A 57,302-nucleotide genomic window follows, 5' to 3' on the forward strand; every position below is an offset into this window, starting at 1 on the left:
GATGTGTATAAGAGACAGGCCGGTGGCGCCGCCTCCCCCCGACGCGCCGGCGCCACCGGCTGCGCCGGCACCGCCGCCACCGGCTGCGCCGGCACCGCCGTGGATGCCCCCGGCGGCGCAACCGGCCGCGGCCTCGGCCGACGGGCAGAATCCCACCCCATTCACCGGCACGCCGCCGTTCGGGCCGCCCTCGTTCGTCCCGAAAACCGGCTCGACGGTAGGTGTGGCCCAGCCGATCATCATCAACTTCCCCGGACCGGTTGAGGACGCCGGCGCGGCCATCAACGCCGTACACGTCTCGTCCGTGCCGCCGGTGTCGGGCAAGTTCTACTGGATGACCCCGACCCAGCTGCGCTGGCGCCCGCTGAGCTTCTGGCCCGCGCACACCGCGGTGACCGTCGACGCCGGCGGCACCGTGACCAACTTCCAGACCGGCGACACGCTGATCGCCACGGCCGACGACGCCACCCACCAGCTGACCGTCACGCGCAATGGCACCGTGGAGAAGACTTTCCCGATGTCGATGGGCATGACGTCCGGTAATCACCAGACCCCCAATGGCACCTACTACGTGCAGGACAAGAAGGCGTCGGTGGTGATGGACTCCTCGACCTACGGGGTTCCGGTCAACTCGACCTACGGCTACAAGGTGACGGTGGAGGACGCGGTCCGCTTCGACAACGTCGGCGACTACGTGCACAGCGCGCCATGGTCGGTGGACGATCAGGGCAAGCGCGACGTCAGCCACGGCTGCATCAACATCAGCCCCACCAACGCCAAGTGGTTCTTCGACAACTTCGGCCCGGGTGATCCCGTCATCGTGAAGAACTCCAGCGGCGGAAACTACAAGAAGAACGACGGCTCGGCCGACTGGATCAATTAGCCTTCAGCCCAGCAGACGCAAAATCGCCCATTCCGACGCGGAATTGGGCGATTTTGCGTCTGTCGGCGGGTGCATGCTTCTGGGGCTTTCGCCGGCCCGCCGATTATGTATAGCATCATACATAAGCTAGGCCCGAAGGAGCGGCGATGCGCAGTCCACGCGAGCGGATGGTGATCTCCGCCGCGCTGTTGATCAGGGAGCGGGGGGCGCACGCCACCGCGATCTCGGACGTCCTCGAGCACAGCGGCGCGCCGCGCGGATCGGCCTATCACTACTTTCCGGGTGGGCGGACCCAACTGCTTTGCGAGGCGGTGGATTACGCCGGTGAGCACGTCGCCGCGATCATCGCCGACGCCGAGAACGGCCCCCAGTTGATGGACACCCTGATCGAGAAGTATCGCCACCAACTGCTCGACAGCGACTTCCGCGCGGGCTGCCCCGTGGTCGCGGTTTCCGTGGAGGCCGGTGAGGAAGAGCGCATGGCGCCCGTCGTCGATCGGGCGGCATCGGTGTTCGACCGCTGGAACGACCTGATCGCGCAGCGCTTCATCGCCGACGGGATACCGCGCGCGCGGGCCGGCGACCTGGCGATGCTGGCCACCACCGCGCTGGAGGGCGCGATCGTGCTGGCCCGGGTGCGCCGCGACCTCACCCCCCTCGACGTCGTGCACCGCCAGCTACGTGACCTGCTGTCGGCCGAGGCGAACAGAAAGGACGTCCCGCGATGACCGGTGAATGGAAGTCCACGGCGTGCATCCTGTGCGAGTGCAACTGCGGCATCGTCGTCCAAGTCGAAGATCGGCGGCTGGCCCGCATCAGGGGCGACAAGGCTCACCCGGCGTCGCAGGGATACACCTGCAACAAAGCCTTGCGGCTGGACCACTATCAGAACAGCGGCGCCCGATTGACCTCTCCGCTGCGGCGGCGCGCCGACGGCAGCTTCGAGGAGATCGACTGGGACACCGCAATTGTCGAGATCGCCGAGGGTTTCAAGCACATCCGCGACGCCTACGGCGGGGACAAGATCTTCTACTACGGTGGCGGCGGGCAGGGCAACCACCTGGGCGGGGCCTACAGCGGCGCGTTCCTCAAAGCCCTCGGTTCGCGCTACCGGTCAAATGCCTTGGCCCAGGAGAAGACCGGTGAAGCCTGGATCGACGGTCAGCTGTACGGCGGTCACACGCGAGGCGAATTCGAGCACGCCGAAGTGTCGGTGTTCATCGGGAAGAACCCGTGGATGTCGCAGAGCTTTCCCCGCGCCCGGGTGGTGCTCAACGAGATCGCCAAGGACCCGAAGCGGTCGATGATCGTCATCGATCCGGTCGTCACCGACACCGCCAAGATGTCCGACTTCCATCTACGGGTGCAACCCGGCACCGATGCGTGGTGCCTGGCCGCGCTGGCGGCCGTCCTCGTCCAGGAAAACCTTTGTGACGAAACGTTTCTGGCCGAACACGTGCGCGGCGCCGACGCCGTCCGCGCCGAGCTGCGCTCGGTGCCGGTGGCCGAGTACGCGCAACGGTGCGGGGTGGACGAGGAGTTGCTGCGCGCGGCGGCGCGGCGCATCGGCGCGGCGGCCAGCGTCTCGGTGTTCGAGGATCTCGGTGTGCAGCAGGCGCCCAACAGCACGCTCTGCTCGTACCTGAACAAGCTGCTGTGGACATTCACCGGTAACTTCGCGAAAAAGGGTGGCCAGCATCTACATTCGGCGTTCGGGCCACTGTTCGGCCAGTTCTCCGGGCGCACGCCGGTGACCGGTGCCCCCATCATCTCCGGATTGGTGCCCAGCAACGTCGTTCCCGAAGAGATCCTGACCGATCACCCGGATCGGTTCCGGGCCATGATCGTGGAGAGCAGCAATCCGGCGCATTCGCTGGCCAACTCGGCCGCGTGCCGGGAGGCCTTTCAGGCGCTGGAACTGATGGTCGTCATCGACGTCGCGATGACCGAGACCGCCCGGCTCGCGCACTACGTGCTGCCCGCGGCGTCCCAGTTCGAGAAGCCGGAAGCCACGTTCTTCAATCTGGAGTTCCCGCACAACGCTTTTCAGCTGCGCCGTCCGTTGCTCGAACCGTTGCCGGGGACGCTGCCCGAGCCGGAGATCTGGGCGCGGCTGGTGCGCGCCCTGGGCGTGGTCGACGATGCGGATCTGCGGCCACTGTCCGAAGCCGCCCGGCGCGGGCGACAGGCCTACACCGAAGCCTTCCTCACCGCCACCGCAACCAACCCGACCGTCGCCAAGCTGCTTCCCTATGTCCTCTACGAGACGCTCGGGCCCACGCTGCCGGACGGTCTGCAGGGCGCGGCCGCGCTGTGGGGGCTCGCCCAGAAGGCCGCCCTGACCTATCCCGAGGCGGTGCGCCGCGCCGGTCACGCCGACGGCAACGCGCTGTTCGACGCGATCCTCGACACCCCGTCCGGGGTGACGTTCACCGTCCACAACTACGAGGACGACTTCGCCTTGATCAGCCACGCCGACCACAAGATCGCGCTGGAAATCCCTGCGATGCTTGACGATTTGCGGGCGCTGACCGCAGCCCCGCCGCGGCTGACCTCACCGGATTTCCCGATCGTGCTGTCGGTGGGCGAGCGCCGCGCCTACACCGCCAACGACATCTTCCGCGACCCCTCCTGGCGTAAACGCGACGCGGACGGGGCGTTGCGCGTCAGCGTCGAGGACGCCCTGGCGCTCGGGCTCGTCGACGGGTGCCGCGCCCGCATCAGCACCGCGGCCGGCAGCGCCGAGGCCACCGTCGAGATCACCGAGACCATGCTGGCCGGACATGCGGCCCTGCCCAACGGATTTGGGCTCGACTACGTCGACGGCGACGGGCATACCGTGATCCCGGGGGTCGCCCCCAACGCGCTCACCTCGACGGAATGGCGCGACCCCTACGCCGGCACTCCGTGGCACAAGCACGTGCCCGCCCGGATCGAGCCGGCGGGAGTGCCCGTCAGTTCCAGATCCTGACCCGGCGCTGCGGCTCGAGGAACAAGGCGTCGTCCTCGGACACCTCGAAGGCGTCGTAGAACGCGTCCATGTTGCGGATGACGCCGTTGCAACGGAACTCCGGCGGCGAGTGCGGATCGGTTGCCAACCGCCGGATCGCTTCCGCCTGACGGGATTTGGTGCGCCACACCTGGGCCCAGCCGTAGAACACGCGCTGCACGCCGGTGAGACCGTCGATGACGGGCGCGGGCCGGCCGTTCCGCGACAGCTGGTAGGCCAGCAGGGCGATCGACAACCCGCCCAGGTCGCCGATGTTCTCGCCGACGGTGAATGCGCCGTTCACGTGGTGGCCGGCGTCGAGCCCCCGGGGCGTGTACGCCTCGTACTGCTCGATGAGCGCCTTGGTGCGGGCGCCGAATTCGGCGCGGTCGGCGTCGGTCCACCAGTCCACCAGGTTGCCGTCGCCGTCGTACTTGGCGCCCTGGTCGTCGAAGCCGTGCCCGATCTCGTGCCCGATCACCGAGCCGATCCCGCCGTAGTTGGCGGCGTCGTCGGCCTCGGCGTCGAAGAACGGCGGCTGCAAAATGGCTGCCGGAAAAACGATTTCGTTCATCCCCGGGTTGTAGTAGGCGTTGACCGTCTGGGGCGTCATGAACCACTCGTCTTTGTCGACCGGGCCGCCCAACTTGGCCAGTTCGCGGTCGTGGTTGACCGCGTATCCGCGCTGGAAGTTGCCGTAGAGGTCGGTGCGGTCGATCACCACCTTGGAGTAGTCCCGCCACTTCGCCGGGTAGCCGACCTTGGCGACGAACTTGTCCAGCTTGGCCAGCGCACGCTCCCGGGTTTGCGGCGTCATCCAGTCCAGCTCGTTGATGGACAGCCGATAGGCCGCCTTCAAGTTCTCCACCAGCGCGTCGATGCGGGCCTTGGCGTCCGGCGGGAAATACCGCTGTACGTAGAGCTTTCCGACGGCATCGCCCATCAGGCTCTCCACCAGCGAGACCGCCCGCTTCCAGCGTTCCCGGATCTGCTCGGCCCCGGTGAGCAGGCGGCCATAGAAGTCGAAATCCGCGGCGACCAGCTCGTCGGTCAGCCAGGACGCGCGGGCGCGGATCAACCGCCAGCGGGCCCAATCCTTCCAGTCCGCCAGGTCGGCGCCGGACCACAGGTCGGCGAAGGCGGTGAGGTAATCGGGTTGCCGCACAATGGTTTCCGCGAAGTCCTGCGGTGTGGCGCCCAGCGCGTTCACCCAGCCGGCCCAGTCGAAGCCCTTCGCTTCGGTCTGCAGATCGGCGAAGGTGCGCAGGTTGTAGCTGAGCTCGGCGTCCCGCCGCTTGACCACATCCCAGTGCGCGGCGGCCAGCTTGCCCTCCAGGGCCACGATGCGGGCCGCGGTCTCGGCGTGCGCGTCCGGGGTCCCGCCGTACACCAGGCCGAACATCCGCGCGATGTGACCGGGATAGGCCGCCAGCACCTCGGCGTGCCGCTCCTCACGGAAGTAGGACTCGTCGGGCAATCCGATGCCGGACTGGGTGACGTGCACCAGGTACCGGGCCGAGTTCTTGGCGTCGGTATCGATATACAGCGCGACGCCGCCGCCCACTCCCGTGCGCTGCAACGCACCCACCGCCGCGGCCAACGCGTCCGGGTCCGCGGCGTCGTCGATGGTGGCCAGCTCGTCGAGCAGTGGTTGCAGGCCGCGGCGCTCGACGGCCTCCTCGTCGAGGAAGCTGGCGTAGAGGTCGCCGATGCGTTGCTGATCGGTGCCCGGGGGCGCGCCGGTCTCGCTGGCCTCGATGATCAGGTCGCGCACCTGTTCCTCGGCGCGGTCGTAAAGGTGTCGGAACGCGCCGTCGGTCGCCCGGTCCGCCGGGATCTCGTATTCGGCCAGCCAGCGGCCGTTGACGTGACCGAACAGGTCGTCTTGGGGGCGGGTGTTGGCGTCGACATGGCTCAGGTCGATCCCCGAGCGAATGGCCTCTACAGTCACCCCGCCATCCTTCCATCTTTGTCGGGTGCGACGATCGGGCCATGTCCGACGGCGAGCGCACCGAGCCAGAAACCCAGGAAACGGAAGAGGCAGATCTCGCCGAACCCGGCGAACCCCTTGACGACGAATTCGAGGTCGCCGACGGCCCGATGTTCTCCCCATACGGCATCGCGTCGGCCGTCCTAGGCGTGCTGTCGGTGGCCGCGATCGTGTTCGGGTTCTTCCTCTGGTCCGGGCATCGCGACGACACGGCCGAACGCCGCTACCTCACCCGCGTCATGCAAACCGCCGCCGACTGGACGGGCGTGCTGATCAACATGAACAGCGGCAACGTCGACTCCAGCCTGCAACGGCTGCACGACGGGACGGTCGGCGAACTCAACACCGACTTCGACGCCGCCATGCAGCCCTACCGGCAGGTGGTGGAGAAGCTGCAGTCCAAGAGCGCCGGGCGCATCGACGCGGTGGCGGTCGAGACCGTGCGCCACGACCTGGACACCCAGCCCGGCGTTTCCCGGCCCGTGGTCACCACCAAGTTGCCGCCCTTCGCAAGCCGTCTGGAGTCGGTCATGCTGGTCGCGACGTCGGTCAGCGAGAACGCCGGCGCCAAACCGCAGACGGTGCACTGGAACCTGCGGCTCGACGTCGTCAACGTGGACGGCAAGCTGATGATCTCGGGACTGGAATCCATCCGATGAGAAATTTGTGGCGCCTGCTCGCGTTCGACATCCTGGCCCCGGTGGCCGCGATCGCGGGGTTGCTGGCGATCGGCCTGATTCTGGGCTGGCCGCTGTGGTGGGTTTCGGCGTGCTCGGTGCTGGTGCTGTTGATCGTCGAGGGAGTCGGCGTCAATTTCTGGCTGCTGCGCCGTGATTCGGTCAGCGTCGGTACCGATGACGACGCGCCGGGCCTGCGATTGGCCGTCGTCTTGCTGTGCACGGCCGCGCTGGTGGCCGCGGTGGTCACCGGATACACGCACTGGACGCGCTCGGACCGCGAGTTCAAGGACGACTCCCGCGACGTGGTTCGGGTCGCAACGGGCATGGCGGAGGCGATGGCGTCGTTCACCCCGGGCGCCCCGGACAGCTCGATCGACCGCGCCACGGCGTTGATCGTCCCCGACCACGCCGCGGCGTTCAAAGAGCAGTACACGAAGACCAGCGCCGAGCTGGCCCAGCACAACGTCACCGCTCAGGCCGCGACGCTGGCGGCCGGGGTCGAGGCCCTCGGGCCGTCGGCGGCCAGTGTGGCGGTGATCCTGCGGGTCACCCAGAACGCGCCGGGCCAGCCCGCCAGCCGGTCGGCGCCCGCGCTGCGGGTGGCGCTGACCAAGCACGGCGATGCCTGGCTGGTGTCGGACGTGCTGCCGATCAGGTGATTCAGTTGGAGTCGGCCGAGCGCGTCGACTTCACCTTGACGAACCGATCCGACAATCGGCGCATCCGGATCATCAGCGCGGCCGACGGGCTGGTGCTGCCGTCCAGGTAGGCGATGAGCTCCTCGGCGGTCACCCCGATGCGAGAGGCGAATTCCGCTTCGGCCAGGCCCGATCGGTCGATGAGCAGCCGCACGTGGCGGGCCACCTCGGCCCGTTCGTTGGCCTCCAGGTGGGTGCGGGCGCGTTCCAGCACCTCCCACAGCGCTTTAGAGATGCCGTAGGGGCGGGTGCCTTCGAGCACCTCTTCGACCTGGCGGGCGGTCCGCCCGTACGGATCGCGCTTCAAAGCCGCGGCGATGCGCTTCCAGGTGGCGATGTCGCCGCCCTGCAGCGCGGCACGAATGGCGGACGTCGGCCAGAACTCCACCGGCTGGTCGGGGTCTTGAACAGGTCCACTGGGAGATTCGCCGCCGGGGGCGCCCTCGCGCATGTGCGGATCGGTGGCCGGCCGGTGGGACGGCAGTGTGGAGCGTCGGTCAGGTGCCAACGTCACCTCGCCTCCTCCAGCATCGCTACGGCCACCGACAGGCAGCGCTGCCTGATCTCCTCCCAGTCGGGGTGGGCGTCGGCCTCGGACGACCCCTGCTCGTCATTTAAATCACAGGGATCCGGATCAGCGAGTCGACGGACCAACTGGGTGGCGATCCATTCCCGCCTGGGCGACTGACAACAGTAGTACCTGTCCATGCCGGCCAGCACCACAGCGGCGGTCTCGGGCTCCAACGTTTCAACCATATCGGCAAAGTCGGCGTAATCGCGGCGACTGTTACGGCACATGATGAGGTAGCCCTTCAGCCGCAGCGTCTCGGCGCCGGTCGGGACCAGCAGCCGGTCGCCGGTGGGCAGCTGAACGTGGGTGGTTTCCACCGGGCTGCGGCGTTCGTACACCGACCGGTCCGCGGTGTCGGTCTCGCTCTCCAGCGCGTCGATGGCGACCGAAAGCCGCCCCCGCCACAACGTGACCGGGTGCACGGGCCGGTCGGACCCCACGATCGCCTTGGCGATGCCGTTGCGTGACGTCAGGCCACCGACCAGCTTCTTGGCCGTGCCGTTGGTGTGACCGTTGCTGCCGGTCCTGCGCTCGGGGGCGCCCACCGCGACGCCCGCCTTCTCGTCGTCGATGTTGACCTGATGGGGAATCTGACCGGGATCACGGCCGCGATCCTGGTCCGGTCCCCGCAGCTGCGCGCCCTGCCTCTCCTTGCCGCTGCGCCCGCAGCCGGTGAACGCCAGCGGATCGGTCACGCAGATGGCGTCGGGCGCCAGGTGCTTGAGCTTGGCCGCCGACTTGAGCACCATCCGCAGGTCGGCGTTGGGCGCAGTCAGCGCCGATATGTCGTCGGGAATGACCACGACGTCGCCGAGGTCGACCTCCGGCAGCGGCCGGTCGAAGTCGACCGACGGCAGCACGCGCGACAGCCACGGCGGGATCCACCAGTTCCATTGCGCGAACATCGCCATCAGCGCCGGTACCAGGACCAATCGCACCACCGTCGCGTCGACGGCGATCGCCACCGCGCACGCCACGCCGATCTCGGCCACCAGCGGCATGCCGGCGAACGCGAAGCCGATGAAGACGGCGATCATGATCAGCGCCGCGCTGGTGATGGTGCGGGCGCTGGTGCTCACGCCGTACGCGACGGCGTCGCGGGTGTTGCCGGAATGCAGGAAGCGTTCCCTGATGCGGGTCAGCAGGAAGATCTCGTAGTCCATCGACAACCCGAAGGTCATCGCGAGCACCAGCGGGGGGACGGTGCTGTCGATCGAGCTGATCTGGGCGAACCCGAGGTCCTTCAGCCAGCCCCACTGGAACACCATCACCAGGCTGCCGTAGGCGGCCGCGACCGACAGCAGGGTCATCAGCACGCCCTTGAGCGCCAGGAACACCGAGTGGACCGAGAGCAGCAGCATCACGAACGCGATCAGCGCCACGATGGCCAGCACCAGCGGCTCGGTCTTGGACACCTGGTCGTCGAAGTCCTTGATCAGCGCGGTCGGGCCGCCGACGTCCACTCGTGCGGTTCCCCTGTCGGGCACCTTGGGCAGCTGCGCGCGCATCCAGCCGACGGTCTCGCGGGCGCGCATGTCCTCGGGGTCGACCGACAACACCGCGGACAGCAGGGTGCTGCCGTTGTCCTCGGCGAATTGCGGCGGCGCCACCGTGACAATGTTCGGGGCCTGCGTCATCCGCTGCCGGATCGCGCTGATGGTCTGGCTGTGTTCGGGCGAGGCGGCGCCGCCGTCCGGGAAGGTGACCAGCACCCGAATCGGGCCGAGCGCGCCGGGGCCGAGGGCCTGGGCCGCCGCGCCCACCCCGGCGCGGATTTCGTGCGACGAGTCGAACTGGCGCAACAGGCTGTTGCCCAGCACCATCGAGGAGGCCGGCGCGGCCATGACGAGCAGGACCAGCGAGGCGGCCAGCGCCGAGATCCACGGCCGGCGCATAACCCAGCCGATCCAGCGGTTCCAGAACCGCGATTGGCCACCCTCCGGCCCGCGCGACCAATGCAGGAATGCCGATCGCTTGGCGGCCGAGCGGCCGAACGTCGCCAGCGCCGCGGGGGTCAGTGTGGTCGAGGTCAGCATCGCGACCGCGACGGCCAGGATCGCCCCGGTGGCCATCGATTTCAGCGCCGGGGTGTTGATCACGTAGATCCCGGTGAGCGAGGCGACGACGGTCATCCCGGACAGCACCACCGCCAGCCCCGAGGTGGCCATCGCGGCGTCGACGGCCTCCCGCGGCTCGCGGCCGGACCGCAGCTCCTCGCGGAAGCGCATCAAGATGAACAGCGAATAGTCGACGGCGAGGGCGATCCCGAACATGGAGACCGTCGAGGTCACGAACACCGACATGGTCGTGTAGGCCGACAGCAGGTAGACCAGGCCCATGGTGACCACGACGGTGCACACGCCGAGGGCGAGGGGGATCGCCGCGGCCGCGAGGGAGCCGAACACGGCGAGCAGGACGATCAGGATCACCGGCAGGTTCCAGCGCTCGGCGGCGGCGATGTCGTGCTTGGTGTTCTGCGCGGCGGCGGCGCTGAGCGCCCCCTGCCCGATCACATACAGCCGCACCCGGCCATCGGCGGTCTGGCCGGGCTGGTCGCCCTTGATGCCGACCTTGGTGCGCAGCTGCTTGGCGACGTCACTGGTGTTGCGGGAATCCAGGCGCAGCGACAGCACGTACGGCCGATCGGGTTGGGGCGGACGCTGGGTGGGGTTGGGCACCTCCGAGACGCCGGGGACCTCGGCGGCGGTCCGCCTCAGTTGCGCGACCGCGTCGTTGATGTCGGCGTAGCTGGCATCGGGGCGGGGCGCGGCCACCAGGGCCAGCGAAGACGACCCCTGGTCGTGGTAGAGCTCCTCGAGCTGATCGTGGACGAGCAGCGACTGCGAACCGGCCACGTCGAAACCGCCGCCGGTCAGGTTCCCCGACTGCGTCAAGGCCAGATAGATTGCCGGAACCAAAGCCAGCAACCAGCCGGTGAAGACCAACCAGCGGTACTTACGCAGGCTGCGGCTGAGGCGCATCATTAGCTGCTGGATTTCGTCACTCCCCGTGTATCGCGTAACGCGTGTTGGCGAGAATACCGCAGCGACCTGTGGATGATGTGAGCTTTCTAGTTCCTGAGCTGCAACGACGGCGTTGTTGCCAAGACGCTGCCGAGCCGTTGTGACCCGGTGACCGGCGGGATTTTCCTCACAGGGCCTCGCTCGGGCTGGCAGGGGCGCCGCCGGCGATGGCAGGATGTCGGATGGCCCGCGGAGCCCTGGGGAGCTCCGCTATCGAAGAGGCCGTCTACTGCAGCCGTTTGCGAGGCGTCGGTGCTGCGTGCGACGTCGCAAACACTAAGGAGTTTCCATGACGAGAGGCACCGCCACCGGGCGCCGCAGAATCTTCGCCGGGCTGATCGCCGGCACCCTGCCGTGCGCCGCCCTCGCCGTCCTGGCGGGGCCGCCGGCCACGGGCGCTACCGACCCGTGCTCGGCCAGCGAAGTCGCCCGGACGATCGGTTCGGTCTCCAAGTCGATGGGGGACTACCTGGACTCGCATCCCGAGACCAACCAGACGATGACCTCGATGCTGCAGCAGCAGGCGGGCCCGCAGTCGATGACCGGGCTGAAGTCCTACTTCGAGGCCAACCCCAAGGTGGCCGGCGACATGACGTCGATCGCCCAGCCCCTGACCAACCTGTCGCTGCAGTGCAAGTTGCCGATCTCGCCTACCCAGGCGATGGGCATGATGCAGCAGGCGCAGGGCGCCGCCGGTGGGCTGCCCGCCCTGCCGGGTAATGCGGCAGGGGCGTCACCGCTGGCCGGCACGCCGGCCGCCCCGCCGGCGGCCACCGGCCCCGTCGCACCGGCGCCGGCCAACCCGCTGTCGGGCCCGTCGCGCGGCAACACCGCCGGCTAGTTCTCGGTTTCCGCGCTGCGATCGGGCGGTAACGGGCCCTGTAGGGCGGTCTCGGTCGGATCGTTGGCGGGCTGGTTCTGCTGCGCGGTCGGTTCGGTGTCGGGCACCGCCTCTTCGTCGTCCGGGACGGCGACGTTCTCCGTGCGGAACACGAAGAAGAACACCACCCAGCCGATGGCGGACATCAGCAACCAGCTGATCAGCCGGTAGATCAGCATGGCCGAGATCGCGTTGGGCAGCGACATGCCGCTGGACACCAGCCCGGGCACCAGCACCGCCTCCACCACCAACAACCCGCCCGGCATCAGCGGTATGGTGCCGACGGCGCGGGCGGCCGCGTAGGCCACCGTCAGCCCGGCGACCGACGCGTGATCCCCGGCGGCGTACGCCGCAAAGCCGAGGCACGCCACGTCGGCGACCCAGTTGAACATCGACCAACCGAACGCCACCCCCATGTCGCGCCGGCCCAGGCTCACCGATTCCAGCTGCATCAGGGTCTGGCGCCATCTGTCCAGGCCGGTGTCGGCGGGCCGCCCGCGGACGGAGTTGACCCAGGACAACACCCGGCCGCCGATGCCGTCGATCAGCTCCGGCCGTGACGCGACGGCCTGGGCGAGAATCAGCAACGCGACGAAGCCGCCGAGGGTGAACAGCAACGAGAACGGGTTGTTCTTCGCGCCGAGGAAGAACGCGCCGCCCAGCCCCAACAGCGCCAGACCGACGGCCTGCAGGACGCCCCCCATCACCAGCTGCCACGACGCGACCACCGTCGAGGCGCCCCAAAGCCGTTGCTGCCGAAGCAAAAACGTGGCGGACAGCACCGGTCCTCCGGGCAGCGTGGTGCTCAGCGAGTTGGCGGCATAGATGGCGGCTTCGGATCGCAATTGTTTGACGTGTACGCCGGCCGACCGCAGCAGCGTGCGCTGGATTTGCGCGAAGCTGTGCAGCGACGCGGCCGACGCCACCACCGACGCCAGCAGCCACCACCAGTTCGCCTCGTACAGGCTCATCCAGGCCTTGGCCAGCTGATGCCAGCCCAGGGCGACCTCCACGGCAAGCACGATGGCGACGATCCCGAGGATCACCCACCGCAGCCACCAGTACTTCCCGCGCGGGGCCTCTTCGCGCGGGAAGTCGAGATTGCGGGCGGGTGCGTCGTGCGACACGTGATTTAGGGTAACGGTGCAGGTGGCGCGGGGATCGCCGCGCGTCGCCGACCGTGTCTTGGAAGTTCCGGGGTCGTAACCGGATCGTGCCGGGGTGGTCGCGGCCGGCCGGCGTGCGGACGGGTCCGCGCACGTTTGGCGGTGCCCCGCGCCGGATAGGCTCACCCAATGCCGGCAAACACCGACGACGCTTCGGTCGAACCCCTCGTCCGGAAGACCGCAGCCTGGGCCTGGCGTTTGCTGGTCATCCTCGCCGCGCTGCTCGCCCTGCTGTGGGTGGTGAAGAGGCTCGAGATCATCATCGTCCCGGTGCTGGTGGCGCTGCTGGTCAGCGCCCTGCTGCTGCCGGTGGTCGACTCGCTCGACCGGCGCGGCCTGCCCCGCGGCGGGGCGGTGGCGATGGTGCTGCTGGGTGGGTTCGCGATCCTGGGCGGCATCCTGGCGTTCGTCGTCATTCAGTTCATCGACGGTCTGCCGGGTCTGACCGAGCAGGTGACCCGCAGCATCGAGTCCACCCGGCGCTGGCTGATCCACGGGCCGGCGCATTTGCGCCGCGAACAGATCGACAACGCGGGCAACGCCGCGATCGAGGCGCTGCGCAACAATCAGGCGAAGCTGGAAAGCGGCGCCCTGTCCACCGCGGCCACCATCACCGAGCTGGTCACGGCCGCGGTGTTGGTGCTGTTCACGTTGATCTTCTTCCTCTACGGCGGGCGCAACATCTGGGCCTACGTGTCCAAGATCTTCCCGGCCGACGTCCGCGGCCGGGTAAGCGAGGCCGGCCGGGCCGGCTACGGGTCGCTGACCGGATACGTGCGCGCCACCTTCCTGGTGGCCCTGACCGACGCCGCCGGGGTCGGCACAGGCCTGGCGATCATGGGCATCCCGCTGGCGCTGCCGCTGGCCTCCCTGGTGTTCCTGGGCGCCTTCATCCCGCTCGTCGGTGCCCTGATCTCGGGGCTGGTGGCCGTGGTGGTCGCCCTGTTGGCCAAAGGCATTGTGTACGCGCTGATCACGCTCGGTTTGCTGATCGCGGTGAACCAGCTGGAAGCCCATGTGCTGCAGCCGCTGGTGATGGGTCGCGCGGTCTCGATTCACCCGCTCGCGGTGGTGCTCGCCATCTCCACGGGCGGGGTGCTCGCCGGGATCGTCGGCGCGCTGCTGGCCGTGCCGACGGTCGCGTTCCTCAACAACGCGATGCAGGTGCTGCTAGCCCCGGATCCGGCCGCCGAAGCCGAGAAGCAGACCGAAGAGGCCGACGAGGGCAGCATCATGGAGGCCGAACCGGACGAACCCAAAGCGAAGGCCGACTGAGGCCCTACAACCGACCCTCGCGGCGCAGCAAATCCTGGGCGGACAAACCGCCACCCGAACGCCGGCGCTGGCGCGCGTCGCCGTTATCGGCCTGTCCGCGCGGGTTCAGCTTCTCCGTGGCGGCGTCGGGGTCGTTGCCCTCCGGCCGCATGGACGGGAAGGCGGTGGTGGGCTCGACGGCGTCGCCCTTGTCGTCAGAACGGTTGGGGGGCACCGGGATCGCGCGGGTTTCGCCGCTGGACGGTGGTGCCGGCGGGGCGGCCGGCCCCGGGGCGGGAGGTCGCGCCGGCTCCGGCGGTGCGGCAGTGGCCGGCCGCTCGTGGGCGGGGTGGTGCGCCGGACTGGCGGGGGCGGCGTTGGGCACCGAGAGGCGCGTCGTCTTGGCCTCCGTGGGCTGACCCGGCCGGGTCTGCAGACGGGTGGTGTTGGCGACATCGGCCGGGGGCGCCGCGGAGCGCATCGCCGCGCCCGCGGGCACTTCCGTGCCGGGCTTGGGTTCGGCCGGCCCCGGACGGGTCGCCCGCGACGGCTCGAGGGCCGCGGGGTGCGTGGGGTCGTGCGGCGGGCGCGGCGCGGCGGCGACCAGGCTGGCCGCCACCGGGGGCCGCGCGGGCCGCCCGTTGAGGGTCGGCCGCTTGCGCTCGTCGGGCAGGTCGATCTCGCCCAGCCCGATCTTGTTCTGCAGGCGCCTCGCCCAGCGCGGGGCCCACCAGCAGTCGTCGCCGAGCAGCTTCATCACCGACGGCACCAGGAACATGCGGACCACGGTGGCGTCCAGCAACAGGGCCGCCATCAAGCCGAACGCCAGGTATTTCATCAACACCAGGTCGGAGAACACGAACGAACCGGCGACCACGGCGAGGACGAGCGCGGCGGCCGTGATCAAGCGCCCGGTGGTCGCGGTGCCGATCCGGATCGCCTCGGCGGTCGACATGCCGCGCTCGCGTGCCTCGACCATGCGAGAGACCAGGAACACCTCGTAGTCGGTGGCCAGGCCGAAACCGACCGCCACGACCAGCGCGATGAGCACCACCATCAGTGAAGTCGGCGTGAAATTCAGCCAATGCGATAGGTGCCCGTCGACGAAGATCCAGGTCAGGATGCCCAGGGTGGATCCCAGCGTCAGCGCGCTCATCAGCACCGCCTTGATCGGCAACACCACCGAACCGAACGCCAGGAACATCAACAGAAGCGTGGCGCTGAGCAGCAGCACCAGCATCAGTGGGCCCTTCGCGGCCAGGCTGTGGATGCTGTCCTGCTCCAGCGCCGGTGTGCCGCCGACCAGCAGGGCGAGGCCCTTCGGCGGGCTCACCGCCCGCAGTTCGCTGATCTTCTTGGCGGCGTCGCTCTTATTGAGCAGGCCGTTCTGGATCACCCGCACCGAACCGTCCTTGGGCACCGTCGTCCCGTTCGGCCCGGCGACGCAGGGGTTGCCGGCGATGGTCGGGCAGGGCCGCTCCTCCCAGGTCTTGTCGGTGAACCCGGAGATAGAACTGATCCGGCTGCGGATGTCGGCCACCTGCTGGTCGGTCACCTTGCTCTGGTTGGTGCTCTCGATCACGACCGTCAGCTGTTCGGTGCGGTATCCGGGGAATTGCTTGTCGAAGTGTTCCTGCGCCAGGCGCACCGGGTTGTTGGGCGGCAGGTACTTCTCGCTCATGCCGCCGAACGACAGGTTGCCCAGCGGGATGACCAGCAGGATCATGCCGACGGCGATCGGGATGGCGAAGGCCAGGGGTCGCTTCATCACCCAGTTGACGAGCTTGCCCCAGAAACCGGCCTCGACCTCCTCGCGGGTCTTGGTCTTCTGCAGCCGGTCCGCCAGCCAGTTGAGGTAGGCGCGCGAGTACTTCCAGTTCCGCAGGAACGGCACCCGGAACGCCGTCCGCACGCCCAGCGCGTCGACGTGGCGGCCCAGGATGCCCAGGCACGCCGGCAAAAACGTGATCGACAGCAGCGCCGCCAGCCCCACCGCCGCGAATATCGCGTAGGTCAGCGAATGCACGAAGCCCTGCGGCAACACCAGCAGGCTGGCGCTCGAGGCGATGATCAGCACCGCCGAGAACGTCACGGTGCGACCGGCCGTCATGATGGTGCGCCGCACGGCGGCCTCGGTGTCGTAGCCCTCGGCGATCTCTTCCCGGAACCGGCTGACCACGAACAGCCCGTAGTCGATGGCGATGCCGAGGCCGATCAGCGAGACCACCGGCTGGGCGAAGAAGTGCACCGGCCCGAATTCCGCGACCAGTCGCAGGATGCCCAGGGCCCCGGCGATGCTGAGGCCGCCCACGATGGCCGGCAGCCCGGCGGCGATCGCGCCACCGAACACCAGGAACAGCACCACTGTCACCAGCGGTAGCGCCAGCACCTCCATGCGGCGCTGGTCCGTGGCGATGGTGCCGGTCAGTGCGCTGGCGATCGGCTCGAGGCCGGCGAGCTGCACCGTGCCGCCGTCGAGCTTCTGCAGCGCCGGCGCGATGGCCTTGTAGTTGTTGAGGATGCTGTCGTCGTCGTCGCCCTTCAGCGGGATGGACACGAACGTGTGCTTCTTGTCTTCGCTGACCATCCCTTTGATAAGGGGATTCGTGCTCTCCGGCGCCGCCAGCCACCCGGCCCAGCCGACAACCTGGTCGGGATGGTCGGTCTTGAACTTGTTGAGCTCGCCGACGATCTTGTCCCGCCATGCCGCGTCATCGACGGTCTGTCCGCTGGGAGCGCTGAACGTGGCCACGACGTGGCTGGTGCGGTCGCGGCCGTACGTCTGGTCGCCAAGCACCGAGGCCTTGACGGACTGACTGCCGTCGTCGTAGAACCCGCTCTGGGTGACATGCTTGCCGAGGCTGACCCCGAAGACGCCGCCGAGCAGGCACAGAGCTACCGTGACCCCGATAACGATGTACCGGTAGCGGTACACAGTTCGACCCCACCAGGCGAACACGCAAGCTCCTTACTGGATCGTTAACGACCCGCGCATCGGCCTTCCAGTGTCACACACGCGCGGTCAACAGAGCGGACAGCGGCCGGAACGGCTGCAGCCATGCTCCCTGGTCAGGCAGCGAATCTAGGCCGATTCGCGGCAAGGGCTCCCGGAACACACCGCTGATGTCTTCCAGGTCGACAAAGTCCAAGGTATCCGACGCTAGCGCCCAACTCGTATGTTCGCGAAATCCGATGACTTGAACGGTGACCCCGGAGCGTGCTATCTCCTCCAGCGGTAGACGAAACGCCTGGCCGTCGGCCGAAGCCACCACCAGCGCCGCCAGCCCTTCGCTGCGTCGCAGTTCGATGTGGGCGAGCATGTCGCGGTCGACGTCACTGTCCTCGTCGATCTTCGGTTTGGCGAAGACCGCGAATCCCACGTTACGAAGGGCGTCCACCCAGGGGCGGACCACGTCGGCGCTGCCGGGCGCGATGTTGGTGAAGACGGTGGCCTCGGGTTCGACGACGACGCCCGGCCGGCCGGCACTGATCTCGGCCGTGCGCGCCAGCAACCAGCGCCCCAGGGCGTCGAACCGCGGACGCTCCAGGGCGGTGGGGCGTCGCCCCAGGATCGACCCGAGGCCCATGTCGAGGTTGGGCGCGTCCCACACCAGCAACACGCGCCCGCCCGGCGGTGAGAAGCTTCCGAGCGCATCGTCGGGCAACGCCGGCAAAGGTTCAGCTGCCGTGGTCTGTTCTTCCGCCAGGCTCATGGTCATCGCCTACTCATGTCGTAGCCAGATGAATTCGGTCACGGCGCTGCCCGCCTCGTGGGCTTTCGTCTCGTATTTCGTGGTCGGCCGCACCACCGAGATCGGCAGCCGGCTGCCGGCATCGACGCGACGCAGCCGCGGCTCGGCGTCGCCGACCTCGCCGATGTGTTCGGCGTACCCGGGGTGGTCCGTCGCGGCGTGCAGGACACCACCAGGGAGTAACCGGTCGGCGATGAGGCCAATCGTGCCCGGTTGCAGAAACCGGCGCTTGTGATGACGGGCCTTGGGCCAGGGATCGGGAAAGAACACCCGCACCCCGGTCAGCGAACCGGACGGGATCAGCCGCTGCAGCACCTCGACCCCGTTGCCGCGGATCAAGCGGATGTTGCCGACCCCCTCGCGGTCGATCGCGCACAGCAGTTGCGCCAGCCCGCGCTTGTAGATTTCCACCGCGATCACATCGACACCGGGCTCATCCTTCGCCATCGCCAGCGTGGATATGCCGCTGCCACAACCGATTTCGAGCACCAGCGGCGCCTGGCGACCAAACCATGCGCGGGTGTCCAGCCGCGACTCCCCGCCGCCCTCGCCTTCCCCGGTCGGGGCGTCCAGGGATAGGCCCAGCTCCGGCCAGCGCCGCTCCCAAGTCTGCCGCTGGGCGTCGGAAAGGGCGGATCGTCGGGAGCGAAAGCTCGATGCCGGAAGGTAGCGCTGGCCGCGACGGTCGTCCGACTCCTCCTCAGGCGCGTCGGGGAACGCTCCCGCCCGGGGTTGCGCATGCATTTGTCCATGGTGGCCCATAACCGAGTGATGTAGCCGCCCCTGGTCCAGATTGATACCCAACAGTTGCCTTCAGCTGGTAACAGTCAATCGGTGGCTCGCATCAAAGTGACGCAAGTGCCACCATTCGGTGGGACCCGACCGGCCCCCGGGTCGGATCCATCGAACCGAACGCAGGACATGAGGGGACGATGAGCGGACAAGGACACCAAGGTTTCGTCGACGAGCTGGCGCGATTCGCCGCCGGCCACGCCGACCCTCGCGTGACGGCCATCGCCGAGCGAACGGCCGCGCCCCTGCGCGCGCTGGTCCGGGGCCGCCGGGGCGTGGGGTGCGCCACGGTGGCGCGGGCGCTGGACCGCGCCGGAGCCGCCGCGGGGATCTCGGTGACGACCGCCGGCGGTCGCGAAGTCGACGTCGTCGTGTACGTGACCACCGAGGTGGTGAAGCCGGAAGACATCGACGCGATCGCCGCCGCCGCGCGCCCGGTGTTGGCGGTGCTGAACAAAGCCGACCTGGCCGGGTCCCTCGCCCGCGGGGACGGGCCGATCGCGGCAGCGCGAACGCGTTGCGCGGAGCTTGCTGAACTGGTGGGCGTGCCCACGGTGCCGATGGCCGGCCTGCTCGCCGTCGCCGCGGTCGACGACCTGGACGCCCCGCTGTGGGCGGCGCTGCGGACGCTGGCCGCGCACCCCGGGGTGGCCGCCTCCCTCGACGGCTCGTTCGCCGGGTTCATGTCGGCGGACAATCCGGTGCCGGCCGACGTGCGGCTGCGCCTGCTGAACACCCTGGACCTGTTCGGCATCGCGCTCGGGGTCGCCGCGGTCCGGCAGGGCAGGACGGCCGCGCAGGTGCGGGCGCTGCTGCGCCGGACGAGCGGTGTCGACGCCGTGCTGTCCCACATTGCGATCGCCGGCGCCGAAGTGCGCTACCAGCGGGTGCTGGACGCCGTCGCGGAGTTGGAGGCGCTGGCGGTCAGCGACGAGACGATCAGCGGATTCCTGTCCCACGACGACACGGTGGTCGCCCGGATGGCGGCCGCCGTCGACCTGGCGGAGGCGGCCGGGCTGGGCCCGGACCACGGGGAACCGGCTGACTGGGACCGTGACCCGTCCGCGCACCTGCCGCGCGCGGTGCGGTGGCAGCGTTACAGCCGGGTGTCGGCGAGCGAGCTGCACCGCGCCTGCGGGGCGGACATCGCCAGGGGATCGATGCGGCTGTGGTCGCAGGCCTGCGGGTCGCTGCCCGGGGAGACGCTGGGGGACTGGCGATGAGCGCCGACAAGCACGACGATCCGGTCGCTCGAGTCGACGCGCTGGTGGCGAGCATCGGTCCGGAGCTGGATGCGCCCGCCATCCACCGCCGTGACGTGGTGCTGGTGACCGGGCCGTGGATGGCCGGGGTGACGGCGGTGGCCGCGGCGCTGCGCGAGCGGCTGGCGGAGCACAAGTTCGTCGAGTCGGTGGACCTGGGCCCGGGCGAGGCGCCGACGGCGGTGGTGTTCGTCGTCTCGGCGGCGGCCCACCTCACGCAGTCCGACTGTGCGCTGCTGGACGCCGCCGCCGCGCACACCGATGTGGTGGTTCCAGTGGTGTCCAAGATCGACGTGCACCGCGCCTGGCGCGACGTGCTGGCCGCCAACCGCGACACGCTGGCCGCGCACGCGCCGCGTTACCGCGGCGTGCCCTGGGTGGGAGCGGCCGCCTTGCCCGACCTCGGCGAGCAGGACGTCGACGATTTGGTGCAAACGCTGTCGACGCGGTTGGCCGACTCCGAGCTCGCGCGCCGAAACCGGTTGCGGGCGTGGGAGTTCCGGCTCAGGACCGTCGTGCAGCGGTTCGACCGCGACGCCGACGGTGCCGGGCGGCGGGCACGGGTCGACGCGCTGCGCGACGAGCGCAGCACGGCGCTGCGGCAGCGGCGCGAGGCGAAGACCGAGCGCACCATCACGTTGCGCGGTCAGATTCAGCAGGCGCGGGTCCAGCTGTCCCACTTCGCGCGCAATCGTTGCTCATCGGTGCGCAGCGAGCTGCAGGAAGACGCCGCGGGATTGTCCCGGCGCCACATGCCCGGCTTCGAGGCGCACACGCGTGGCCGGCTGGACGAGGTGGTCGCCGAAGTGAACGAGGGCACGGCCAGCCACCTCGCGGATGTCGCGCAAGTGGTGGGGGTCGCGACGACGCTGCCGGCAGTCGAGGAGCTGCCGACGGTCGACGTCCCTCCGCCCCCGCTGAAATCGCGGCGGCACGAGACCTGGCTGATGATGCTGCTGGGCGCCGGGTTCGGCCTGGGCGTGGCGCTGACCCTGAGCCGGTTGATGAGCGGGCCGGCCGCTCGGCTCAGTCCCGCGCTGTCCGTCGTCGCGGCGGTGACGTGCGTGGCGATCGGGCTGGCGGTCACGCTCCTAGTGGTCAATATCCGTAGCCTGCTGCGCGACCGGGCGCTGCTGGACCGCTGGGCGGGCGATGTGACCTCGTCGCTGCGATCGGTGGCGGAGGAGCTGGTGGCGACCCGCGTCCTGGTGGCCGAGTCGGTGCTCAGCAAAGCGGTGCTGGCCCAGGACGAGGTGGAGAACGCCGAGGTGAGCGACCAGGTCAGCGCCATCGACCGCGAGCTGCGCGCCCATGCCATGGCCGCGTCGCGGGCCGCCGCCGTGCGGGAGCGGGAGCTGCCGACGGTGCTGGCGGCCCTGGACGCCGTTCGTGCGGAACTGGGTGAAGCGGGTATAACTTCGGCCACCGATGAAGCGTCCGACGGCAAATTGGACGGAGAAATCGAGGCAACCGAAAAACCGGCTTCTAGGAGCGGCGATGGAGATTCTGACGGATCTTCTGAATCGTTGTTGTGAGAAGGCTTATACCTGCCCGAGACTTCCCCGACAAGGTGCTCACGATAACCTGTAGTTAACGCCACCATGTCAACCGTTGTGTGGGCGACCGCATATGCGATAGGCACCCAAAAGAAGCCCGAGTACGCAGAAGAATTCAGGAGACTTCGATGACCTCAGCGACCATTCCCGGATTGGACACCGCACCCACGAAGCATCAGGGGCTGCTGTCGTGGGTACGGGAGGTCGCCGAGCTCACGCAGCCCGAGCGCGTGGTGTTCACCGACGGCTCCGCCGAAGAGTTCGATCGGCTCGCCGGTCAGCTGGTCGAGGCGGGCACGTTCACGAAGCTGCACGAGAAGAAGCACCCCAACTCCTACCTGGCGCTGTCCGACCCGTCCGACGTGGCGCGGGTGGAGTCGCGGACCTTCATCTGCTCCGAGCGCGAGATCGACGCCGGCCCCACCAACAATTGGATGGAACCGGCCGAGATGCGGGCCGTGATGACCGACCTGTACCGCGGCTGCATGCGCGGCCGCACCATGTACGTGGTGCCGTTCTGCATGGGCCCGCTCGGCGCGGACGACCCCAAGCTGGGTGTGGAGATCACCGACTCGGAGTACGTCGTCGTGTCCATGCGCACGATGACCCGGATGGGCAAGGCAGCCCTGGAGAAGATGGGCGACGACGGATTCTTCGTCAAGGCGCTGCACTCGGTGGGTGCCCCGCTGGAGCCCGGCCAGCAGGACGTGCCGTGGCCCTGCAACGACACCAAGTACATCACCCACTTCCCGGAGACCCGCGAGATCTGGAGCTACGGCTCCGGCTACGGCGGCAACGCGCTGCTGGGTAAGAAGTGCTACTCGCTGCGCATCGCGTCGGCGATGGCCCACGACGAGGGCTGGCTGGCCGAGCACATGCTGATCCTCAAGCTGATCTCCCCGGAGAACAAGGCGTACTACTTCGCCGCGGCCTTCCCGTCGGCGTGCGGCAAGACCAACCTCGCGATGCTGCAGCCGACCGTCCCGGGCTGGCGCGCGGAGACCTTGGGCGACGACATCGCCTGGATGCGGTTCGGCAAGGACGGCCGGCTGTACGCGGTCAACCCCGAGTTCGGTTTCTTCGGGGTGGCGCCGGGCACCAACTGGAAGTCCAATCCCAACGCCATGCGCACCATCGCCGCGGGCAACACCGTCTTCACCAACGTCGCGCTCACCGACGACGACGAGGTGTGGTGGGAGGGCCTGGAGGGCGAGCCGGATCACCTGATCGACTGGAAGGGCAACGACTGGTACATCCGCGAGACGGAAACCAAAGCCGCCCACCCGAACTCGCGCTACTGCACGCCGATGTCGCAGTGCCCCATCCTCGCGCCGGAGTGGGACGACCCGCAGGGCGTGCCGATCTCGGGCATCCTGTTCGGCGCCCGCCGCAAGACCACGGTGCCGCTGGTGACGCAGGCCCGCGACTGGCAGCACGGCGTGTTCATGGGCGCCACCATGGGCAGCGAGCAGACCGCCGCCGCCGAAGGCAAGGTCGGCACGGTGCGCCGCGACCCGATGGCCATGTTGCCGTTCCTCGGCTACCACGTCGGTGACTACTTCCAGCACTGGCTCGACCTCGGCAAGAACTCCGACGAGTCCAAGATGCCGAAGGTGTTCTTCGTCAACTGGTTCCGCCGCGGCGACCAGGGCGAGTTCTTGTGGCCGGGCTTCGGCGAGAACAGCCGCGTGCTGAAGTGGATCGTCGACCGCATCGAGCACCAGGCCGGCGGCCAGGACACCCCGATCGGCATCGTGCCGACCGCGGCGGACCTGGACCTGGACGGCCTCGACGTCGAACCCGAAGACGTCGCGAAGGCGCTCGCGGTCAACGCCGACGAGTGGCGCCAGGAGCTTCCGCTGATCGAAGAGTGGTTCGAGTTCGTCGGAGACAAGCTGCCCACCGGCGTCAAGGACGAGTTCGAGGCGCTCAAGCAGCGCCTGGCCGACGCCGACTAGGTCGGGCTGACCGCAATCACCCCGCGCGCCGCGAATCGGGGCTCGCCCTCTTCTCGGCGTACATCAGTTCGTCGGCGCGGGCCAGCAGTTCGTCCACGGTCGCGTGCTCGGCGACGGGCGCCTGGACCAGGCCGATGCTGGCGGAAAGACGGTAGGGCCGGTCTCCGGTCTCGTTGAAGGAGCGGAATGCCTCGGCGAGGCGGTCTTTGACCGCAGCGGTCCCATTGTCGCCTTCGGTGACCATGACGCAGAATTCGTCGCCGCCCAGGCGGGCGACGATGTCGGAGTCGCGCCGCACGCCGCGCAGGACCTGGGCAACGTCTTTGATCAGGGCGTCGCCCACATCGTGGCCCTGCTCGTCGTTGACCCGCTTGAGCCCGTCGACGTCCAGGAAGGCGAGCGCGCAGTTGTGACCGAGGTGGTGCGCCCCGCGTAGCTTCTGCTCGGCCAGCAGGTAGAAGCCGCGCCGATTGTTGAGCCCGGTCAGTTCGTCGGTGACGGAGAGCCGACTGATCTCCTCGTTGGCGCTTTCCAGCTCGGCGGTGCGGTCGCGGACCCGCTGTTCGAGTTCGGAGTAGACCTGAACGTTTTCCATGGCGATCGACGTCGAATCGGCCAAGGCCTGCAGCAGGCGGACCTCCTGCTCGGACGGCGGATGGAGGTGGGCCCAGTAGTTGCCGATCGCCCCGATCGGTTCGAGCCTGCGGATCGGGACCATCACCAGGCTCTTGACGAAGGTCGCGCGGTAAATGCCTTGCGGGATGCGCGAATCCCGGTAGATGTCCGGGATGATCGCCGCCTCGCGGTTGAGCATCGCCCAACCGCTGATGCAGGATTCGATGGGGAAGCGGCTGCCCTTCCACAGCGGGGCGATGGCGTCTTCGTCGGCGTAATAGCACTTGTTGTCGTCGCGCAGCACGAGCGTGGCGCCGTCGCAGCCGGTGAGTTCGCGCGCCGAGGACCGGACGATGCGCTGGATTTCGGCCAGGCTGCGCGCCAACGACAATTCCTGGACCGCCTCGAGCAACCGCTCCATGCCGTCCACGTAGTCGTAGAGGCCGAGCCGGTCGGTCGCGGAGCAGCACGGCGCGGGTGCGGAGAGGCGCTCGGCGTCCATGGCGCACCTCCGTACGAGACTGGCCGGGGTGTAAAGCCGGCACCGTCAAGGGACGGTACATTACACCGATCGGCGCCGCACCTGCGCCGATTCGATCGATCGTACCGTCGGCCATGACCACTTGACACCCGTCAAGTTTTTCGGCGGTACAGTCTGCGCATGCAGATTCGCGAGTACGTCGGCGCCGGTAAGCCCGCCGTCATTCTTCACCCGTCCGGGTCGGTCATCACCTTCGATGAGCTGGAGGCGCGGGCCAACCGGCTGGCGCACTATTTCCGGCGCGCCGGCCTCGTCGAGGGCGACGCCGTCGCGATCCTGATGGAGAACAACGAACACATGCACGCGGTCATGTGGGCGGCGCGCCGCAGCGGTCTCTACTACGTCCCGATCAACACCCACCTGACCGCCGCCGAGGCCGCCTACATCGTCGACAACAGTGCTGCCAAGGCGATCATCGGCTCGGCGGCGCTGCGCAAGACGTGCGAGAACCTGGCCGAGCATTTGCCGGGCGGCCTGCCCGGGTTTCTGCTGATCGCGGACGACGACCTCGAGGGCTGGCAGCGCTACCCCGAATGCGTTGCGGGCGAGCCGGACACCCCCATCGACGACGAACGCGAAGGCGACCTGCTGCAGTATTCGTCGGGCACCACCGGTCGGCCCAAGGGCATCAAACGCGAACTGCCGCACGTGCCGCCGTCCGAGGCGCCCGGCATGATGTCGGCCCTGGTCAGCTTCTGGATGAACCCGGATTCGATCTATCTGAGCCCGGCGCCGCTCTATCACACCGCGCCGTCGGTGTGGTCGATGAGCGCGCAGGCCGGCGGGGTCACCACGGTGGTGCTGGAGAAATTCGATCCCGAAGGCTGCCTCGACGCCATCCAGCGTCACCGTGTCACGCACGGTCAGTTCGTCCCGGCGATGTTCACCCGAATGCTGAAACTGCCTGAGGCGGTGCGTAATTCGTACGACCTGTCCAGCCTGCAGCGGGTGATGCACGCGGCAGCGCCGTGCCCGGTGGAAATCAAGAAGCAGATGATGGACTGGTGGGGGCCGATCATCGACGAGTACTACGCCTCCTCCGAGGCGATCGGGTCGACCCTGATCAGCGCCGAGGAGTGGCTGGCGCATCCGGGCTCGGTCGGCAAGCCGATGGCCTGCGAGATCCACATTCTGGACGAGAACGGGAACGAGCTACCGCCGGGCCGGCCCGGCGAGATCTACTTCGCGGGCGGCTACAGCTTCGAGTACCTCAACGACGACACGAAAACCGCTGCGTCCCGGGACAAACGCGGGTGGACGACGGTCGGCGACATCGGTTACGTCGACGACGAAGGCTACCTCTACCTCACCGACCGGCGCCACCACATGATCATCTCGGGCGGGGTGAACATCTACCCGCAGGAAACCGAGAACCTGCTGGTCACCCACCCGAAGGTGTTGGACGCGGCCGTGTTCGGCGTTCCCGACGACGAGATGGGGCAGCGCGTGCTGGCGACCGTGCAGACCGTCGACCCGGCTGACGCCACCGACGAGTTCGCCGACGAGCTGCTGACGTGGTTGCGAGATCGCCTGGCGCACTACAAGTGTCCGCGCTCGATCGCGTTTGAGGCGCAGCTGCCACGCACCGACACCGGCAAGCTCTACAAGAACGGGCTGATCGAGAAATATTCGGTGTGACCCATGCTCCGGGTGCTGGACCTGTCGAGCCCCCCGGCTGCCGGCCCCGAACCCGGCACCGCGGCGCCGCCGGGGGTGATCCTGGCCTACGGCGCGGCCGCGGACCTCGCCCGCCACGAATCATGGTTGGAGGCGGCGACTTTCACGTTGACCGAAGACCGCTGCGACGATCGCCGGATGGTCACCGTCGATTCGGTGCCCGGCGCGCTGGCCGAGTTGACCGCGCGCTGCCACAACTGGCCGCAGGCCAGCACTGTCTGTGACGACGTGTTGCGCGGGGTCGACCCGGGTGGGCCCGCGCTACCGGCGGTGGTGACCGAGTCGCTTGCCTATTCGACCTTGCAGGCGGGTCCCGAGTTCGCGCGCTGGCTGCAAGAACGCGGTCCGGCTCGGCTGCCCGACATCGCCGAGCCGGTACGGACCCACCGCGACGGCGACACGATGCGTATCGCGTTCAACCGCCCACAACGCCACAACGCATTCTCCACCGACGCCCGGGCCGCGCTGCTGGAGGCGCTCACCGTCGCGCAACTCGACCCGTCGGTGACCGGGATCGTGTTGAGCGGCAACGGACCGTCGTTCTGCAGCGGCGGCGACCTCGCCGAATTCGGCACCTTCACCGACCCGGCGAGCGCGCACCTGGCCCGCACCCGGCACAGCCCCGCCCTGGCGCTCGATGCGCTGACGGCCCGGCTCGGCCGCGCCTTCAGGGCGGAGGTGCACGGCCGCGTGCTGGGCAGCGGGCTGGAGATGGCGGCGTTCTGCGGATGGGTGACCGCGCGCGACGATTCGGTGTTCGGGCTACCCGAACTTCAGCTGGGGCTGATCCCCGGCGCCGGCGGGACGCTCAGCGTCACCCGCCGGATCGGCCGGTGGCGCACCGCCTATCTCGTGCTGTCCGGCCGCACCATCGACGCCGGCACCGCGCTGGCCTGGGGCCTGGTCGACGCTATTGACGCCTAAAGCGTTGTCAGAAGCCCGAATACGTGGTGGTCGTGGTCGACGGCATGTTCGAGACGGCGATCACGCCGATGGCGATGTACAGGATCACCATGATCACCGCGAACACCGCGCCGACGACCGCACCGATGATGGCCCACTTCTTGGCGTTGTTGGCCGCCTCCTGCGCCTCGGGGTACCGCCCCTGGGCCCATAGCCCGGACACCTTGGTGGAGTACACGATCGACACGATTCCGATCGGCAGGCAGCACAGCACGGTGCACAGGATCGCCCAGACGAGGTAGTTCTCCGGCTCCGGCTGGCCCTGCCAGCCCGGCTGCGGCGGCTGCCAACCCGGTTGCTGGCCCGGCCAACCCGGCTGCTGGCCCTGCCAAGGCGGCGGCTGTCCCTGCCATTCCGGTTGCTGGCCCTGCCATTCCGGGGAGCCTTCGTAGGGCCCTGGGGGATAACTCATGGCAGCCGACTTTCTTTCGTTGCAGTAACTTTTAATTCCGCGCAGCTTTGCTGAGAAGTCAGGCAAGGATACAGCACGCCCCGACGTCAAGCCCGCACATTCAGACTCGCGCTCAGATACCGCCCCGCGCCACCAACTGTCCAGCGATCACATTGCGCTGAATCTCGTTGGTGCCCTCGCCGACGATCATCAGGGGGGCGTCGCGGAAGTAGCGTTCCACGTCGTATTCGCATGAGTAGCCGTAGCCGCCGTGAATCCGCACGGCGTTCAGGGCGATCTCCATCGCCACTTCGGAGGCGAACAGTTTGGCCATCCCGGCTTCCATGTCGCAGCGCTCGCCGCTGTCGTAGCGCTCGGCGGCGTAGCGGGTCAGCTGACGGGCGGCGGTGAGTTTGGTCGCCATGTCGGCCAGGTAATTGCCCACCGCCTGATGCTTCCAGATGGGCCGGCCGAAGCTCTCCCGTTGCTGCGCATAGGCCAGCGCGTCCTCGAGCGCCGCCGTGCCGACACCCAGCGCCCGGGCGGCCACCTGGATGCGGCCCGTCTCGAGCCCCTTCATCATCTGCGAAAAGCCTTCGCCCATCCGGCCGCCCAGCACCGCCGACTCGGGTGCCGCGAAGTTGTCGAAGGACAGCTCGCAGGACTCGACGCCCTTGTAGCCCAGCTTGGGCAGATCCCGCGACACCGTGAGGCCGGGCCCGTGCTGGACGAGCACGATCGAGATGCCCCGGTGGCGGGGCGTGGCATTCGGATCGGTCTTGCACAGCAGCGCGATCAGCCCGGACCGCCGCGCATTGCTGATCCAGGTCTTGGAGCCGTTGATCCGCAGGCCGCCGAGGGCGCCGTCCGCGCCCGCAAAAGGCAAGGCCGTCGTCGTCATGTTCTGCAGGTCCGACCCGCCGCCCGGTTCCGTCAACGCCATCGTGGCGCGCAGCTCGCCGGACGCCATCGCCGGCAGGTAGGCCCGCTTCTGTTCCTCGGTCCCGAACAGGGCCAGCAGCTTGGCCACCACGGTGTGCCCGCCCATCGCGCCGGCCAGGCTCATCCAGCCGCGGGCCAGCTCCTCGGTAACCCTTACGTAGCACGGCATGGACACCGGCGACCCGCCGTATTCTTCGGGAATGGCCAGGCCATAGATGCCGATCCGCTTCATCTGCTCGATCCACGCCTCGGGATAGGTATTGGCGTGCTCGACCTCGCGGACGGTCGGCTTGACGTCGCGGTCGATGAACGCCCGCACCGTGGCCACCAGCATGTCCTCTTCGTCATTCACCTGCGATCGCCCTCCAGCGTTGATGGTGGCGACGCGCTTCGCCCGGCTTCGCCGCGCTCGCGATCGCCACGAGGTTGATCGTGGCGACCCGCTTCGCCCGGCTTCGCCGCGCTCGCGATCGCCACGAGGTTGACCCTCGATTCCACACCCTGCCAGCATGTGGCGTTGTGACTAGTGACGGGTATGCGGGGATGCGCCCCGGCGGGCCGTACTTCGACGACCTCTCGGTCGGCCAGGTTTTCGACTGGGCGCCCGCTGTCACGTTGTCCTCGGGGCTGGCCGCGGCCCACCAGGCGATCGTGGGCGACCGGCTGCGCCTGGCATGCGATGCCGTGCTGTGCACCGCCGTGACCGGCGTGCCGGGACCGCTGGCGCACCCGGCGCTGGTGTGCGACGTCGCGATCGGCCAGTCGACGCTGGCCACCCAGCGGGTCAAGGCCAACCTGTTCTACCGCGGCCTTACGTTTCACCGATTCCCCGTCATTGGCGACACCATCTACACCCGCACCGAAGTTGTTGGGTTACGCGCTAATTCGCCGAAGCCAGGCCGGGCACCGACGGGGCTGGCGGCGCTTCGGATGATCACGATCGACCAGGCCGATCGATTGGTTCTCGACTTCTACCGGTGCGCCATGCTGCCGGCCGGCCCGGACTGGAATCCCCGGGGCGCGCCCGGCGACGACCTGTCCGGAATCGGCGCCGGCGCGCCCGGCCCGGCCACCGACCCCGTCGTGCACTGGGACGGCGAGGTGTTCCGGAACAAGGTGCCCGGTCCGCACTTTCACCCCGGACTGGCCGGCGCGGTGCTGTGCAGCACCGCCGACGTGGTAACCAGCGCGCCCGAGCTGGCCCGGCTGACCCTGAACATCGCTGCCACCCACCATGATTCGCGGATCAGCGGGCGCCGGCTGGTGTACGGCGGCCATACCATCGGGCTGGCGCTCGCGCAGGCGAACAGGCTGCTACCCAACCTCGCAACGGTGCTGGGCTGGGAGTCCTGCGATCACACCGGGCCCGTCCACGAGGGGGACACCCTCTACAGCGAGTTGCACGTCGAGTCCGCCGAGCCGACCGGCCACGGGGGCGTCCTGGGGCTGCGGTCGCTGGTCTACGCCGTGAGTGACGTCGCGGGCGAATCCGACCGCGCGGTGCTGGACTGGCGATTCAGCGCGCTGCAGTTTTAGGCGCGCACCACGAGCACAATAGGGAAGGTGAGCTCGGCTACGTCGATGTGGGGGAGCAGCGGGCTGGCCTATCTGACCGGCCTGCCGGACGGGCCGCCCGACTTCTCCCGCGCGAACGTGCTGACCCACGCCCAGCGGGTGGCCGCGGCCGTGGCCGAGCGCTGGGGCATCCCCGTCGATGCCGCCGGCCTGCTGGCCGGGCGGGCCGCCTTGCTAGGCCTGACCCGGGGCGGCCGGGTGTCGGCCGGTGGCGCCACCCGGTTGTTAGGCGCCGCCGACGGCTGGTGTGCGATCACGCTGTCGCGCCCGGACGACGTCGCCGCCGTGCCCGCGCTGGTCCAGACCGATGAGGCGGCCTGCGACCTCTGGCCGACGTTGCAGCGCTGGGCCGCAACCCAACCCCTCTGCGCGATCGTCGAGCGCGCGACGCTGCTCGACATCCCCGCGGCGGGTCTGGGCGAAGCCGCGGCCGCCGCGCCGCGAACGCGGCCACGGGGTGGCCGCGGACCGGCGCGCGACGTCGCGGGGCTGCTGGTCGCCGACCTGTCCTCCATGTGGGCGGGCCCGCTGTGCGGACAGCTGCTGGCACGCGCCGGGGCGACCGTCGTGAAGGTCGAGAGCCCGGACCGCCCGGACGGTACCCGCGGCGGCAACCGGGCGTTCTTGGACTGGATGAACGGTCAAAAGCTTTCGTACTGTGTCGATTTCGACGGTCAAGCCGACGAGTTGCGCGAGTTGCTCACTGCCGCCGACGTGGTGATCGAGGGCTCGCGCCCCGCGGCGCTGACGCGGCGCCGGCTCGGGCCGGACGATGTCGAGCCGGGACGAGGCCGAATCTGGTTGCGCATCAACGGATATGACGACGCCAGGCCGGCGTTCGGCGATGACGCGGCGGTGGGTGGCGGGCTCGTCGGCGTCGCCGCCGACGGACCGGTGTTCTGCGGTGACGCCATCGCCGATCCGCTGACGGGGCTGGAGGCTACCCGCGCGGTCGCCGCATCGCTGGGCCGCGGTGGCGGCGAGCTGATCGAGGTCTCGATGGCCGCCGTCGCTGCCGGTTACGCGGCGCTGCCGACGCAGCCGTCGGTCGCAAACCTGCCCGCGCCGCCCCCACCGGTTCCGCCGCCAAGCCGGCCCGCGGCGCGGCTGGGCGCCGATAACGCGGCGGTGCGCAGAATCGTGGCCGAACGAGGCTGCTCGCCATGCTGATTCGGCGGGCCACGCTCCTGGACGGGATGACCACCGACATCCGGGTCGGCGAGCGGATCGACGAAATGGGTGATGGCCTGGTCGCCGAGCGCGGCGAGGGCGTGCTCTACGCCGGCGGCGGAACCGTGCTGCCCGGCCTGCACGACCACCACGTACACGTGCGATCGGCGGCCTCCGCGCTGGATTCGTTCTTCGTCGGGCCGCCCGGGGTCAGCACCAAAGCCGAACTGACACAACTGCTGTCGAATGCGACGCCGGGTCCCGACGGGTGGATTCGCGCCGTCGGCTACCACGAGTCGGTGGCTGGCGACCTGGACCGGACCGCCCTCGACGCGATGGTTCGCAGCTTCCCGGTGCGCATCCAGCACCGCAGTGGGGCGCTATGGATCCTCAACTCCGAGGCGCTGGGCCGGGTCGGGCTGGCCGAACATCCCGACGGGCGCCTGCGCAGCGCGGACCACGGCTGGTCGGACCTGCTGCAGCGGCGCGAAAGCGACCTCGCGGAACTGAGCCGGCGAATCACCGCGACCGGCGTCACCGGCGTCACCGACGCCACCCCGGACCTCGACGCCGATGACATGGTGTCGCTGATGGTGGCGCACCGGCACGGCGAGTTCCGGCCACGGCCGAGTTTCCTGTGCCCGGGCAAGAAGATCCTGCACGACGACCGCCTCGATCTGGACGCGCTGACGGACTGGATCGCCGGTCAGCACGACGCGGACCGGCCGGTCGCCGTGCACTGCGTGACCGCGGCCCAACTCGTGGTCACCATCGCGGCACTGCGGGCGGCCGGCAGCCATCCGAGGGATCGCATCGAGCACGCGGCCGTCGTGCCCGACGACAACCTGGCCGACCTGGCCGAGCTGGGGGTCACGGTGGTCACCCAGCCCAACTTCGTCGCCGAGCGCGGCGATCACTACCTCGCCGACGTCCCCGCCGCCGAGCATCCTCAGCTGTGGCGGGTCGCCTCCCTACTGGAGGCGACGGTGCCGGTGGCGCTCTCCACCGACATGCCCTTCGGTCACGGCGACCCCTGGACGGCGATGCGCGCCGCGGTCTACCGCACCACCCTCAGCGGCACCGTCCTCAACGCCAACGAATGTGTCTCTGCCCGAGAGGCTTTGACGATGTTCCTGGGGGAGCCGGAGCGACCGGGGCGGGCGCGGACCGTCGCGGTCGGACAGCCGGCCGACCTCTGTGTGCTCAGCGAGCCGCCGGCGACGGCGCTGGCCGAGCTGGACGCCGGCATGGTGGCGGCCACCATCATCGGCGGCGAACTCGTTTACTTCGCGATGTGACCGGCGATCACGGCGCGGCGGCGAGCGCGGAACGCAGAATGGCGCACTGGCTGTCGAAAAACCGCTGCGACACTTGCGCTTTGGGCACGGCTAGGTCGAAGCCGTGGAAGGCGCCCGGAACGGTCTCGACGTGGCACGGCACCCCGGCGGCCGTCAGGCGCTCGGCGTAGGCCAGGTCCTCGTCGTGGAACAAGTCGTGCGTGCCGACCCCGATCCAGGCCGGCGGCAGCCCGCTCAGGTCATCGCGGCGCCCCGGCACGGCCACCTGAGGGTCGGCGTCGCCGAGGTACGCCGCCCAACCGAACTCGTTGCTGCGGTTGTCCCAGAGCCGATAGTGGGACTTGCGGGCGGTGGCCGAGCTGCGGTCGTCGAGCATGGGATAGCTCAGCAGCTGAAACGCCGGGCTCACCTCGGCGCGGTCGCGGGCCAGCAGGGCCAGGGCCGCGGCCAGGCCGCCACCGGCGCTCGCGCCGCCGATGGCCACCCGGTACCGGTCCACGGACGGCAAGCCGGCCAGCCACGTCAACGCCGAATAGCAGTCTTCCAGCGGGGCGGGATACGGATGTTCGGGCGCCAGGCGGTATTCCACCGACGCCACGGTGGCGCCGAGCCGCCGGCTGAACGCGCTACAGAGCCGGTCGTCCTGCTCGGCGGTGCCGATCACGTAACCGCCGCCGTGGATCCACAGCAGCGCGGGGGTCGGCTCGGCCACGCCGACCGGCCGGAACAGCCGGACGCCGGCCCCAGAACCGAGCGTGATCACCTCGACATCGCGGGCGGGCTTACTAAGGCGCCCGCGCAAGGCCGTCGCCGCCCGCATGAGCCGCAGGGTCCGGGGGCCGACGAGTCGGCGCGGGGTGAAACGGGCGATCCGCTGCAGGTCAGGGTGAACGTCGGTGTTCGGCACCGCATCAGTATCACCGACGCGGAACGCTCGACGGGCGTGGTATCAACGAGATGCGGTGATTCAGACTTCGGGGAGGCAACGTGACCGCAAACGCTCCGCGGTTCATCGATACCGTGCACGGCAAGATCCGCGTCCAGGTCAGCCCCGGCACCGGCCCCGCCGTGCTGCTGCGGCCCGGTGAGAAACCGTGGGGGACCGCGCCTCTGCGAAGCGATCGTGAATGAACTATTCCGCGCCCGGGTGCGTGCTCGTAGGGCGGTGGATTAGCCGAACAAATATCGGGGTATCGGTGGAATGCTGGCGAGGGCGGCACGCGCCAGCGTTTCGTCGTCGCAACGTCCCTCACCGGGACCGAGCGTGGACCGCCCGGCCGGGCAGGACGCGAGGGACGTGAATGCTGGGGCATCTCTACGATCGGGCACTCGGCGGCGAACGATGTTGGATTCGCCATGACGACGGCGAGCTGCGACCGCTGCCGGCCCACCGCTGGCTGGGCGTGCGATGTCCCGATGACGTGTGTCCCGGTGATGGATCTGGTGACGCCTTCGACGAAGTCTTCGACGAAGCCGTCACGCAGATGTGCACCGGGCCGACCATCGAATTGGGATGCGGGCCCGGCCGGTTGGTGGCCCGGCTGATTCAGCGAGGGATACCGGCCCTGGGCATCGATCGCTCGGTGGCCGCGATCCGGTTGGCGGGCCGCGGCGGCGCGCCCGTCCTGCTGGGCGACGTGTTCGACCCGCTGCCCGCGATGGGCCTGTGGCAGACGGTGTTGCTGGTCGACGGCAACGTCGGCCTCGGCGGCGACCCGCGCCGGATCCTGGGGCGGGCCGCCGAGCTGCTGGCCCGCGGTGGGCACTGCGTGGCCGAGTTCGACGCCGAGAACATCGGCATCCGTTCGCGCTGGGTCCGGCTGGAGTCCGCATGCGAGATCGGGCCCTGGTTTCGGTGGGCGTCGGTCGGCGTGGACAGCGCCGCCGCGCTCGCCGCGCAGGTCGGTCTGACGCTGACCGGTGTCCGCCTGATCGGCGGGCGGGTGATCGCCTGCCTGGCGGCGATGTGAGCGTGTCGCGGCAGGCCTCCACCCACGCCGATAGCAAACGCCACGGCGGTCGATAGCAGCCCGTATTTGCGCAGGGCAATCGCACGCCGGGTGTCTTTCGGATGTCGGATGTTGCGTCGACGCAAACGTCAGTTTCGTACCCGGGGCCGGGGGTACGCTGCCCTAACACGACGGCAAGGAGGCCGACTATGACATCGTGCGCGAAAAAGTTGCTGCGGGCTCGTCCGGGCGACTACGCGCTGGCCTTGAGCGTCGCGGGTGCTTCGCTGCCGGTGGTCGGCAAGCACCTCGAACCGCTGGGTGGCCTCACCGCGATGGGCATTTGGGGCGCACGGCACGCCCCGGACTTCTTTTCCGGCATGACCAAGCCTCGGCAGCCGTCGGACAGCGAGGAGATTCGCCGCCGCGATCGGGAGAGCACCCGGGACGTGTCCCTGGCGGCCCTCCGGGGAATCGTGTCGGCGGCCGACCTCGAGCTGGAATGGCCCGCGGCGCTACGAACCCCGCCGATTTGGGACGCGATGCGCCAGCGCCGCTACCTCCACCGTCGCGCGGTCCACTACGGGGACCACCCCGCGCAGGTGCTCGACGTCTGGCGCCGCAAGGACCTGACCGGCCAGCCCGCGCCGGTGCTGATCTTCGTCCCAGGCGGCGCCTGGGTGCACGGCAGGTGCATGGGGCAGGGCTCCGCGCTGATGTCCCGGCTGGCCGAGCAGGGCTGGGTCTGCCTGGCGATCGACTACCGCGTCGCCCCGCATCACCGGTGGCCGCGGCACATCATCGATGTCAAGACGGCCATCGCGTGGGCGCGCGCCAACGTCGACAAGTTCGGCGGCGACCGCGATTTCGTCGCGGTGGCGGGTTGTTCGGCCGGCGGGCACCTGTCCGCACTGGCCGGCCTCACCCCCGACGACCGGAAGTACCACGCAAAGCTGCCCGAAGGCGCCAACACCTCGGTGGACGCGGTGGTCGGCATCTACGGGCGCTATGACTGGGAGGACCGCTCCACCCCCGAGCGGGACCGGTTCGTCGACTTCCTGGAGCGGGTGGTGGTCAAGCGCAGGATCGACCGTCACCCCGAAGTGTTCCGCGACGCGTCGCCGATGGCGATGGTGCACCGAAATGCCCCGCCGTTCTTGGTGATTCACGGCAGCAAGGACAGCGTCATCCCCGTCGAACAGGCGCGCAGCTTCGTCGAACGGATGCGGGCGGTCTCGCATTCGATGGTGGGCTACCTGGAGTTGCCCGGCGCGGGCCACGGTTACGACCTCATCGACGGAGAGCGGGCGGGAGCGGCGGCGCACGCGACTTCGCTGTTCCTCAACCAGGTCTATCGCACCAAGACAAACGCGGCCAAAGAGGTTATCTGAACTGTCACCGCTGAGTATGGTCCCTTTATGGGTAAGGGGCAGCGGTGAAACGGCTGAGCGGGTGGGACGCGGTTCTGCTTTACAGCGAAACGCCGAACGTGCACATGCACACCATCAAAGCCGCTGTGATCGAACTCGATTCAGATCGGTTTGACTTCGGCGTCGAGGCGTTTCGCGAAGTCATCCGCGGCCGGCTGGGCAAGCTCGAGCCATTCTGCTACCAGTTGGTCGAGATTCCCTTCCAGCTTCACCACCCGATGTGGCGGGAGCATTGCGAGGTCGACCTCGACTACCACATTCGCCCGATGCGGTTGCCCGCGCCCGGCGGCCGGCGCGAGCTGGACGAGGCCATCGGGCGCATCGCCAGCACGCCGTTGGACCGCAGCCGCCCGCTCTGGGAGATGTACTTCGTCGAAGGGCTGGCGAACAACCGGATCGCCGTGGTCGGCAAGATCCACCACTCGCTCGCCGACGGCGTCGCGTCGGCCAACCTGATGGCCCGCGGCATGGACCTGCAGCCCGGGCCGGAGGGCGGCCCGTACGTGTCCGACCCGGCGCCCACCACCCGGCAGCTGATGGGTTCGGCGTTCGCGGATCACCTGCGGCACGTCGGGCGAATCCCCGCGACGGTCCGCTACACCGCGCAGGGGCTGGGCCGGGTCCGGCGCAGCTCGCGCAAGTTGTCACCGGAGCTGAGCCGGCCGTTCGAACCGCCACCGACTTTCATGAACCACAAGATCAACGCGGAGCGCCGGTTCGCCACCGCCACCCTGGCGCTGGCCGACGTCAAGGAAACCGGCAAGCGGCTCGGGGCGACGATCAACGACATGGTCCTGGCCATGGCCACCGGCGCCCTGCGCACCCTGTTGCTGCGCTACGACGGCACCGCCGTGCCCCTGCTGGCGTCGGTGCCGATGAGTTTCGACTTCTCGCCCGAGCGGATCTCCGGCAATCGCTTCACCGGCGTGCTGGTGGGCCTGCCGACCGACTCCGACGATCCGCTGGAGCGGGTGCGGTGCACCCACGAGAACGCCATCGCCGCCAAGGAAAGCAATCAGCTGATGGGGCCCGAGCTAGTCAGCCGCTGGGCGGCCTACATGCCGCCCGCGCCCACCCAGGCCTTCTTCCGGTGGGCGTCCGGCCGCGACGGGCACAACAAGATCCTCAACCTGAACATCTCCAACGTGCCCGGCCCACGCGAACGCGGGCGGGTCGGCGGGGCGCTGGTCACCGAGATTTACTCGGTGGGTCCGCTGACCGCCGGTAGCGGCCTCAACATCACCGTGTGGAGCTACGTCGACCAGCTCAACATCTCGGTGCTGTCCGACGGTGCCACGCTCAAGGACCCGCACGAGGTGACCGAGGCCATGGTCGCGGACTTCATCGAAATAAGAAGGGCCGCGGGGCTTTCCGAGGATCTCACCGTCATCGAAGCCGCGATGGCGCCGGCCTGAGGACTGTCCTGGAAACGGGACTCTCGGCTGGTGCCAATGCCATTTCCGTCGACCGTTACCATCGGTCGGATAAGCAGCCATCCCTACCCTTAAGGAGCTGTGCGGCACGTGAGCACCGTGAGCGAAGAAGCCAGCGAACCCGAAGTCCTGGTCGAACAGCGGGATCGGATCCTGATCATCACGATCAACCGGCCGAAGGCCAAGAACGCGGTCAACGCCGCGGTGGCCAACGGCCTGGCCGAGGCCGTCGACCGGCTCGACGGCGACCCGGGTCTTTCGGTGGGCATCCTCACCGGCGCCGGCGGATCGTTCTGCGCGGGCATGGACCTCAAGGCCTTCGCGCGCGGCGAACTCCCCATCGTCCAGGGGCGCGGCATGGGCTTCACCGAACGGCCGCCCATCAAACCGCTCATCGCGGCGGTCGAGGGCTATGCCCTGGCCGGCGGAACCGAGTTGGCGTTGGCCACCGACCTGATCGTCGCGTCGAAGGATTCGGCCTTCGGCATCCCCGAGGTCAAGCGCGGGCTAGTCGCCGGTGGCGGCGGTCTGCTGCGGCTGCCGCAACGCATCCCGTCCGCCATTGCCATGGAGCTCGCGCTCACCGGCGACAACCTGCCAGCCGAGCGCGCCCACAAGCTGGGGCTGGTCAACGTGTTGGCCGAGCCGGGCAAGGCGCTTGACGAGGCCATCGCGCTGGCCGAGAAGATCGCCGCCAACGGGCCGCTCGCGGTGGCCGCCACCAAGCGGATCATCGTCGAGTCGCGCGGCTGGAGCCCCGAGAACATGTTCGCCGAGCAGAACACGATCCTGGGTCCGGTGTTCGCGTCCAACGACGCCAAAGAGGGGGCCATCGCCTTCGCCGAGAAGCGCCCGCCGCGCTGGACGGGCAGCTGACATTCGGCCGGACGGGTTACACTGTGACTAAGTTTTGTAAAGTCGTGGAGATCCGGGAAGACCGAGGATGAGCATTTCTTTGCTTCTGGAGATGGCCGCGTCGAGCAATCCCGATCGGACTGCGGTGGTCTCCGGGGACACGCGGCTGACGACGCAGCAGCTCAGCGATCTCGCCGACGGCGGTGCCGGGGTGATCGCTGGATCGAATGCCCGACATGTCGTCTACGTGGGCACCGGCGGCGCGATGCTGCCGGTGCTGATCTTCGCCGCCGCGCGCGCCGGGTTGCCGTTCACGCCGATCAATTACCGGCTTTCCGCCGACGGCATCCAGGTGCTCATCGAGCGCCTGCCCGAGCCCCTGGTGATCGTCGACAGCCGCTACCGGGACATGGTCGGCGAGACCACGGCGCGGCTGATGACCACCGACGAATTCCTGGCGGCCGCCCACGACAACGAGCCGGCCGCGGAGTTTCCCGACCCGGACTCGGTCGCGATCGTGCTGTTCACCTCGGGCACCACGTCGCAACCCAAGGCCGTCGAACTGTCGCACAACAACCTGACCAGCTACGTGACCGGCACGGTTGAATTCGAGTCGGCCGCCCAGAGCGACGCCGCGCTGATCTGCGTGCCGCCCTATCACATCGCCGGAGTGGGCGCCGCGCTGTCGAACCTGTATGCCGGGCGCAAAATGGTCTACCTGCCGAATTTCGATGCGCAGGAATGGGTTCGGCTGATCAACGCCGAGAACGTGACCACCGCGACCGTGGTGCCCACCATGCTGGACCGCATCGTTGCCGCGCTGGAGGCCGAGGGCCACGAGCTGCCGTCGCTGCGCAACCTGGCCTACGGCGGGTCCAAGGTGGGGCTCCCGCTCGTCCGCCGGGCCCTCGAACTTCTGCCGGGCGTGGGCTTCGTCAACGCCTACGGCCTGACCGAGACGAGCTCGACCATCGCGGTGCTCACCCCGGACGACCACCGGGCGGCGCAGGCCGCGGAGGCACCCGAGGTCGCCAGGCGGCTGGCGTCGGTCGGGCAGCCGGTCCCCGGCATCGAGATCGAGATTCGCGACGAGGACGGCAACGTGCTCGGGCCGGGTGAAACCGGCGAGCTGTTCGTCCGCGGCGAGCAGGTCTCCGGCCGCTACACGGGGATCGGTTCGGTACTCGACGACAACGGCTGGTTCCCAACCAGAGACATCGCCATGCTCGACGAGGACGGCTATCTGTTCATCGGCGGCCGCAGCGACGACACCATCATCCGCGGTGGTGAGAACATCGCGCCCGCCGAGCTCGAAGAGGTGTTGGTGGAGCACCCGCACGTGCGGGACGTCGCCGTGGTCGGTGTCGAGGATCCGCAGTGGGGCCAGGCGATCGTCGCGGTGGTGGTGCCCCGCCCCGGTGCGGATCCGGATCCCGAGGAATTGCGCGAGCATGTCCGGAAAAGCTTGCGCGGGTCGCGAACCCCGGACCGGGTAGTGTTTCGCGACGAGCTGCCCACGACTCCCACCGGCAAGGTACTTCGCCGGGAGATCATCGAGATGCTAGAAGGGCTGAAGGCATGATCAAGAACGGAACCCGCTTGGCAAGCCAGGTGTGTGACACACAGGTGATCGTCGTCAGGAGCGCCGACAGCCTCGACGACTTGCGTTGTGGCGGTGCGCCTATGGTGCCGATTGGCGCCGAGCGTTCGGGCGAATTGGACCCGGCCTTCGCCGACGGCACCGTGATGGGCAAGCGCTACGTCGACGAGACCGGTGCCGAGGTGCTGGTGACCAAGCCGGGCGCCGGGAGCCTGAGCGTCGGCGCGACCGCGCTGCAGCTCAAAGAGGTCAAGCCGCTGCCGGCCAGCGACTGAGGAGTTACTCCCCGATATTATTGCGGAGCACGAATTCCCTTGCCTTGATCAGGAATTCGAGCTGGTCGCCGACCTGACGCAACGGGTCGATGCTGCCGGTCGAGCGGGACAGCACGATGGCGCCCTCCAGCGCGGCGATCGACATCACCGCCAGCGAGGCGGCGCACGGCTCGTCGAAGCCGTCGTGGGTGAACGCCCGGGTCAGCGACGCGCACCAGCGGCCCAGGATGGCGCCGGCCTCGGCGGAAAGCTGGGCGTCGTCGTCGTCCGAGCCGATCGCCGCTGCCACCACCGGGCAGCCGGCGTTGAAGCCGCCCTCGGTCAGCAGACGCTCCCAGAACTCGACGAACTTGCCAAGCAGCACTCGGGCGCCCTGCTCGGCGGCGTCGTCGATCATCGCGGTGATGGAATCACCGGAATACCGCAGCGCCTCGATCAGAATCTGATTGCGGCCGTCGGGGAAGTGGTAGTAGACCGAGCCGCGCGGCGCGCCGCTGCGGGCGAGGACCGCATCGATGGTCACTCCCGCGGCGCCTCGTTCACGCATCACCTCGGCGGCGCTGGCCAGCATTTTCCTGCGCGTGCCGCCGCGCTTCGTCGGGGTGAGGTCCTGCACTGTTTCGCTAGTGGTCGCCACTCTCGTGCCTCCCGTGGCTAACGTCATGCAGCGTGTGATTGCCGCAGTACCGGCCAATGCATGCTGCGGGGGCTGAAGCGGAAATTCCGGCGCTTAAGGTCGGGCATCTCGCGGGTGAATTGATAGCCGCCGATGTTCAGCTCGATGATCCACATGATTCTCTCCCGGCCTAAGTGCAGCCCATGATTATGCTTAGTAGCATATAAGACAGCGGTCCAGTAAGCAAATTTATTCCCTATGTAAACGCTGAACCACGGGAAACGTTGTCGCGCGTCGTTGTGAATCGTGATTGACGGGGGTGTAACAACCAGGTTTCTATGCTCTTTAGCATAATTGTGGGGCTGTGGAACCGTGGGCCGGCACCCTCACCAAGGGCCTGAAACGCCGAACGTGCACCCACCGCGAGGTTGGTCCTGATTCGTCGCGGTGAGTGCACGCTCGGTGCGTACCGGGGTCAGCCCTCGATCGTGTGGCCCATCGGCATGAGCACGCTCTTCTGCTGGGTGAAGTGCTCCACACCTTCGGGGCCGTTCTCGCGGCCGATGCCGGAGTTCTTGTAACCCCCGAACGGGCAACAGGGGTCGAACGCATACCAGTTGATCGCGTAGGTGCCGGTGCGGATCTTCTCCGAGACCGCGATGCCACGTTCCACGTCGGTGGTCCACACGCTGCCGGCCAGGCCGTACACCGAGTCGTTGGCGATCTTGATCGCGTCCTCCTCGGTGTCGTATCCGATGATGCTCAGCACGGGCCCGAAGATCTCCTCCTGGGCGATCGTCATCTTGTTGTCGACGTCGGCGAAGACCGTGGGCTGCACGAAGAAGCCGCTGTCCAGGCCATCGGGGCGGCCGCCGCCGCACACCAGCCGCGCACCTTCTTCGATGCCCTTGGCGATGTAACCCTCGACCCGCGCGCGCTGCTTCTCCGAGATCAGCGAACCGATCTGGGCGGCCGGGTCCGACGGCAGGCCCACCGGCAGCGCCTGCACGAAAGCGCTTACCGCGTCGACGATTTCGTCGTAGCGGGAGCGCGGGGCCAGGATCCGGGTCTGGGCCACGCAGGCCTGCCCGGTGTTCATGATCCCGGAGAACACCAGCATCGGGACCGCGGCCGCCAGGTCGACGTCCTCGAGGACGATGGCCGCGGACTTGCCGCCGAGTTCCAGAGTGCACGGCTTGAGCATGTCCGCGGCGCGCCGGCCGATCTCCTTCCCGACGGCCGAGCTGCCGGTGAAGGAGAAGAGGTCGACTCCCGGGTTGGACGTCAGCGCCTGGCCGGTCTCGATCCCGCCGGGCACCACCGACAGCACCCCCTCGGGCAGCCCCGCCTCGGCGAAGGCCTCCGCCAAAGCGTTTGCGCTCAGCGGGGTTTCGGCGGCCGGCTTGAGCACCACGGTGCAGCCGGCCAGCAGAGCCGGGCCCAGCTTGTTGACCGCCAGGAACAGCGGCACGTTCCATGCGACGATCGCACCCACCACGCCGATGGGCTCGCGATAGACGATGCTCTGCCCGTAGCCGCCGGTGCGGACGTCTTTCCACTTGATCTGGTCGACGGCGGGGCCGGCGAAGAAGTTCAGCGCCCCGATGGAGCTCATCCAGTGCATCGTTTCGACGCCCATCGGCGGCTGGCCTGTCTCGGCCGCCAGCAGCTGGGTGAAGTGGTCCTTACGCTCTTCCATCAACTTGAGCGCGTTGGCGATGACGGCCGCGCGCTCCTTGGGCGGCGTCGTGGGCCAGGGTCCGTTGTCGAAGGCGGCGCGGGCCGCGGCCACCGCGGCGTCGACGTCGGCGGGCGCCGCCATCGGCACCTTGCCGACATACTCGCCGGTGGCCGGGCAGCGCACCTCGATCACCTCGTCGGTCGACGGCTCAGTCCACTTGCCGCCGATGAAAAGCTTGTCGTATTCCGTCGTTTGGCTCTCGGGCATCTGCGCCGCTCCTCCTTATTGCTTCGCGCTGCATCGTCGCCGGCGCGCATGGCGCCACCCTACCCAAGCCGACGCAAAACGAGAACATGTTTCATTATCGGGGCCGCAGCACCAGCACCAAGTTGCTGACTCCGAACTCCCGTAGCAGCGGCACCCAGGTCATCCACCACGCCCATCGGGGGTGGTAGCGGGGAAATGCCGCCACCGCGGCCCCGGTGCTCGCCGCCCATTGCAGGCCGTCGGCCGCCGACACCGCGAACAACGACGACCCGTAGTTGTTTTTCGCCGGATGCCCGTGTTTGCGGGCGTAGCGGGCGGCGGCCCGGGCGCCCCCGAGGTAATGGGTCAGGCCCATCTCGTGCCCCCCGAACGGGCCCAGCCAGACGGTGTAGGAGAGCACGGCCAGCCCGCCCGGCTTGGTCACCCGAAGCATCTCGGCGCCCAGCTGCCACGGCCGCGGCACGTGTTCGGCGACGTTGGACGACAGGCAGATGTCCACCGAGTCGTCGGCGAACGGCAGCGCCATGCCCGAGGCGCGGACGAAGTTCCCGTCGCCGCTTGCGGGCGTGGGTCCCGCGGCGTGCATCTCGCTCGGGTCGGGTTCGACGCCGACGTAGCGGATCCCGGCGTCGGCGAACGCGGCCGAGAAGTAGCCGGGACCGCCGCCGACGTCGAGCAGGGTGCGGCCGGCCGGGGTCTCGCCGGTCGCGGCCAGCCACAGGTCACCCACCATCGCCGCGGTATCCGCCGCCAGCGCGCCGTAGAACCGGGCCGGCTCCGACTGCTCGAAGCGGAATTCGAACAGCAGCCGCAGCGCGCGGGCCAGGGTCGCCCGCCGCGCGAAGACGTCAGTCACGGCCACCGGCCAACCCTACGCAGCACCGGCGCGCGTCGCCGCCGGGCAGCTTGGGTCACTGGTGTCACACCCGTCCCTGGATCGGGCGGCACCGGAAGTGCCCGCCTCACAGCGACAACGCCCGGTGATAGGCGCGTGCCGCCGATTTGTCGCTGTGAGGCGGGCGCTTCGAGCGGTCCTTCCCCGGCGGAGGCCAGTGTGGCGCCAGTGACCGACTGGCCGCCCCCGCGACGCGGACGGGGTCCCCCCACACGCGCCCTCCGCGGCGCGCGTCATCGCCGGGCTAGGCTGACCGGTGATGTCTGGTCTGCGCTCCGTGCTCCTGCTGTGCTGGCGCGATACCGGACACCCGCAGGGCGGCGGCAGCGAAGCCTACTTGCAGCGCATCGGCGCGCAGCTGGCCGCGTCCGGCATCGACGTCACGCTGCGCACCGCCCGCTACCCCGGAGCTCCCCGCCGCGAAGTGGTCGACGGCGTGCGCATCGACCGCGCCGGCGGCCGGTATTCCGTCTACGTCTGGGCCCTACTCGCGATGGCTGCGGCGCGGCTGGGCCTCGGACCGCTGCGGCGGGTGCGGCCCGACGTCGTCGTCGACACCCAGAACGGCGTGCCGTTCCTCGCCCGGCTGGTGTACGGCCGGCGGGTCGTCGTGCTGGTGCACCACTGCCACCGCGAGCAGTGGCCGGTGGCCGGCCCCGTGCTCGGGCGGCTCGGCTGGTTCGTCGAGTCGACGTTGTCGCCACGGCTGAACCGGCGCAACCAGTATGTGACCGTGTCGCTGCCGTCGGCGCGCGACCTGGTGACGCTCGGCGTCGGCCACGCGCAGATCGCGGTGGTGCGCAACGGCCTCGACGAAGCCCCCGCGCGCACGCTGTCCGGCCCGCGCGCCGCCGCGCCCCGGGTGGTGGTGCTGTCGCGGCTGGTGCCGCACAAGCAGATCGAAGACGCTCTCGAGGCCGTCGCGCAGCTCCGGCCGCGCATGCCGGGTCTGCACCTCGACATCGTCGGCGACGGCTGGTGGCGGCGGCGGCTCGTCGACCACGTCCATCGGCTCGGCATCTCCGACGCGGTGACGTTCCACGGCCACGTCGACGATGTGACCAAACACCATGTGCTGCAAAGCGCTTGGGTGCAGCTGCTGCCGTCGCGCAAGGAGGGCTGGGGCCTGGCGGTCGTCGAGGCGGCCCAGCATCGGGTGCCGACCATCGGCTACCGGTCCTCGGGCGGCCTGTCGGATTCGATCGTCGACGAGGTGACCGGGATCTTGGTGGACACCCACGCCGAACTGGTAAACCGTCTCGAAGAGGTGCTTTCCGACCCCGTCCTGCGCGACCAACTCGGCGCCAAGGCGCACACCCGAAGCGGTGAATTCTCTTGGCGGCAAAGCGCCGACGCCATGCGCGCGGTCCTGGAGGCCGTGCGGACCGGCCACCCGGTCAGCGGCGTGGTGTAGCACCAAGCCGGCGCCGCCACGCGCTGACAGCCGCGCCGGCGCCGCCGACCATCAGCGCCGCCAGCCACGCCAGATGCGCGATCAGCGTCGTCGTGCGGGCGGTGGCGGACACCCCGGCGGTGTGGCCGCCGATGCGATAGAGCGCAAGGTTGTCGTCGCGGTAGACCGGCGTCAGCGCATCGAGGGTGCGGGCGGACGCCCCCATGTCGCCCGCGGTGTCCGACTCCACGACCAGCCAGCCCACCCCGGCCGGGGCCAGCGCGGACGGATCGGGCCCGGAAAGCAGCAACTGCTGCACGGCGCGGGCCCGGGCGCCCTCGCCCGGGATGACGGTCCCCGAGATGACCAGGTCGCCCGTGCTCAGGACGTCGGCGTGCACCCAGCGGGGCAACGGATCCAGCACCGGCGCCCGACCCGACCAGGAGTACAGCCGCATGGTGCCGGCCGGCAACACCGCCACCGCCGCGGGCTGGCCGTTGATCGCGGCGGCCACCGCCGTCCACCCGCGCGGGTACTGCACCGGCGACACCTGGCCCCATACCCCCCAGGCCAGGTCGGGCAGCGCGAAGATCAGCGCGAGGCAGCAAACCGGCGCCGTCAGGGCCGGCCACACCCACCGGCTCAGCGCCACCACCGCGCCGGCGCCCGCCAGCGCGTAGCCCGGCACGGCCAGCGCCACCCACTTCTGCCCGTCGCGCAGCACGCCGAATCCGGGCGCGGCGTCAACCAGCGCACCCAATAGGTGCAGTCCCGGGCCGGTCGCCAGCCCGGCCGGAACCAGCACGGCCACCGCCGCCAACACGAGCAGCGGTCGCACCGCGCCGCGGCGAACCACCGTCGGCATCCCGACCGCCACCACGCCCAGCAGCACCATGGCCGACGCCACCGCGAACAGGGTGGTCCGCGAGATCGGCACCGCCTCGCCGTTCCAGATCCCGCCCAGGCTGGCCAGGCTGGCGAGCGTGCCCAGACCCGGCTCGGCGCGCGGCGCGAACGCGGTCACCCCTAACGTGTTCGCCGCCGTGTGGGAGGTCAACGACGAGCCCAGCGCAGACGCGGTCAGCCAGGGCAGCGCCGCCACCAGCGCGGCGCCCAGCGTCGCCGCGGCGCACACCCGGCGGGACCGGCCCGCGCCGGGCACGGCCACGCACACCAGCCCGACGGTCGCGGCGAGCAGCAGACCGGTCGGCGTCAGCCCGGCCAGCGCGATCCAGAGAGCCAGCCCGAAGAACGAACCGGAGGCCGTCCGCAGCCTGAGCATCGCCGTCGCAACCCAGGGCAGGCAGCCGTAGCCGACCAGCAGGCTCCAGTGGCCTTGGAGTAGCCGCTCGGCGACATACGGGTTCCAGATCGCCAGCGTGGTGGCGACGAACTGGCCGGCCACGCCCGCGTCGGGCAGCGCCGTCGCGACCAGTTGGGCCGCGCCCCATCCCGCGAGCCAGAGCCCCAGAACGAGTAGCGCCTTCACCACGACGCCGCCGTCCAGCACGTGAGAGGCCAGGGCCACCGCGAAGTCTTGCGGCGTCGCCCGCGGCGCCGACGTCAAGCCCAGCGCGGTATCGGACACATACGAGCGCGGCGTGGACACCGCGTCACGCAGCAGCAGGTAACCGGGCTTGAGCAGCGGCCCGACCACCAGCAGCGCCAAGACCAACGCGTACCCGGGTCGGGTCCAGCGCACGTGGCGGGCTATTCCCGTTCGGGGGGACTGGCGGGCTCGGGCGGCCCCGACTCGGGCGGCTCATCGGAGCCGAGGGTGGGCGCGTCCGCGCCGGGATCGTCGCGCGAGCCGGGACGTTGCGTGGGCAGCTTCTCGGTCTCGGCCTCGGCGCCGGGCACCGGCTCCTCGAGCCCGGTGCGGCCGAAGAAGTCCTGGTCACTGCGGTCCAGGCCGGGATCGGTCAACGCGCTCTCGGTCCGCAGGCTGAACGAGGCGAGCAGGCCGCCACCGACCAGCGCGATCAAACCGACCGCGGTGAAGGTGATCGGCAGCACCCGCGACCACAGCGACAGCCGGTCGCGCTCGTCGCGGGCGGCGTTGACCTGCGATTCGACGGTGTCCTGGTTGGAGGTGACCTTATAGTCGGCCAGCGTCAGCTCCGGCTTGAGCGGGTCGCGGGCGAAGTAGTGGTTGGCGTGCTCGGTCTCCTTGACGATGGTGCCCGACACGGGGTCCACCCAGAAGGTCCGCTGCGCCGCGTAGTAGCGCGTCATGGTGATCTGCTCGTTCGGATCGCCGCCCTGCACGCCCCACATCGACGCGGAGGTGGTCTGCTTGGCGTCCTCGTTGCCGGCCAACAGCGACGGGTAGGCCACGGGCGCCACCAGCTTGCCGTCGGCGTTGTAGCCGATGTTCTGGGTGAACCTGTAGGTGGTCAGGCCGTTGACGTCTTCTTGGCTGTCGTAGTTGACGTCGAACGGCTTCTGCGCGATCGGATCGAAGTAGGGGTACGTCTTCTTCTCGGTGTGGAAGGGGAACCGGTAGGACAACCCGTCGTGCCTCAGGGGCATCGCGGTGGGCGGGTTCTCGTCGTTGACGGCGCGCGGTTTCTGGACCGAGCCGCCGGCGTGGGTGTCGTCGGAGACGGCCATCGCGGTCTTGCGGTTGAGGGTGACGGTGTCGACGATCGCCAGCAGCAGCCCGCTGTCCTTCTGCTTGTCGGTGCGCCGCACCGACGTTCCGACCTGCAGCGTGACCACGTCGGCGTTGGCGGGCGACTCGACGCTGACCTGCTGCTGGGAGACCAGGGGGACGTTCTGGTTGACGACGACGTGATCGGTCGACAGGGATGCGGAGTCCAGCGCGGTTCCGGTGCCGTCGCTGATGAGCGTGCTGTCGATGTTGAGCGGGACCTTCGTGATCCTGCTGGTGGTGTACGTCGATAACAGCAGCGCGGCGATCAGCAGGGCGGCCCCGAGACCGATGATCCCGCATGCGGCTAACCGCAACATGACTGCTCGGTTCACGTTGCTGTGCCCTCCTAGTGCTCTCTTGCCCCGTCAGCCGCGACCCACCCCGACCTGAGCAAGCACCGAGGCAAACCCGTTTGACCCTAACAGCAGAACGTAAGGCCTCGGCTTACGAACCTGTCGTCGCGCGCGGGTGCTTCGGGTGTACCCATTCGTTCTCCCAACCCATCAGATGCAGACTGTGGGGGTGACCGATGGCCGGCAGGTGGGCGGGACGCGCAGCTTCCTGCCCGCCGTGGAGGGGATGCGCGCCTGCGCGGCCATGGGGGTGGTCGTCACGCACGTCGCTTTCCAGACCGGGCACTCCAGCGGTGTCACCGGCCGGCTCTTCGGCCGCTTCGATCTCGCCGTCGCGGTCTTCTTCGCCTTGTCGGGCTTCCTGTTGTGGCGCGGCCACGCCGCGGCGGCACGCGGCCTGGGACCGCGTCCCCGCACCGGCCACTATCTGCGCTCCCGGGTGGTGCGCATCATGCCCGCCTATGTGGTGGCGGTCGTTGTGATCTTGTCGCTCCTGCCCGACGCGGATCACGCCAGTCCGACCGTGTGGCTGGCCAACCTGACCCTCACCCAGATCTATGTGCCACTCACCCTGACCGGCGGGCTGACCCAGATGTGGAGCCTTTCGGTCGAGGTCAGCTTCTACCTGGCGTTGCCGATTCTGGCGTTGCTGGCCCGGCGGCTGCCGGTCGGCGCGCGGATACCGACGATCGCCGTGCTGGCGGCGCTGAGCTGGGCCTGGGGCTGGGTGCCCATCCATTCCGGATCCGGCACCAACCCGCTCAACTGGCCGCCGGCCTTCTTCTCCTGGTTCGCCGCCGGCATGCTGCTGGCCGAATGGGTCCACAGCCCGGTCGGCCTGTCGCACCGGTGGGCACGCCGGCGGGTGCCCATGGCCGTCGTCGCCGTGCTGGCCTACCTGCTGGCGGCCTCCCCGCTGGCGGGCCCGGAGGGCCTGGTTCCCGGCACGGCCACCCAGTTCGCGGTCAAGACGGCGGCGGGCTCAGTGGTGGCGTTCGCGCTCGTCGCCCCACTGGTCCTGGACCGGGTCGACACCCCTCACCGGCTGCTGGGCAGCACCGGCATGGTGACGCTGGGCCGGTGGTCCTACGGCCTGTTCGTGTGGCACCTGGCCGCGCTGGCCATGGTGTTCCCGGTGCTCGGGACGTTCGCTTTCACCGGCCGCATGCCCGCCGTGCTGGCGCTGACGCTGGTCTTCGGCTGGGCGATCGCCGCGGTCAGCTACGGGCTGGTCGAGTCGCCCTGCCGGGAAGCGTTGCGGCACTGGGAGAGACGCGAGAGGCCGGCCGAAACCGCAGACGCGGTGGACGCCGAGGCGGACGCGATCGCGCCCTAGCCGGTGCGGTCCATCCACTCTTCCAGCGTGTCGGCGGACGGCAGGCAGATCGCGCGCTCGATCTTCTGGAACAGATCGGCCCCGTACTCGACGGTCGATCGGACGAGGTTGCCCAGCGCCTCGAGGTGGATGCCGTCGGTCAGCAGGTAAGCGTTCTCGCCGACCACGCTGACGTGGCTCGGCCGGGCGGTCTCGCGCACAAACGCCTTGGGCCAATGGGTTTCGCGATTCCAGTCGTTGACCAGTTCCATCAGGCGCGCCCGCTCGGTAGCGGGGTAGTGCCCGGCGGGGCTGATCGAGATCTCGAAAACGTCGCGCCGCAAACCGTTGATCCGCAGGTTCACGTGCAGCTTGCCGCGCTCGTAGCTGGGCAGCATCATGAACTCCTCGCCGTCATCGCTGCGGAAGAAGCGCAACTCACGCGATCGCAGGTAACGGTCGATCAACTCCGTGCTCAGCGGTTCGATCTGCATTGCCCGATGATGGGCCCGCCGGCTTGGAGGATTCTTGGGGTGCGTCAGGCCGGCCCGACGGCCTGCAGGCGCTCCATGATCTCGGCGCGCACCGCCGACCGCCGCGCCTTCCCGGCGTCGTCGCGCAGGGGGGCGTCGACGAATTCTACGAAATCCGGGGTGGGCGGCACCTTGTACGCCGCGAGGTGTTCGCGCAGAAATTGCTGCACCCCGGCTGCGTCCAGCCCCGCGTCGTCGGCCGTGTGCACCAGCGCGTAGGGCACCTGCCCCAGATCGCCGGAGTTTGGGTCGGGGACGCCGACCACGAGGCAGGACAACACGTCCGGGTGTGCCGACAACGCGTTCTCGATCTCGGCTGGGTACACGTTGCGGCCGCCGACGGTGAACATGTCCACCCTGCGGTCAGACAGATAGAGAAATCCGTCGGCGTCGAAATAGCCGAGGTCGCCCAACGAGTCCCAGCCGTCGCGGCTCTTCGCCGTCGCGCCGACGTAGCGGTAGGTGGGTGCGCTGCCCGGTGCGGGCCGCATGTAAATCTCGCCCTCCACGCCGGGCGGACACGGGTTGCCGTCGTCGTCGAGCACCTTCATCTCGCCGGCGACCACCACCCCGACCGAGCCGCGGTGGGTCAGCCACTGGTCGCCGGAGATGAAGGTCAGCGCCTGTAATTCGGTGCCGCCGTAGAGTTCCCACACTTTTTCCGGACCCAGCAGATCGATCCACGCCTGCTTGACGGCGGGCGGGCACGGCGCCGCCAGATGCCAGAAGCGGCGGATCGACGACAGGTCGTAGGCACCCGGTTCGGCGTAATAGACCGGCAGCGTCCGCTGCATGATCGTCGGCACCGTCGTCAAAAAGGTGACTTTATGGTCGGTGATCAGCCGAAGGAATTGCTGCGGCTCGAACCGGCTCATCAGCACCAGGTGATGGCGCATCAACAGTGCCATGGTCGCTGCGGTGAATCCGGTGTTGTGCGACAGCGGCACCGGCATCAGCGTGACATCGCCCTCCTGCGCGCCCAAGGGATAGCCGATGGCGGCCGGTATCCGGCTGTCGCCGCCGGATTCGATCAGCTTGGGGCGGCCGGTGCTGCCGCCGGACCCCATCGCCTTCCACACCGGCGAAACCGCCTCCGGCAGCGCCGCGTCCGAACAATCCGGTCCCGGCGTGAAACCGGCTGACACGCTTGGCATTCCGGGATACTCGCGGCCCACTAACAAGGTGGGCGGGCGCAACTCCACCAGGCCCTGCAACTCCGCGTCCGGCAACCGCGCCGACAGCGGCTGCGGCACCGCGCCCAGCTTCCAGCACGCCACCGCGGCCTGGATCCACTCGATCGAGTTGGGCAGCACCATCGTCACGTAGTCGCCGACCCCCACACCGCGCTCGGCGTAGGCGCGGGCCAACCGGTTCGTCGAACGGTCGAGTTCGGCGCGGGTGATGGTCACTCCATCACAGGTGACCGCCGGCTCGTCGGGTGCGAGTTCGGCCAGCGCGGAGATCTGGGTGCCGATCGGCGGGATCGGCTCACTCATATGCGCCCTGCCGCTCGAAGATGCGGCGGGGGTTGTCGACCAGCATGGTGTGCAACTGGTCGTCGGTGACGCCGCGCTCCTTGAGGGCGGGGATGACGTCGTTGTGGATGTGCAGGTAATGCCAATTCGGCGCCATCTGGGGCACCAGGGCTTCGGGAAGCGCGTCGAAATAACAGTTGGCGTCGTGCGAGAGCACCATTTTGTCGGCGTGCCCGCGCTCGCACATCGTGGCCACGATGTTGACCCGGTCCTCGAACGGCAGGATCACGTCGATGCCGAACCGGTCCATGCCGAGGTAGGAGCCGGCGGCGATGAGCTCTTCGAGGTAGCCGACATCGGTGCTGTCGCCGGAGTGACCGATGACCACCCGGCTCAGGTCCACGCCCTCCTCCTCGAAGATGCGTTGCTGCTCGAGCCCGCGGCGCAGCCCGGCGTGGGTGTGCGTGGAGATCGGCACCCCGGTGCGCTTGTGCGCCTGCGCGACCGCGCGCAGCACCCGCTCGACGCCCGGGGTGATGCCGGGTTCGTCGGTTGCACACTTGAGGATGCCCGCCTTGATGCCGGTGTCGGCGATGCCCTGCTCGATGTCGCGGACGAACATCTCGGTCATGATCTCGGGGCCGTCCAGCATCCCTCCGGGGCCCTCGTAATGGAACCGGAACGGCACGTCGTTGTACGTGTAAAGTCCCGTCGCCACAACGATATTCAGCTCGGTGGCCGCCGCGACGCGGGCGATGCGCGGGATGTAGCGGCCCAGCCCGATCACGGTGAGGTCCACGATGGTGTCGACACCGCGGGACTTCAGCTCGTTGAGCCGATCGATGGCATCGGCCACCCGCCGTTCCTCGTCACCCCACGCTTCGGGATAGTTCAGCGCGATCTCGGTGGTCATGATGAACACGTGCTCGTGCATGAGCGTCACGCCGAGGTCGGCGGTATCGATGGGGCCGCGGGCGGTATTGAGTTCTGACACGTGACTGATGCTAGGTCGACCCGGTGGTCGGAGAACAGTGCCGATTTATTCCGGTGCGCCCTAAGGTGCAGTACCGTCACCCTCGTCCCAACCGGAACCCGCGGGAGTCGCGTCATGTTGCTCAATCCCAACCACCTGCAACGCAAATACCCTGACCGGCGCTCGGCGGAGATCATGGCCTCGACGGTGGACTTCTTCGAATCGCGGGGCAAGGCGCGGCTGAAGTCCGACGATCACGAACGGGTGTGGTACTCCGAGTTTTTGGACCACATCGGACGCGAGCGTATCTTCGCGTCCCTGCTGACGCCGTCTCAGTACGGCGCCGACGATTGTCGCTGGGATACCTACCGGATCAGCGAGTTCGCCGAGATCGTGGGCTTCTACGGGCTGAGCTACTGGTACCCCTTCCAGGTCACCGCGCTGGGCTTGGGCCCCATCTGGATGAGCGCCAACGAGGACGCCAAGCGCAAGGCCGCCGCCCAGCTCGAGGCCGGCGAGGTGTTCGCCTTTGGCCTGTCGGAGCAGACCCACGGCGCCGATGTCTACCAGACCGACATGATCCTGACGCCGTCCGAGAACGGCTGGGTCGCCAATGGCGAGAAGTACTACATCGGCAACGCCAACGTGGCGCGGATGGTCTCCACCTTCGGCAAGATCGCCGGCTCAGACGAATACGTGTTCTTCGCCGCCGACTCCCAGCACGATCGGTATGACCTGATCAAAAACGTGGTGAACTCGCAGAACTACGTCGCCAACTATGCGCTGCGCGACTACCCCGTCACCGAGGCCGACATCCTGCACCGCGGTCCCGGGGCCTTCCACGCGGCCCTCAACACGGTCAACGTCTGCAAGTACAACCTGGGCTGGGGCGCGGTCGGCATGTGCACCCACGCCATGTACGAGGCGGTCACCCACGCCTCCAACCGGGTCCTGTACGGAACCGTCGTCACCGACTTCAGCCACGTGCGGCGGCTGCTCACCGACGCCTACCTGCGGCTGGTCGCGATGCGGCTCGTCGCCACCCGCGCCTGCGACTACATGCGCGGCGCCTCGGCGGACGACCGGCGCTACCTGCTGTACAGCCCGCTCACCAAGGCGAAGATCACCAGCGAAGGCGAGCGGGTCGTCATCGCCCTGTGGGACGTGATCGCCGCCAAGGGGGTGGAGAAGGACACCTTCTTCGAGGCCGTCGCCCGCGAGATCGGTTTGCTGCCAAGGCTCGAGGGCACCGTGCACATCAACATCGGCCTGCTCGCCAAGTTCATGCCCAACTTCCTGTTCGCCCCCAACGCCGAGCTGCCGATCATCGGCCGCCGCGACGACGCGGCCGACGACACGTTCCTGTTCGCGCAGGGTCCGACCGGGGGCCTGGGCAAGGTGCGCTTCCACGACTGGCGCGCGCCGTTCGACGGCTTCGGGCACCTGCCCAACGTGGCGTTGCTGCGCAAGCAGATCGACGTGCTCGCCGACATGCTGGCCAGCGCGACCCCCGACGCCGCACAGCAGAAGGACGTCGACTTCGCGTTCGCCGTGGGCCAGTTGTTCGCGACGGTGCCCTACGCGCAGCTCATCCTCGAGGAGGCCGCGCTGTCCGACGTGGACGAGACGCTGATCGATGAGATCTTCGCCGTGCTGGTCCGCGACTTCAACGGCTACGCCGTGGAGCTGAGCGACAAACCCGCGACGACGGACGAGCAGGCCCGCTTCGCGACGCGGATGATCCGCCGCCCCGTCCACGACCCCGCCCGCTACGCCCAGATCTGGAAGGAGCACATCCTTCCCCTCAACGGCGCGTACCGCATGCGGCCATAGTTCGGCGCCGACGCGTGCGTCTACATCTGTGCCGAAACATCAATCGGGGATGTTGTCGAATGTATCGGGGTGGGGACCGGTGCGACCGGGTTCGCCACGGTCGAGGCCGCTGATGGAGTCCATCTGCTCGGTGCTCAGCGTGAAGTCGAAGATATTGAAATTCGCCTCCATCCGCTCGCGGTGGACCGACTTGGGAATCACGACGTTGCCGCTCTGGATGTGCCAACGCAGCACCACCTCCGCGGGTGTTCTGCCATGCGCATCGGCGATGCGGGTGATGAGGTCGTCGTCCAGGACCTTGCCCTTCGCGATTGGCGACCAGGCCTCCGTCGCGATCTGGTGCTGGCGGTTATAGGCATCGACCTGCTGGTTCGTAAAGTAGGGATGCACCTCGATTTGGTTCACTGCGGGCGCGGTGTGCGATCCCTCGGCGAGTCGGCGCAGATGGGCGACCTGGAAGTTCGACACGCCGATGCTGCGTGCCCGGCCGTCCTTGGCGAATTCCTCCAGCACGTTCCACGTGGAGACGAAGTCGCCGTGATAGCGGGTGGGAAGGGGCCAGTGGATCAGGAACAGGTCGACATAATCCGTACCAAGGGCGGTCAATGTGGCGTCGAACGCGCGGCGCGCGTCGTCGGGCCTGTGATGTCCGTTGTTGAGCTTGCTGGTGACAAACACGTCGCCGCGGTCCAGCCCCGCATGCCGGATGCCTTGGCCGACTTCCCTTTCATTGCCGTACATCTGCGCAGTGTCGATGTGGCGGTATCCGACCGCGAGGGCGGTACGCACCGCGGCGGCGGTCTGTTCCGGTGCAATCTGGAACACGCCGAAGCCTAGTTGAGGGATGGTGTTGCCGTCATTGAGCGTGATCGAAGGAATCGAGTTCATCTGCTTGGCCTCCTAGTGATTGATTGCTGTGGTTCTGCGCTGTCGCTCGGACCCCGGCAGGGCGCGAAAACGATTCGCCACGTTGGTATCTCGTCTCATCTTGGTGCCTCACTTATCGGCTGGGTTGAGGGCGCGGAATACGAGGCCGGCCGTCACGCCGCCGACCACTTCCGGGACGAGGTAGATCAGCGTCGACCAGCCGAGCAACCCGCTGGCCGCGCCCCCTAGCAGGACAGCGGGGTTGAACACACCGCCGGAAATGCCACCGACGCTCACGGCACCGACAACGACCGTGAAACCGATGGCCAACCCGTAGAAGGAGTTGTCTGCGTGGTCCTTGCTGGTGGCGACGTTGAGGACGACATAGGCCAGGGCAAAGGTGAACAAGGATTCGACGATGAGCGCACTCGTCATGGCGTCACCGCGCGGCGCGAATGCCCGGGCGGGCGATGCGCTGATGGTCGCGCCGACAACGACTGCAGCGAGCAGGCCGGCCGTGAGTTGGACTATCCAGTACCCAATCGCATCATGGACACCGATCCTGCTGCGGACGAGCGCGGCCATCGTCACCGCCGGGTTGTAGTGGCCTCCAGAGATGTGGCCGCCGGCGTAGACCATGACCATGAGGACTCCGCCAATCGCCAGCGGCGCTAGCGACGTCGCGGCGCGGGCGCTGGCGCCGACGGTGAACATGAGGAAGAACGTCCCGATGAACTCAACAGCAAGCTTGCGAGCCGTCGGACGGAGCCGCGTCATCGAACTCTGCGAGGGCCCGGCGACAAAGCGGGTGGATGTCATGAATGACCCCAATCAGATACTGAACGTTTAGTTCATAAACTAACCGCTGCACCGCCGCTTTTTAACTCCCTGAAGCTATGACCTCGGTCTCAGTGGCCCAGCCCGCGCATCGCTGCGTCGACGATCGCGTCGGCGCCGGCGTCGTCGAGGGGTGCATGGCCCGCGACCAGGCGATACATCACCGGCCCGAAAATTAGATCAATCGCCACCTCGGGGTCGATGTCTGCGCGCAATTCGCCCCGCGCGACACCGCGGTCCCAGATCGCACGAACCAGTTTGCGCCGAGAGCCGACGAGATAGTCGCGCAGTTGCGAGCCGACTTGCGGGTCGAACTGTGCCTCGCCGACGAGTTGGGCATAGGCCCGGCCACTCTCACTGCTGTAGAAGCGGGCCATGCCGCGGAGCGCAAGGCGGAAGTCCTCGTGCGCCGACCCCGTGTCCTGATCGGCTGATTCAATCGCCATTTCCGACAAAAACGCCTCGACGGCAAGCGCGTACTTGTTCGGCCACCACTTATAAATCGTCGCCTTGCTCGCCCCGCTCCGGGCGGCAATCTCCTCGGTAGTCATCGCTCGCAGGCCGACCTCGTGCATGAGCTCCGACGTCGTACGTAGCACCGCAGCTCGGGTCTCCTGGCTGCGGGGGCGGCCTGGGCGGGCCCGGGGCTGATCCACGCGATCCGACACCTTTTCGTCGAGCTGAATTTGATGTTCCAACTATGGACCACCCGCCGGCGGCCGGGCTAAGCCGACGCCAGTTCGTTTCGTGCGCAGCCGCTTGGATCTACCTAACGGCACCATGCCAATGCGGACTGGGAAGGCCCGATGGCGCGCTTCGCAACTTGCTCCAGCGAGCATGTGCTCTGAGCGGCGGCGATCATATTTTGTCCGAGTGCGGTTCGTTGCTGCGGCGTGATACTTGACTGTGACGCGGCTCACCGTAATATGACCAGTGGTCATCGACGCTAGGAGGCCGCATTGCCAACGGTGACTTGGGCGCGGGTCGACCCCGCCCGTCGCGCCGCCATCATCGACGCGGCGGAACAAGAATTCGGGGCGCACGGGTTCTCCCGGGGCAGCCTCAACGTCATCGCGCGGCGGGCCGGCGTCGCGAAGGGCAGCCTGTTCCAGTACTTCGCGGACAAGCGTGACCTGTACGCGTTCATCGCCGACATCGCCAGCCAGCGGGTGCGTGCCTACATGGAAGACCGCATCCGCGAGCTCGACCCGGGCCGGCCCTTCTTCGACTTTCTGACGGACTGGCTCGATGCATGGGTGGCCTACTTCGCCGACCACCCGCACGAACGCGCGCTGCACGCCGCGGCGACCCTCGAGGTCGACACCGAAGCCCGCGTCAGCGTCCAGAACGTCATCCACCGGCACTACCTGGAAGTGATGCGGCCGCTCGTCCGCGACGCGAAGGTGCGCGGCGACCTGCGCGCCGATTCTGACACCGACG

48 protein-coding genes and 1 pseudogene (1 of these 49 running past the window's edge) are annotated in these 57,302 nt (G+C 68.7%); 26 read left to right on the forward strand and 23 right to left on the reverse strand.

Annotated features, from left to right (window positions below):
- Position 1: 1 nt before the first annotated feature.
- The 3 genes from A5758_RS12560 (at position 2) to A5758_RS12570 (ending at position 3,854) form a co-directional block, all read left to right on the forward strand.
- Positions 2-883: a L,D-transpeptidase family protein gene (locus A5758_RS12560; protein WP_156622609.1), complete on the forward strand. Its 882-nt coding sequence runs from the start codon at positions 2-4 to the stop codon at positions 881-883.
- A gap of 146 nt (positions 884-1,029) precedes the next feature.
- Positions 1,030-1,611 (forward strand): TetR/AcrR family transcriptional regulator, encoded by a 582-nt coding sequence (locus tag A5758_RS12565; protein ID WP_067740307.1) that lies wholly within the window; start codon positions 1,030-1,032, stop codon positions 1,609-1,611.
- On the forward strand, positions 1,608-3,854 hold the full coding sequence (locus A5758_RS12570; protein ID WP_067740310.1) for a molybdopterin-dependent oxidoreductase: 2,247 nt from the start codon (positions 1,608-1,610) through the stop codon (positions 3,852-3,854). The genes A5758_RS12565 and A5758_RS12570 overlap by 4 nt, the downstream gene beginning before the upstream one ends.
- Here the strand turns inward: A5758_RS12570 and A5758_RS12575 are convergent.
- The gene (locus A5758_RS12575; RefSeq protein WP_067740312.1) at positions 3,838-5,823 is read right to left on the reverse strand and encodes a M13 family metallopeptidase; all 1,986 of its coding nucleotides are present in this window, start codon (positions 5,821-5,823) and stop codon (positions 3,838-3,840) included. The two genes, A5758_RS12570 and A5758_RS12575, sit on opposite strands and share 17 nt — an antisense overlap.
- A 41-nt stretch (positions 5,824-5,864) precedes the next feature.
- Between A5758_RS12575 and A5758_RS12580 the strand changes: the two genes are divergently transcribed.
- Together A5758_RS12580 and A5758_RS12585 are read left to right on the forward strand one after the other, a co-directional pair.
- Positions 5,865-6,521 carry a hypothetical protein gene (locus tag A5758_RS12580; protein ID WP_067740313.1) on the forward strand — a complete coding sequence of 219 codons (657 nt, stop codon included), beginning with the start codon at positions 5,865-5,867 and terminating at the stop codon, positions 6,519-6,521.
- Positions 6,518-7,201, forward strand: coding sequence for a hypothetical protein (locus A5758_RS12585; RefSeq protein ID WP_067211945.1), 684 nt, complete (start codon positions 6,518-6,520; stop codon positions 7,199-7,201). The genes A5758_RS12580 and A5758_RS12585 overlap by 4 nt, the downstream gene beginning before the upstream one ends.
- A gap of 1 nt (position 7,202) precedes the next feature.
- On the opposite strand, the gene A5758_RS12590 is transcribed toward A5758_RS12585, so the two are convergent.
- Both A5758_RS12590 and A5758_RS12595 read right to left on the reverse strand, forming a co-directional pair.
- Positions 7,203-7,691, reverse strand: coding sequence for an XRE family transcriptional regulator (locus A5758_RS12590; protein ID WP_231987303.1), 489 nt, complete (start codon positions 7,689-7,691; stop codon positions 7,203-7,205).
- Between the two features lie 59 nt (positions 7,692-7,750).
- Complete coding sequence (locus tag A5758_RS12595; protein WP_067740319.1) at positions 7,751-10,795, reverse strand: efflux RND transporter permease subunit; 3,045 nt, start codon at positions 10,793-10,795, stop codon at positions 7,751-7,753.
- Positions 10,796-11,123: 328 nt separating this feature from the next.
- Here A5758_RS12595 and A5758_RS12600 point away from each other — a divergent pair, with 328 nt between their 5' ends.
- Complete coding sequence (locus A5758_RS12600; protein WP_067211955.1) at positions 11,124-11,675, forward strand: hemophore; 552 nt, start codon at positions 11,124-11,126, stop codon at positions 11,673-11,675.
- Here A5758_RS12600 and A5758_RS12605 read toward each other — a convergent pair.
- On the reverse strand, positions 11,672-12,841 hold the full coding sequence (locus tag A5758_RS12605) for a TIGR00374 family protein (RefSeq protein WP_067740321.1): 1,170 nt from the start codon (positions 12,839-12,841) through the stop codon (positions 11,672-11,674). The genes A5758_RS12600 and A5758_RS12605 overlap by 4 nt on opposite strands.
- Before the next feature lie 168 nt (positions 12,842-13,009).
- Here A5758_RS12605 and A5758_RS12610 point away from each other — a divergent pair, with 168 nt between their 5' ends.
- Positions 13,010-14,155, forward strand: a complete 1,146-nt coding sequence (locus A5758_RS12610) for an AI-2E family transporter (RefSeq protein ID WP_067211964.1) — start codon at positions 13,010-13,012, stop codon at positions 14,153-14,155.
- A gap of 4 nt (positions 14,156-14,159) precedes the next feature.
- Here A5758_RS12610 and A5758_RS12615 read toward each other — a convergent pair whose 3' ends face one another.
- From A5758_RS12615 to trmB, 3 genes are read right to left on the reverse strand one after another with little or no spacing between them, the layout of a single operon-like run.
- The gene (locus A5758_RS12615) at positions 14,160-17,093 is read right to left on the reverse strand and encodes an MMPL family transporter (RefSeq protein WP_067740323.1); all 2,934 of its coding nucleotides are present in this window, start codon (positions 17,091-17,093) and stop codon (positions 14,160-14,162) included.
- A 49-nt stretch (positions 17,094-17,142) separates the two neighbouring features.
- Entirely contained in the window at positions 17,143-17,847 is a 705-nt protein-coding gene (locus tag A5758_RS12620) for an NYN domain-containing protein (RefSeq protein WP_067740522.1), read from the reverse strand.
- A 9-nt stretch (positions 17,848-17,856) separates the two neighbouring features.
- Complete coding sequence (gene trmB, locus A5758_RS12625; RefSeq protein ID WP_156622610.1) at positions 17,857-18,648, reverse strand: tRNA (guanosine(46)-N7)-methyltransferase TrmB; 792 nt, start codon at positions 18,646-18,648, stop codon at positions 17,857-17,859.
- Between the two features lie 170 nt (positions 18,649-18,818).
- Here trmB and A5758_RS12630 point away from each other — a divergent pair, with 170 nt between their 5' ends.
- The 3 genes from A5758_RS12630 (at position 18,819) to A5758_RS12640 (ending at position 23,454) form a co-directional block, all read left to right on the forward strand.
- Positions 18,819-19,901: a hypothetical protein gene (locus tag A5758_RS12630; RefSeq protein ID WP_067740327.1), complete on the forward strand. Its 1,083-nt coding sequence runs from the start codon at positions 18,819-18,821 to the stop codon at positions 19,899-19,901.
- Positions 19,898-21,475: a hypothetical protein gene (locus A5758_RS12635; protein ID WP_067740329.1), complete on the forward strand. Its 1,578-nt coding sequence runs from the start codon at positions 19,898-19,900 to the stop codon at positions 21,473-21,475. Before A5758_RS12630 ends, A5758_RS12635 begins: the two co-directional genes overlap by 4 nt.
- A 149-nt stretch (positions 21,476-21,624) precedes the next feature.
- Positions 21,625-23,454 carry a phosphoenolpyruvate carboxykinase (GTP) gene (locus A5758_RS12640; protein ID WP_067211981.1) on the forward strand — a complete coding sequence of 610 codons (1,830 nt, stop codon included), beginning with the start codon at positions 21,625-21,627 and terminating at the stop codon, positions 23,452-23,454.
- Between the two features lie 16 nt (positions 23,455-23,470).
- Here the strand turns inward: A5758_RS12640 and A5758_RS12645 are convergent, their stop codons facing one another.
- Positions 23,471-24,571 carry a diguanylate cyclase gene (locus A5758_RS12645; protein WP_067740331.1) on the reverse strand — a complete coding sequence of 367 codons (1,101 nt, stop codon included), beginning with the start codon at positions 24,569-24,571 and terminating at the stop codon, positions 23,471-23,473.
- Positions 24,572-24,730: 159 nt separating this feature from the next.
- On the opposite strand from A5758_RS12645, the gene fadD4 reads away from it, so the two are divergent.
- Together fadD4 and A5758_RS12655 are read left to right on the forward strand one after the other, a co-directional pair.
- Positions 24,731-26,248 (forward strand): fatty-acid--CoA ligase FadD4, encoded by a 1,518-nt coding sequence (gene fadD4 / locus A5758_RS12650; RefSeq protein ID WP_067740339.1) that lies wholly within the window; start codon positions 24,731-24,733, stop codon positions 26,246-26,248.
- A 3-nt stretch (positions 26,249-26,251) separates the two neighbouring features.
- A complete protein-coding gene (locus A5758_RS12655; protein WP_067740341.1) occupies positions 26,252-27,211 on the forward strand; it encodes an enoyl-CoA hydratase/isomerase family protein in 960 nt (319 codons plus the stop codon).
- Positions 27,212-27,218: 7 nt separating this feature from the next.
- On the opposite strand, the gene A5758_RS12660 is transcribed toward A5758_RS12655, so the two are convergent.
- Positions 27,219-27,662, reverse strand: a complete 444-nt coding sequence (locus A5758_RS12660) for a CD225/dispanin family protein (RefSeq protein WP_067740343.1) — start codon at positions 27,660-27,662, stop codon at positions 27,219-27,221.
- Positions 27,663-27,774: 112 nt separating this feature from the next.
- Positions 27,775-28,935 (reverse strand): acyl-CoA dehydrogenase family protein, encoded by a 1,161-nt coding sequence (locus A5758_RS12665; protein WP_067740345.1) that lies wholly within the window; start codon positions 28,933-28,935, stop codon positions 27,775-27,777.
- 191 nt (positions 28,936-29,126) lie between these two features.
- Between A5758_RS12665 and A5758_RS12670 the strand changes: the two genes are divergently transcribed.
- From A5758_RS12670 to A5758_RS12680, 3 genes are read left to right on the forward strand one after another with little or no spacing between them, the layout of a single operon-like run.
- Complete coding sequence (locus A5758_RS12670) at positions 29,127-30,119, forward strand: MaoC family dehydratase (RefSeq protein ID WP_156622618.1); 993 nt, start codon at positions 29,127-29,129, stop codon at positions 30,117-30,119.
- Between the two features lie 27 nt (positions 30,120-30,146).
- Positions 30,147-31,328, forward strand: coding sequence for a CoA transferase (locus A5758_RS12675; RefSeq protein ID WP_067740349.1), 1,182 nt, complete (start codon positions 30,147-30,149; stop codon positions 31,326-31,328).
- Positions 31,322-32,626 carry an amidohydrolase family protein gene (locus tag A5758_RS12680; protein WP_067740350.1) on the forward strand — a complete coding sequence of 435 codons (1,305 nt, stop codon included), beginning with the start codon at positions 31,322-31,324 and terminating at the stop codon, positions 32,624-32,626. The genes A5758_RS12675 and A5758_RS12680 overlap by 7 nt, the downstream gene beginning before the upstream one ends.
- A 7-nt stretch (positions 32,627-32,633) precedes the next feature.
- Here A5758_RS12680 and A5758_RS12685 read toward each other — a convergent pair whose 3' ends face one another.
- The gene (locus A5758_RS12685) at positions 32,634-33,533 is read right to left on the reverse strand and encodes an alpha/beta hydrolase (protein ID WP_067740352.1); all 900 of its coding nucleotides are present in this window, start codon (positions 33,531-33,533) and stop codon (positions 32,634-32,636) included.
- 80 nt (positions 33,534-33,613) lie between these two features.
- Between A5758_RS12685 and A5758_RS25770 the strand changes: the two genes are divergently transcribed.
- The 7 genes from A5758_RS25770 (at position 33,614) to A5758_RS12715 (ending at position 40,168) form a co-directional block, all read left to right on the forward strand.
- Positions 33,614-33,757 carry a hypothetical protein gene (locus A5758_RS25770; RefSeq protein ID WP_197503923.1) on the forward strand — a complete coding sequence of 48 codons (144 nt, stop codon included), beginning with the start codon at positions 33,614-33,616 and terminating at the stop codon, positions 33,755-33,757.
- 170 nt (positions 33,758-33,927) lie between these two features.
- Complete coding sequence (locus A5758_RS12690; protein ID WP_067212014.1) at positions 33,928-34,596, forward strand: SAM-dependent methyltransferase; 669 nt, start codon at positions 33,928-33,930, stop codon at positions 34,594-34,596.
- A 188-nt stretch (positions 34,597-34,784) separates the two neighbouring features.
- Positions 34,785-35,966 carry an alpha/beta hydrolase gene (locus A5758_RS12695; protein WP_067740355.1) on the forward strand — a complete coding sequence of 394 codons (1,182 nt, stop codon included), beginning with the start codon at positions 34,785-34,787 and terminating at the stop codon, positions 35,964-35,966.
- A 44-nt stretch (positions 35,967-36,010) separates the two neighbouring features.
- Positions 36,011-37,420 (forward strand): wax ester/triacylglycerol synthase family O-acyltransferase, encoded by a 1,410-nt coding sequence (locus A5758_RS12700; RefSeq protein WP_067212019.1) that lies wholly within the window; start codon positions 36,011-36,013, stop codon positions 37,418-37,420.
- A 117-nt stretch (positions 37,421-37,537) separates the two neighbouring features.
- On the forward strand, positions 37,538-38,314 hold the full coding sequence (locus A5758_RS12705) for a crotonase/enoyl-CoA hydratase family protein (RefSeq protein ID WP_369816431.1): 777 nt from the start codon (positions 37,538-37,540) through the stop codon (positions 38,312-38,314).
- A 67-nt stretch (positions 38,315-38,381) separates the two neighbouring features.
- The gene (locus A5758_RS12710) at positions 38,382-39,875 is read left to right on the forward strand and encodes a class I adenylate-forming enzyme family protein (protein ID WP_067740357.1); all 1,494 of its coding nucleotides are present in this window, start codon (positions 38,382-38,384) and stop codon (positions 39,873-39,875) included.
- Positions 39,872-40,168 (forward strand): hypothetical protein, encoded by a 297-nt coding sequence (locus A5758_RS12715; protein ID WP_067740363.1) that lies wholly within the window; start codon positions 39,872-39,874, stop codon positions 40,166-40,168. The genes A5758_RS12710 and A5758_RS12715 overlap by 4 nt, the downstream gene beginning before the upstream one ends.
- 4 nt (positions 40,169-40,172) lie before the next feature.
- Here A5758_RS12715 and A5758_RS12720 read toward each other — a convergent pair whose 3' ends face one another.
- The 4 genes from A5758_RS12720 to A5758_RS12730 form a co-directional block, all read right to left on the reverse strand.
- Positions 40,173-40,739 (reverse strand): TetR/AcrR family transcriptional regulator, encoded by a 567-nt coding sequence (locus A5758_RS12720; protein ID WP_067212100.1) that lies wholly within the window; start codon positions 40,737-40,739, stop codon positions 40,173-40,175.
- Positions 40,740-40,828: 89 nt separating this feature from the next.
- Positions 40,829-40,960 carry a hypothetical protein gene (locus A5758_RS26385; protein ID WP_255360835.1) on the reverse strand — a complete coding sequence of 44 codons (132 nt, stop codon included), beginning with the start codon at positions 40,958-40,960 and terminating at the stop codon, positions 40,829-40,831.
- 299 nt (positions 40,961-41,259) lie between these two features.
- The gene (locus A5758_RS12725; RefSeq protein WP_067740365.1) at positions 41,260-42,732 is read right to left on the reverse strand and encodes an aldehyde dehydrogenase; all 1,473 of its coding nucleotides are present in this window, start codon (positions 42,730-42,732) and stop codon (positions 41,260-41,262) included.
- A 94-nt stretch (positions 42,733-42,826) separates the two neighbouring features.
- Positions 42,827-43,594: a class I SAM-dependent methyltransferase gene (locus A5758_RS12730; RefSeq protein ID WP_067740367.1), complete on the reverse strand. Its 768-nt coding sequence runs from the start codon at positions 43,592-43,594 to the stop codon at positions 42,827-42,829.
- Positions 43,595-43,886: 292 nt separating this feature from the next.
- On the opposite strand from A5758_RS12730, the gene A5758_RS12735 reads away from it, so the two are divergent.
- Entirely contained in the window at positions 43,887-45,041 is a 1,155-nt protein-coding gene (locus tag A5758_RS12735; RefSeq protein WP_067740369.1) for a glycosyltransferase family 4 protein, read from the forward strand.
- On the opposite strand, the gene A5758_RS12740 is transcribed toward A5758_RS12735, so the two are convergent.
- Both A5758_RS12740 and A5758_RS12745 read right to left on the reverse strand, forming a co-directional pair.
- Positions 45,025-46,722, reverse strand: a complete 1,698-nt coding sequence (locus A5758_RS12740) for a hypothetical protein (RefSeq protein WP_067740371.1) — start codon at positions 46,720-46,722, stop codon at positions 45,025-45,027. The two genes, A5758_RS12735 and A5758_RS12740, sit on opposite strands and share 17 nt — an antisense overlap.
- Positions 46,723-46,730: 8 nt before the next feature.
- Positions 46,731-48,008 (reverse strand): DUF3068 domain-containing protein, encoded by a 1,278-nt coding sequence (locus A5758_RS12745; protein ID WP_197503924.1) that lies wholly within the window; start codon positions 48,006-48,008, stop codon positions 46,731-46,733.
- Positions 48,009-48,128: 120 nt separating this feature from the next.
- On the opposite strand from A5758_RS12745, the pseudogene A5758_RS12750 reads away from it, so the two are divergent.
- Positions 48,129-49,365, forward strand: a pseudogene (locus A5758_RS12750) (acyltransferase family protein).
- On the opposite strand, the gene A5758_RS12755 reads toward A5758_RS12750, so the two are convergent.
- From A5758_RS12755 to A5758_RS12765, 3 genes are read right to left on the reverse strand one after another with little or no spacing between them, the layout of a single operon-like run.
- Positions 49,362-49,838 carry a YbjN domain-containing protein gene (locus tag A5758_RS12755; protein ID WP_067740375.1) on the reverse strand — a complete coding sequence of 159 codons (477 nt, stop codon included), beginning with the start codon at positions 49,836-49,838 and terminating at the stop codon, positions 49,362-49,364. The pseudogene A5758_RS12750 and the gene A5758_RS12755 overlap by 4 nt on opposite strands.
- Before the next feature lie 44 nt (positions 49,839-49,882).
- The gene (locus A5758_RS12760; protein WP_067740377.1) at positions 49,883-51,373 is read right to left on the reverse strand and encodes an AMP-binding protein; all 1,491 of its coding nucleotides are present in this window, start codon (positions 51,371-51,373) and stop codon (positions 49,883-49,885) included.
- Positions 51,366-52,346 carry a phosphotriesterase gene (locus A5758_RS12765; RefSeq protein ID WP_067212054.1) on the reverse strand — a complete coding sequence of 327 codons (981 nt, stop codon included), beginning with the start codon at positions 52,344-52,346 and terminating at the stop codon, positions 51,366-51,368. Before A5758_RS12765 ends, A5758_RS12760 begins: the two co-directional genes overlap by 8 nt.
- Positions 52,347-52,460: 114 nt before the next feature.
- Between A5758_RS12765 and A5758_RS12770 the strand changes: the two genes are divergently transcribed.
- Positions 52,461-54,158: an acyl-CoA dehydrogenase gene (locus A5758_RS12770; RefSeq protein ID WP_067740379.1), complete on the forward strand. Its 1,698-nt coding sequence runs from the start codon at positions 52,461-52,463 to the stop codon at positions 54,156-54,158.
- Between the two features lie 39 nt (positions 54,159-54,197).
- On the opposite strand, the gene A5758_RS12775 is transcribed toward A5758_RS12770, so the two are convergent.
- The 3 genes from A5758_RS12775 to A5758_RS12785 form a co-directional block, all read right to left on the reverse strand.
- Positions 54,198-55,046: an aldo/keto reductase gene (locus tag A5758_RS12775; protein WP_067740381.1), complete on the reverse strand. Its 849-nt coding sequence runs from the start codon at positions 55,044-55,046 to the stop codon at positions 54,198-54,200.
- Positions 55,047-55,154: 108 nt separating this feature from the next.
- Positions 55,155-55,802, reverse strand: a complete 648-nt coding sequence (locus A5758_RS12780; protein WP_067740388.1) for an aquaporin — start codon at positions 55,800-55,802, stop codon at positions 55,155-55,157.
- 131 nt (positions 55,803-55,933) lie between these two features.
- On the reverse strand, positions 55,934-56,530 hold the full coding sequence (locus tag A5758_RS12785) for a TetR/AcrR family transcriptional regulator (protein WP_067740526.1): 597 nt from the start codon (positions 56,528-56,530) through the stop codon (positions 55,934-55,936).
- Positions 56,531-56,821: 291 nt separating this feature from the next.
- Here A5758_RS12785 and A5758_RS12790 point away from each other — a divergent pair, with 291 nt between their 5' ends.
- Positions 56,822-57,302, forward strand: partial view of a TetR/AcrR family transcriptional regulator gene (locus tag A5758_RS12790; protein ID WP_067740390.1) — the 5' portion only. 212 nt of this gene lie beyond the right edge of the window; only the first 481 of its 693 coding nucleotides appear in the window; its start codon is at positions 56,822-56,824; its stop codon lies off the right edge, out of view.

The organism is Mycobacterium sp. 852014-50255_SCH5639931 (assembly GCF_001665605.1).
GTDB lineage: Bacteria > Actinomycetota > Actinomycetes > Mycobacteriales > Mycobacteriaceae > Mycobacterium > Mycobacterium paraffinicum.

Excerpts from the sequence above, each read along its gene's own strand:
- A5758_RS12620 (WP_067740522.1), bottom strand. The coding sequence starts at position 17,847 with ATGAGCCTGGCGGAAGAACAGACCACGGCAGCTGAACCTTTGCCGGCG.
- A5758_RS12640 (WP_067211981.1), top strand. The coding sequence starts at position 21,625 with ATGACCTCAGCGACCATTCCCGGATTGGACACCGCACCCACGAAGCAT.
- A5758_RS12570 (WP_067740310.1), top strand. The coding sequence starts at position 1,608 with ATGACCGGTGAATGGAAGTCCACGGCGTGCATCCTGTGCGAGTGCAAC.
- A5758_RS12645 (WP_067740331.1), bottom strand. The coding sequence starts at position 24,571 with ATGGACGCCGAGCGCCTCTCCGCACCCGCGCCGTGCTGCTCCGCGACC.
- A5758_RS12770 (WP_067740379.1), top strand. The coding sequence starts at position 52,461 with ATGTTGCTCAATCCCAACCACCTGCAACGCAAATACCCTGACCGGCGC.
- A5758_RS12755 (WP_067740375.1), bottom strand. The coding sequence starts at position 49,838 with ATGCAGATCGAACCGCTGAGCACGGAGTTGATCGACCGTTACCTGCGA.
- trmB (WP_156622610.1), bottom strand. The coding sequence starts at position 18,648 with ATGGGCCACCATGGACAAATGCATGCGCAACCCCGGGCGGGAGCGTTC.
- A5758_RS12695 (WP_067740355.1), top strand. The coding sequence starts at position 34,785 with ATGACATCGTGCGCGAAAAAGTTGCTGCGGGCTCGTCCGGGCGACTAC.
- A5758_RS12595 (WP_067740319.1), bottom strand. The coding sequence starts at position 10,795 with ATGATGCGCCTCAGCCGCAGCCTGCGTAAGTACCGCTGGTTGGTCTTC.
- A5758_RS12580 (WP_067740313.1), top strand. The coding sequence starts at position 5,865 with ATGTCCGACGGCGAGCGCACCGAGCCAGAAACCCAGGAAACGGAAGAG.
- A5758_RS12690 (WP_067212014.1), top strand. The coding sequence starts at position 33,928 with ATGCTGGGGCATCTCTACGATCGGGCACTCGGCGGCGAACGATGTTGG.
- A5758_RS12725 (WP_067740365.1), bottom strand. The coding sequence starts at position 42,732 with ATGCCCGAGAGCCAAACGACGGAATACGACAAGCTTTTCATCGGCGGC.
- fadD4 (WP_067740339.1), top strand. The coding sequence starts at position 24,731 with ATGCAGATTCGCGAGTACGTCGGCGCCGGTAAGCCCGCCGTCATTCTT.
- A5758_RS12560 (WP_156622609.1), top strand. The coding sequence starts at position 2 with ATGTGTATAAGAGACAGGCCGGTGGCGCCGCCTCCCCCCGACGCGCCG.
- A5758_RS12660 (WP_067740343.1), bottom strand. The coding sequence starts at position 27,662 with ATGAGTTATCCCCCAGGGCCCTACGAAGGCTCCCCGGAATGGCAGGGC.
- A5758_RS12630 (WP_067740327.1), top strand. The coding sequence starts at position 18,819 with ATGAGCGGACAAGGACACCAAGGTTTCGTCGACGAGCTGGCGCGATTC.
- A5758_RS12610 (WP_067211964.1), top strand. The coding sequence starts at position 13,010 with ATGCCGGCAAACACCGACGACGCTTCGGTCGAACCCCTCGTCCGGAAG.
- A5758_RS12565 (WP_067740307.1), top strand. The coding sequence starts at position 1,030 with ATGCGCAGTCCACGCGAGCGGATGGTGATCTCCGCCGCGCTGTTGATC.
- A5758_RS12600 (WP_067211955.1), top strand. The coding sequence starts at position 11,124 with ATGACGAGAGGCACCGCCACCGGGCGCCGCAGAATCTTCGCCGGGCTG.
- A5758_RS12585 (WP_067211945.1), top strand. The coding sequence starts at position 6,518 with ATGAGAAATTTGTGGCGCCTGCTCGCGTTCGACATCCTGGCCCCGGTG.
- A5758_RS26385 (WP_255360835.1), bottom strand. The coding sequence starts at position 40,960 with ATGTGGATCATCGAGCTGAACATCGGCGGCTATCAATTCACCCGCGAG.
- A5758_RS12720 (WP_067212100.1), bottom strand. The coding sequence starts at position 40,739 with ATGCTGGCCAGCGCCGCCGAGGTGATGCGTGAACGAGGCGCCGCGGGA.
- A5758_RS12710 (WP_067740357.1), top strand. The coding sequence starts at position 38,382 with ATGAGCATTTCTTTGCTTCTGGAGATGGCCGCGTCGAGCAATCCCGAT.
- A5758_RS12635 (WP_067740329.1), top strand. The coding sequence starts at position 19,898 with ATGAGCGCCGACAAGCACGACGATCCGGTCGCTCGAGTCGACGCGCTG.
- A5758_RS12680 (WP_067740350.1), top strand. The coding sequence starts at position 31,322 with ATGCTGATTCGGCGGGCCACGCTCCTGGACGGGATGACCACCGACATC.
- A5758_RS12590 (WP_231987303.1), bottom strand. The coding sequence starts at position 7,691 with ATGCGCGAGGGCGCCCCCGGCGGCGAATCTCCCAGTGGACCTGTTCAA.
- A5758_RS12715 (WP_067740363.1), top strand. The coding sequence starts at position 39,872 with ATGATCAAGAACGGAACCCGCTTGGCAAGCCAGGTGTGTGACACACAG.
- A5758_RS12775 (WP_067740381.1), bottom strand. The coding sequence starts at position 55,046 with ATGAACTCGATTCCTTCGATCACGCTCAATGACGGCAACACCATCCCT.
- A5758_RS12760 (WP_067740377.1), bottom strand. The coding sequence starts at position 51,373 with ATGAGTGAGCCGATCCCGCCGATCGGCACCCAGATCTCCGCGCTGGCC.
- A5758_RS12735 (WP_067740369.1), top strand. The coding sequence starts at position 43,887 with ATGTCTGGTCTGCGCTCCGTGCTCCTGCTGTGCTGGCGCGATACCGGA.
- A5758_RS12670 (WP_156622618.1), top strand. The coding sequence starts at position 29,127 with ATGCGCCCCGGCGGGCCGTACTTCGACGACCTCTCGGTCGGCCAGGTT.
- A5758_RS12780 (WP_067740388.1), bottom strand. The coding sequence starts at position 55,802 with ATGACGCGGCTCCGTCCGACGGCTCGCAAGCTTGCTGTTGAGTTCATC.
- A5758_RS12655 (WP_067740341.1), top strand. The coding sequence starts at position 26,252 with ATGCTCCGGGTGCTGGACCTGTCGAGCCCCCCGGCTGCCGGCCCCGAA.